Consider the following 55094-nt stretch of genomic DNA (forward strand, 5'->3'; position numbering starts at 1 on the left):
TGCGTAATTCGTAATGCGTAATAGGTGCACGCCTCACGCCTCACGCCTCACGCCTCACGCCTCACGCCTCACGCCTCACGCCTTACGCCTCACTCCTCACCATCCCCGCTCCCGCTCGGCCCGCGCGAAGGCCTCTTTGGCGCCGGCCGCATCCCCCCGCTGCTTGCGCGCTTCACCGATGATCCGCCAGTTTTCCGCCCGCAACCGCCTGTCCCCCCCGGCCAGGGCGTTGGACTTGGCGGCGAGGTTCTCGGCCTGCCGGTAATCGCCCTGCCCCAGACGGACCCGGGCCAGCTCCTGCCAGAGGGCCGGGTTGCGCGGCTCGATACGCAGGGCCCGTTCCAGGGATGCGCCGGCGGCATCCCATTGCCCGGCGGAGGCCTGCCCCTGGGATTTCTGCAGCAGCGCGACCACCGCGGTGTTCCGCGATGCGGGCTCGGGGGGCGGCTGGTAGGAGGGAGCCTCGTAGACCGGGGTTTCGACGGGCGGCGGCTGGTAAACCGGACGCTGGTAGGGGGCCGTTTCAGGCTCCTGGGGCGCCGGAGCCGGCCGTGACGGCGGCGCCTCGGGCAGGGAGCGCCCCGTGGGCGGCGTAACCGGGGAGGACACCGGCGGTTCGGGAGGCGCCAGCTGCATGGCGACACAGCCGGTCAGCAACAGCAGCGCCGCGAAGGGGGCGGCGCGACGAAACACACGGATCATCGGAAAATCCTTTCAAACCAGTTCTCTATGCTCCGCCCCATCGACTCCGGGTCGCAGGGGGCAAATTCGCTGGGGGCCGAACCGGCGATGAACGGCAGCTCGACGGCGTTGCGGCAGCCGGATTCGCTGCGCAGCCCCGAGACCGCATCGATATAGACCCGCTCGATGTTTTCCGGCTCGGGCGGCAGCAGCGGTTCGGGGCCCAGCCCGGCCATCATCTCTCCCCACACCCCCATGGCCCCGGAAGCGCCGCTCAACCCGGTGGGTTCGTTGTCGTCGCGGCCCACCCAGACCACCGCCAACCGATCGCCGGTGAACCCGGCGAACCAGCTGTCGCGATAATCGTCGGTGGTGCCGGTTTTGCCGGCCACCTGCAGTTCGGGCGACAGGTACTCGGCGAGCCCGCGGGCGGTCCCCTCGCGCACCACGTCCTGTAGGGCCGCGGTCAGCAGGTAGACCGGGGCGGCCTCGCTCTCCTGCTCCACCTCCAGGGGGTAACGCTGCAGCGTTTCGCCCTCGGCGGTAAGAACCTCGCGAATTGCGCTCAGCGGGGTCCGGAAACCGCCGCTGGCCAGGGTCTGGTAGACCTGGGTCACCTCGAGGGGGCTCAGGGCGTTGGCGCCGAGCAGGCTCGAGGCATAGCCGGGCAGGTCGCGGTCGACCCCGAGCCGGCGCAGGTTTTCCATCACCCGGGGGATGCCGAGCTCCAGGCCGAGCCGGGCGGTGGAGACATTGTAGGAATTCACCAGGGCGCTGCGCAGCGGAACCCGGCCGTGAAACTGCTTGTCGTAGTTCTTCGGCTCCCAGTCGCTGGTGCCGGCCTGGCGCAGCAGCAGCGGGCCGTCATCGAGGGGCGAGGCCAGGGTGTAGCGACCGGGCTGCTGCAGGGCGGTCAGGTAGACCACCGGTTTAACCAGCGAGCCGATGGGGCGCAGGGCGTCGAGGGCCCGGTTGAACCCTTCGTAACGCGGGTCGCGCCCTCCCACCACCGCCTGGAGCTCGCCGTTTTGGGTGCTGCTCACCAGCACCGCCCCCTGCAGCAGGCCCGACTTGATGTTGCGGCCCTTCTCCAGGCGTGCCAGGCGCCGGCTCAAGGCCCCTTCGGCGGCGCGCTGCACCTGCGGGTCGAGGGAGGTGAAGATCTGCAGCCCCTCCGAGCGCAGGTCCTCGTCCCGGTAGTCGCGCCGCAGCTGCCGGTGTACCAACTGCAGAAAGGCCGGATAGGGCGAAGTGCCCCGGGGCGGGCGCGACACCACGCCGAGGGGCGCCGCCTGGGCCTTGCGCAGCTGGGCCTCGCTGAGGGCGCCGGTTTCGGCCATCTGGGCCAGCACCAGGTTGCGGCGCTCCAGGGCCCGCTTGGGCTGGGCGCGGGGGCTGTACTGGGAGGGCCCCTTGAGCATCCCCACCAGCAGCGCCGCCTCGGCAACCCCGATGCGCTCCAGGGGCTTGTCGAAATAGTAGGAGCTGGCCAGCCCGAAGCCGTGAATGGCGCGGTTGCCGTCCTGGCCCAGGTAGACCTCGTTGAGGTAGGTCTCGAGGATCTCCTGCTTGCTGTAATGGACCTCGAGCAGCACCGCCATGACCATTTCGGTCAGCTTGCGGCGCAGGGTCCGTTCGGCGCTCAGGTAGAAGTTCTTGACCAACTGCTGGGTCAGGGTGCTCCCCCCCTGCACCCCGCCGCCGCTGACCGTGGTGACCAGGGCCCGGGCGATCCCCCGAGGATCGATGCCAAGGTGGGAGTAGAAGCGGCGGTCCTCCACGGCGATCAGGGCATCGATCACGTGCCGGGGCACTTCGTCGAGCTTCACCAGCAGGCGATCCTCGTTTTCACCGGGATAAATGCCGCCGATCAGCGGAGGATCGAGCCGCACCAGGTCCAGGGAGCGGTTTTCGCCGCGGGGAAAAACCCCACCCACCTGGGAGCCCCAGAACTCGACCTGCAGGGCCTGGGACGGCTGGCGGCCGTCGCCGAAGGCGAAGGGGCGGGTCACCAGTTCGAGGCTCTCGCCGCGCCAGCGGAAGGTTCCCGGATCGCTGGGCTGAGACGCTTCGCGGTAACCGAGCAGGGCCAGCTCGTCGACCATTTCCGCCCGGCTCAAACGCAGCCCCGGGTAGAGTTCGAGCGCCCGGGCATAGACCCGCGCCGGCAGGGCGAAGCGTTTCCCCTCGAAGCGCTCGCGCACGGTCAGATCGAGATAGGCGGTGACCACCGCCGCCACCGCCAGCCCCAGCAGGGCGAACAGGAGCAGGAACCTGGGAAATCTTCTCTTGGCTTTGGGGCGCCGGGCCATAGCGAGTGCGAACCTTTCTGGGGGAGTTTCCGTGCCGAGCGTCAGGGCACGGCATAAGATGCGGCGGACAGGCCTGCAAAGTCAATCCTGAATCCGTAGGTTCGGGGCGGGAAAAGCGGGGAAGGCCTGGCCAGTACTCACGGACCCAGAACGATGGTCCATGGATTTTTTCCGCACCCCGGGCGAGATTATAACCCGGATTCGGACCCTGGCGGCAGGAAAAGCGCGGCGGGGGTGTCGGCGAAGGGATGTGCGCCGGGCGCCGGCGCGGGTGGCGGGAAGGCCCCGCACCGGCTCGCGCCCCTATTTTCTGCCCCTGGCGTAGTCTTCGTATTCGGCGATGTAGAACTGCGCCGGCTGCCCGCCGAGCCGGACCGCCTCGCGCTGCTGCATGGCGCCGATCCAGGCCCGGAGGGCCGAAAGGCCCTCGGGCAGGGGGAAATCCCGGTAATGCTCCAGAACCGCCCAGCGCTCGAACCAGGGATAGAAGGCGATGTCGGTGAGCCCCACCTGCCTGCCGAACCAGAAGTGCCCCTGCCCTGCCCGCCGCTGGAGTTCCTGGTCAAGGGTGGCGAGAACCGCCTGCAATTCGCCGCGAAGCTCCTGCCGCTGTTCCTCGTGCTGGGACTTGAGCAGCCGGTAGAACAGGGGGACGAAGCTGCCGGCGGCGAAATCGATCCAGAGCCGGGCCTGGGCCCGCTGCTGGGCCGAGGCGGGGAGCAGCGGCGGGTCCGGGGCCAGCTCATCGACGTACTCGTTGATGATCAGCGACTCGCGCAGCAGAAACTCCCCCTGGCGCAGCGCCGGGACCGCCCCGGTGGGGGTGACTTCCCGGTACCAGGATGGCTTGTTGCGCAGATCGATTTCCACCAGGCGAAAAGGGATCCCCTTCTCCATCAGCGCCAGCCGGCTGCGATGGGCAAAGGGGCAGACCCGCGAGCTGAACAGTTCGATGGTTTCCATGACTCACTCCTTGGGCGATGCCCAGTTGAGGCCCCGGCTGCCGCGGACAGGAATCGACCCCGCGGCTGCCTGGCCGAGGCCGCTTTGGGCACAGGTTGTTTCAGCCGCTCACCTCGGCCGGGGCGATGCACCGCGCCCCCTCGTTCTGGGGCTTGTTCACGTAATCGGACACCGGGTACATGTCGAGAACCCCCTCCCGGGCGGGGCGCAGCAGCGTCGCCAGGGGCGCGGGGCTGCTTTGCTCCGGGTCGAGCCATCGGGCCAAGTCCGCAGGCTCGAGAATGACCGGCATCCGCTCGTGCAGCTCGGCGAGCAGGCGGTTGGCAGCGGTGGTAAGGATGGTGCAGGATTCAATCTCCCTGCCCTGCTGCTCGTCGCGCCAGGACTCCCAGAGTCCGGCCAGGGCCAGGGGCCTGCCGTCACGCCGGAAGATGTGAAAGGGCAGCTTCTGCCGGCCCTGCCTGCGCCATTCGAAAAAGCCCCCGGCCGGGATGATGCAGCGTCGCTTGCGGAACGCGGCCCGGAAGGCCGGGAGGCGGTGGGCGGTCTCGGCCCGGGCGTTGATCATTCGATAGCCGATCCGGGGGTCTTCGGCCCAGAACGGAACCAGCCCCCAGCGCAGCATCACCAGGCGCCTCGCTCCCTGCTCGGTGCGAATCGCCGGCACCTGCTGGGAAGGGGCGACATTGTAGCGCGGGGAGAAGGGCGGCGGGGAGCCGGCGATCTGGAAATACTCCAGCAGATCGGCAAAATCGAGGCTCAGGGAGAAGCGGCCGCACATGGTGATCCTGTCACTTCTGCTTCTTGAGCGTTTCGCGCAGGGCCGCCTTGACCTCGTCCCAGATCATCTCCGCACCGGCCTTGAGCTCCTCCCATTCGTCCTCGCCGGCGGCCGCCAGCCCCTGCAGCTTTTCCGCCGCCTCGTCCCGCTTGAGCTGCAGTTCGGCAATGGCCCTGGCGTACTCGTAACGCTTTTCGGGGGTGCCGGTCTCGGCCTGCTCCTGGAGCAGCTCGATCGCCACGTCCCATTCGACCATCTGCGCCGAGAGCTCTTCGATAAATTCTTTCTGCCTGTCCATGTTGACAACCTTTCCCCGACCGCGGCCGCTCACAGCGGACACTTGCTGTCGCAGACGTTGAGCACCTGCTGACGGCGGCTCCTGTCCCGGTACACGGTCAGCCCCTTGCAGCCAAGCTGGTAGGCCTGCAGGAAGGCGTTTTCAACCTCCTCCACCGGCGCTTCGGCGGGAAAGTTGATGGTCTTGGAGACCGCGTTGTCGACGTGCTCCTGAAACACCGCCTGCATGCGCACATGCCATTCGGGGGAGATCTGCCGCGCGGTGACGAACACCCGCGGGTCGATCGGCTCGCCCAGGCGCCGGCGCCGCTCGTAGAGGGGATGAACCTCCTCCAGCACCGTGCCGAGCACGTGGCGCTGGTAGGCAAAGGCGAAGACCGGCTCGATGCCGCTGGACACCCCGGCGATCAGGCTCAGGGTGCCGGTGGGAGCCACCGTGTTGAGGGTGGCGTTGCGCTGCGGGGCTTCCCCGGCCCGCTGCCCGGGGCTGCCGGCGAAGCCGGGATAGGGGCCGCGCTCCTGGGCCAGCCGCCGCGAGGCGGCCAGGGACTCGCGGCGGAGGAAGCCCATCAGTTCGTCGGCCGCCCGCAGAGCGGCTTCCGAGCCGTAGGGGATCCCCCTGAGGATCAGCAGATCGGCAAAGCCCATCACCCCCAGCCCCAGCTTGCGGGTCTTGCGGGTCATCTCGGCGATGGCCGGCAGCGGATAGCGGTTGACCTCGACCACGTCGTCGAGAAAACGGATCGCCCGGGCAACCCCTTCCCCGAGCTGCGGGAAATCGATGACGCCCTGCCGGTCGGCGAAGCGCAGCAGGTTCAGCGAGCCCAGGTTGCACGCCTCCCAGGGGAGCAGCGGCTGTTCCCCGCAGGGGTTGGTGGCTTCGATCTCGCCCAGGTGGCGGGCCGGGTGGGAGGCGTTGACCCGATCGATGAAGACCACCCCTGGTTCGCCATTCTGCCAGGCATGGGCGGCGATGGTCCGGAAGACCTCCCCGGCATCCTGCTCCCGGACCACCTCGCCGTCGCGGGGATTGACCAGCGGGTAGCTCCCACCGCGGTTTAGGGCGGCCATGAAGCCGTCGCTGATGGCGACCGAGATATTGAAGTTGGCCAGTTCCCCTTCGCGGTCCTTGGCGGTGATAAAATCCAGGATGTCGGGGTGGTCGACCCGCAGAATCCCCATGTTGGCGCCGCGGCGGGTTCCCCCCTGCTTGATCGCCTCGGTGGCGGCGTCGAAAACCCGCATGAAGGAAACCGGCCCCGAGCTGATGCCCATGGTGCTTTTCACCCGGTCGCCGGCCGGGCGCAACCGGGAGAAGGAGAACCCGGTGCCGCCGCCGCTCTGGTGAATGAGGGCGGCGTCGCGCACGCTATTGAAGATCTCCGGCAGGGAGTCGGCCACCGGGAGCACGAAACACGCCGCCAGCTGGCCCATTTCAGTGCCGGCATTCATCAGGGTCGGGGAGTTGGGCAGAAACCGCAGCGCCGCCATGTCCTCGAAGAACAGCTCCTCAGCCTCGGCGGCAGCGCCGGAGCCGCCGAAGGCCTTCTCGGCGGCGGCCACGGCCCGCGCCACGCGCCGGAACAGCTGCTCGGGGTTTTCCACCACCTCGCCCCGCTGGTTTTTTCGCAGGTACCTTGCCCGCAGCGTCACCAGGGCATTGGGGGTCAGTTCGCCAGGCACGCCCTTCGCTCCTCCGGATAAATGCCGCCCGCTTTGAATCGTGGATGTAGCACACCTTCAGGATACCAGAAGCGCTTGCCTTGGGGCGCCCGAGAATGAAAAAAGGCGACCCTGGGGCCGCCTCGTTTCCTGTTTGCGCGAAGGGGGATCAGAAGCTGAAGGGGAGCAACCGGTAGGTAAAGGCCAGCAGCAGAGTCCCCGAGATGCACAGCCCCAAGTAGAGAAACAACACCCGCTTGCGGAACATGGAGATGAACACCGCCATTACCGGCAGGGCGGTCACCGGGCCGCCGATCAGCAAGGCGATGCCCGACCCCTTGGCGAGGGTGATCCCCTCCCCCACCTCCGGAGACACGAACCCGTAGAGCATGGCCGCTGCGGTCACCTGGGGCAGGTGCAGGGGGATGGTGGCAAAGGTCAGGGTGAGGATGGGCATGATGCCCTCCCCCTCCAGCAGGGCGGCCACCCACTCATGGGGGATCAGGCTGGAAGCCACCACCTCGATAAGCAGGCCGATCAGGGTAAACTTGCCGATCTTCAGCGACCCTTCCCAGAACTTGGCCAGAAACACCAGGAACTTGTTGTGGGTGCAGCGGTCCACCCGATGGGAGAGCTGCTTGCCGCAGTCGCAGCGCAGTTCCTCCACGGGATAGTCGGGATCGTGGAAATCCCCGGCGGGCAGAGCCTGGCGAAACAGCCGCTCTTCGGAAAACCCGTAGCGGCGCAGAAAGTGCGTCAGGTAGCCGGCATACAGCCCCATGAAGATGGCCGAGACCAGGATCACGTTGGCCCAGCCCACCCCCAGCTCCCAGTTGAGCAGGGTGTAGCCCGCCGGGCTCATCAGCGGCGAGGTCACCAGCAGGGCCATGGCCGGGGCGAGCGGCAGCCCGGCGAGCAGCAGGGAGATCACCAGGGGCAGGGTCGCGCAGGCGCACAAGGGGCTGGCCACCCCCAGCAGGGTCGCCAGCAGGATGGAGATGACACCGAAGCGGGTCAGCGCCTTGCGGATCTTTACGTGCCACTTGAAGGTCCGGATTGTCGCTTCAAGCAACACGCCGATGGCCAGAAACGGCAGGATATAAACGAACTCGTGCCAGATCTCCAGGCCGAGTCCGGCAATCCCCTTGATCAATGCATCCATAATTCATTCACCTTTTTCCGGGTAGTTTTCCGTCGCCCAGGCGGGACCACCCAGACGGTTTTCTGCCGAAACGGCAGCCTTATTTCCGGGCGGCTGGCGTTGCGGCACCTGCCTTCGCGCCTGGCCGGGCTCCGCCAGGCAATGCCCTCCCCGAGATCACCGCTGCAGGTTGTAGCAAAAGCCGTTCCAGCGGCAGGGGGCCGCGCCTCATGAAAATTTCCCCTGCACGGCCGTAAATAGCCGGTATAATAAACGGCGTGAAATTTCCGGGTGGGTGCCCTGGGCGTGGGAAGAACTTTCGATACCGTCGTTACCGGAGGGCTGGTGTTTTTGCGTCTGGCCCTTGGGACCATCTGCATGGCGCAGGGTGCGCAGATACTCTTCGGCCTTTTTTCCTTCCGCCAACCGCAGCAGGTTGGGTGACCGCCCGCCGCCTGGAGGGTCAGTCGGGTCCACCGGCGACAAACCGAGGCTTCCCAAAGCAGCGGAAAACATGCTATCCTCCCGCCGACTTAGCGTTGAGCGGGGCCGAAGCGAACCGTTCAGGCAGACCCTGGGCCTGTTGTTTAACACCTGCCGGTTTCCGGTTCAAGAATATTCACATTCCCGGTGGTATAATAGGCAAACCTCAAGGAGCCATGGATGACCAGCAACTTCAAAGACCGGGTCAGAGAGCAGTTCGGACGCACGGCGGATAGCTACGTGCGGGACAACGGCTTTGCCAAGGGCAAGGATCTGGCCGAAATGGTCCGGCTTCTGCAACCGACGGGCGAGGACATCATGCTCGACGTGGCCTGCGGCGGCGGGCACACCGCCCTGCATTTCGCCCCGCTGGTGCGCAGCGTGGTCGCTTCGGACCTGACCATGCTGATGCTCAAAAAAGCCCAGGAGTATATCAGCGAGGAGGGGGGCGTCGAGAACGTCACCTTCCGCGAGGCCGACGCCGAGGACCTCCCCTTTCCGGCGGGGTCCTTCACCATCCTCACCTGCCGCATCGCTCCCCACCATTTTCCCGACGTGCCTCGAGCCCTGAGGGAATTTCACCGGGTGCTGCGCCGCAAGGGGGGCCGCCTGGCCATCGTCGACACCCTGCTGCCCGACGACCCGGAAATCGCCGAATTCTACCAGACCATGGAAAAGCTGCGCGACCCGACCCACGTGAGGGCATACACCCGGGAGGAGTGGGTGACGATGATGGAAGAGGCCGGCTTTGCCGTGGAGGAGACCAAGGTCTTTCCCAAAAACCACGACTTCGCCACCTGGGCCCGCCGCTCGGGGCTCAACCGGGAAGGGGTGAAGCGGCTCAACCAGCACTTCATCGAGGCCTCCGACAAGGTTCACGATTACTTCCAGATCGAGACCTTCGCCGGCGAGGTCGAAAACTTCACCGACCGCAAGCTGCTGGTCTACGCCACCCGCCTGGAGAAGGAAAAGAAATAGTCCCCCGGCCCGGTCCCGAGCTCTGGCTGCCGGCAGCTCGAAAAAGTCACAAAAAATAAGGGGATGCCCGTTTGGGCATCCCCTATTCCATTGAACGGAATCTATTTGCCTATCAGTTGCTGGCGGCCTTCTTGGTGATGCCGGCGGCCTCTTCCAGCATGGCGGTGGTAACCGACTTGGGACGCTCGATGGCGTAGCCGAGGGCGCGGTCCCAGGTGATGTTGGCGAGCACGCCCAGGGCGCGGCCGACACCGAACAGCACGGTGTAGAAGTCGTACTCGGTCAGCCCGTAGTACCACTGGATGACGCCGGACTGGGCATCGACGTTCGGCCAGGGGTTCTTGGCCTTGCCATGCTCCATCAAGACGCCCGGAGCCACCTTGTAGATCATGTTGACCAGCTTGAACAGCGGGTAGTCGGGGAGGTTCTTCTGGCAGAACTCCATCTGCGAGGTGTAGCGCGGGTCGGTCTTGCGCAGAACGGCGTGGCCGTAGCCGGGGATGACCTGACCGCTGTTGAGGGTGTCCCAGAGGGCTTTCTTGAGCTCTTCCTCGGTGGGCACCTTGCCGCCGAGCTTGTTCATGAAGTCCTGGGTCCAGCCGAGAACCTCCTGGTTGGCCAGGCCGTGCAGCGGGCCGGCCAGACCGTTGATGCCGGCCGAGAGGCTGTAGTAGGCGTCGGAGAGGGCCGAGGCGACCAGGTGGGTGGTGTGGGCCGAGACGTTGCCGGACTCGTGGTCGGAGTGCAGGATGAAGTACATGCGGGCCACGTCGTCATAGGGCTTGGCGATGCCCATCATGTGAGCGAAGTTGCCACCCATATCGAGGTCTTTGTTGGAGGCGATGGGGGTGTCGCCCTTGTACTTCATGCGGTAGATGTAGGCGGCGATCTCGGGCAGCTTGGCCATGAGATTGCAGCAGTCCTCGTACATCGGATCCCAGTAGTCCATCTTGCTCATGCCTTCGGCGTACTTCTTGGCGAAGATCGACTCGCGCTGCATCGCCAGGATGGCCGAGGAGAACATGGTCATGGGATGGGTGTCGCGGGGCATGGTGCGCAGCAGGTCGATCACGTAGCGGGGGACTTCGGCGCGGGCCTTGAAGTCCTCGACCACCTGCAGGGTCTGCTCCATGGTCGGCACCTCGCCGGTCAGCAGCAGGTACCAGAAACCCTCGACGTAGGGATATTCGCAGCCGGGCACCTTGGGCAGTGCCGCGAAGGTTTCGGGAATGGTCATGCCGCGGAAGCGGATACCTTCCATCGGATCCAGGTAGGAGATGTCCGTTACCAGGCACTTGACGCCACGGGCGCCGCCGATGGCCTGAGAGATGGTAACCTCGCCGAGCTTTACGTCACCAAACTCTTTTACCAGGCGGGTGGTGCGGGGACGGTGCTCCTGGATCTTCTTGAACAGTGTTTCCTTCAGTGTCGCCATGCTCTCTCTCCTTTGGTGAAATGAAAAATCGATGGGCAAGCCCCCATCAGGCTAAACTGCCGGGAATTCACATTAAAAAACAGCGAACCATTCCTTTCCGGCCGCCGGGTGTCTCAAGCCCGCCGTGCGCCGGACCGGGAAATCGAAGCTGCAAAGAGCCGCCACTGGCGTCAATCTATACCTTGGCGGCCCCTCATCATTCAACAAATGTTCTATCAACTCAAGTAGGGTATGTCAAGCGCTATTTTGTATACAGTATGCCTCCTCGGCCTGCCCCCATCCGCTTTTTCCCTTGCTTTCTAGAGTCGCCATGCTAGAATGCACAATATTTAGGCAGAAAAAAATGATTCAAATCGCGCACCTGCAACTGCAGAACAATATTATCCTGGCCCCCATGGCGGGCATCAGCGACCTGCCCTACCGGATGATCATGAAGAGCTTCGGTCCGGCCCTGGTCTATACGGAAATGGTGAGCGCCAACGGGCTCATCCGGGCCGGCAAGCGGACCCGGCAACTGCTCCGTTCCGCGCCCGAGGAGCGCCCCCTGGGCATTCAGCTCTTCGGGGACGACCCGGCGGTGCTCGCCGAAGCCACAGCCATGGTCCAGGGCGACGGCGAACTGGTCGATCTCAACCTCGGCTGCCCGGTCACCAAGGTGGTACGCAGCGGCGCCGGCAGCGCCATGCTGCGCGACCCGTTGAAAGTCGGCCGGGCGGTGGCCGCGATGCGGCGCGCCAGCGCTTTGCCGTTGACGGTGAAGATCCGCTCGGGGTGGGACAGTCAATCGGTCAACTTCCTCGAAGTCGGGCGCATCGCCGAGGCCGAGGGAGCCGATGCCCTCATCCTGCACCCCCGGACCAGGGCCCAGGGCTTCGGCGGCAAGGCGGACTGGGGACAGATCCGCGAACTGAAGAAGGCACTGAACCTGCCGGTCATCGGCAGCGGCGATGTCTTCACGGCCCAGGACGCTCAGGCGATGCTCGAACAGACCGGCTGCGACGGAGTCATGATCGGCCGCGGCGGCTACGGCAATCCCTGGCTGATTCGCGACTGCCTGGCCCTGCAGCAGGGCGAGTCGCTGCCGGCTCCCGGCGCCGCGCAACGTCTCGAGGTCGCCCTGCGCCACCTGCAGTGGTTCCAGGAGATCTTCGGACCACGCAAAACCGTGCGCGACATGCGCAAGCATCTTTGCTGGTATTCGCGGGGCCTCGCCGGGGCGGCAGGATTTCGCACCCGGATCAACCATGCCGAAACCCTGGAAGAGATGAACGCTGCGACCAGGGAGTTTTTCAGCGCAGCGGCGGACGAACAGCAAGGTGCGGCATGAAAATAGACCGGGAGGGCGCCGACGCCCAACTCTACTTTCGCGTTCTGGAAAACATCGACCGGGCGGTCATCGCCATCGACGGCAAGGGCAGGATCTGCCTGTTCAATCCGGCGGCGCAGGACTGCACCGGGCTCTCCGAGCGCCAGGGCCTTGGCCGCCCCTACCAGGACCTGTTCGCGGGCCAGGCGGGGCTGATCAACCTCATCGAGGCAGCGATCCGTGACGGACGCTCGATTTCGGATCACCAGAACGTGTTCCTGCATCGGCCATCGGCCCCGCCGCTACCGGTGAGCCTGTCGGTTTCGCCGATTTTCAACGAAACCGGAGAACAGGACGGCGTGGTCCTGATCATCCGCGACCTCTCCCGGGTTCTGGAGTTGGAGGAGGCGGTGCGCCGGGCCGACCGCCTCTCCATGCTCGGCACCCTGGCCGCGGGCCTGGCCCACGAGGTGAAAAACCCACTCGGGGGGATCAAGGGGGCCACCCAGCTGCTGGCCATGGAGCTGCCCGAGACGAGTCACCTGCGCGAGTATACCGACGTCATGATTCGCGAGGTGGAGCGGGTCAACGGGATCATTGAGGAGCTCATGGATCTGGCCCGGCCCCGGCCTCCCGAGTGGACCGAAGTCAACCTCGCCAAGATCCTGGGCGACATCGTGCTGTTTCAAAAGGAGGCCCATCGCGGCAAATCCCTCGAGTTCATCCTCAGCCTCGACCCGAGTATCCCGCCGATCCGTGGTGACGAGAACCTGCTGACGAGGCTGTTCCTGAACCTGATCAAGAATGCCGCAGAGGCCATCGATCGGAGCGGCCGGGTGGAGATCGTCACCAAGGTTGCTCCCGACCTGCATCTCTACCGAGCGGGCAACCGGCCGGCCCCGCTGATCGTGGTTGAGGTCCGGGACACCGGCCGCGGCATCAAAGCCGAGGATATCGAGCAGATCTTCACTCCGTTTTACACGAGCAAAACCCAGGGCAGCGGCCTGGGGCTGGCAACTTGTCAGAAAATTGTCAACGAGCACGGCGGCTTTCTCAAGGTCACCAGCACCCCGGGCGAAGGGACCACGTTTTCCGTCTCCCTGCCCTTTCTGCGTTAAACCTGAATCCCTGGGGTCGGGGCGGAAAGAGGGTGCAAATGCCTGGTCTGAATAAGGGTTTAAAAACCGGGGGCCCCCCAGAGGTTCGTCGGTGATTTTTTTTAGCGCTTAGACAGGTCAAGGACTTGCACCAGGGCCCGCTCAGAATTCACTGAATCAGGTTAAATTTCCAGCACATCCGAAAGGCAACCCATCCATGTCCATCCGCCGCATACTTGTCGCCGACGACGAGGAGAGCATCCGCTGGGTGCTGTCCAAGGCCCTGACCAAAAAGGGCTTCACCATCGACCTGGCCTCCTCGGGGAGCGAGGCTCTGGAGCTGTTCCGGCGCACCCCCTACGAAATGGCCATCCTCGACATCAAGATGCCGGGCATCACCGGGCTCGACCTGCTGACCCAGTTCCAGCAGGAACGCCCCGAAATGCTGGTGATTATCATGACCGCCGAGTCTTCCATGAAAAACGCCGTGGAAGCCATGAAACGCGGCGCCTACGACTACATCACCAAGCCCTTCGATCTCGACGCGCTGGACGCCATCATCCTCAAGGCGCAAAAAGCTTCGGCGGTCTCCGACGAGGTCACCCGCCTCAAGGAAGAGCTCAAGGAGCACCACCAGCTGGACCGCACCATTATCGGCAAAAGCCAGCCCATGCAGGAAGTCTACAAGATTCTCGGCAAGGTCGCCCCGTCCGACGTCACGGTACTGATCACCGGCGAAAGCGGCACCGGCAAGGAGCTCGTCGCCCGGGCCATCCATTACAACAGCCCCCGGCTCGGCAAGCCGTTTCTGGCCATCAACTGCGCCGCCATCCCTCGCGACCTGCTCGAGAGCGAACTGTTCGGCTACGAAAAAGGGGCCTTTACCGGGGCCACGGAGCGCAAGCCCGGCAAGTTCGAACAGGCCAACGGCGGCTCCCTGTTTCTCGACGAAATCGGCGACATGCCCCTTGAACTTCAGGCCAAACTGCTGCGGGTGCTGCAGGAGAAGGAAATCACCCGAACCGGTGGCAGCAATACCATCTCCGTCGATGTGCGCATCGTGGCGGCCACCAACCAGGAGCTCAAGGAAAAGGTCCGCGCCAAAGAGTTCCGCGAAGATCTTTTTTATCGCCTGAACGTGGTTCCCATCGAGCTGCCGCCCCTGCGCGAACGCCGCGACGATATACCGCTGCTGGTCGAGTACTTCATCGAGCGGGCCCACGAGGAGCATCACGTTCCCGCCCAGGGATGCACCGAAGAGGCCATGGCGCTGCTGAAAAACCACAGCTGGCCCGGCAACGTCCGTGAACTGGAGAACACCCTGCAGCGCGCGGCGCTGCTCTCCCCCGATCAGCTGCTCGGTCCCGCCGACTTCCCCTCGCTGCTGGCCAGCCCCGCCAACGATGAGGCGGACGGATCGCTGGAGGCGCTGATCAGCAACAAGCTGCGCAGTTCCCTGGCCCAGATGGATGTCCAGGAGCTGGACAACCTCTACGAAATGGTGCTTGCGCAGATGGAGCGGCCGCTGATCAATATCGTGCTGGAGAAAACCCGCGGCAACCAGGTCAAGGCCGCGGAGATCCTCGGGATCAACCGCAACACCCTGCGCAAGAAGATCCAGACCCTCGGCATCGATGTCAAGAGAGATTGATTAAAACGGTGACAGGTGAGGAACCATGCAAAAAGCCCCGGGAAACCGGGGCTTTTTTTAACGGCCGTCGTCGCGGCGGGACTGGTTTTCGAAACGGGTGAATTCGCCACGGAAGGTCAGATTGACGGTGCCGATGGGACCGTTACGCTGCTTGCCGATGATGATCTCGGCGTCCTTGTCGTGCCCCTTGTCGCAGCTGTTGTCGCGCTTTTTGCAAGCGTCGCAGTAGACGGCGTCGCGGTAGACGAACATGATGACGTCGGCGTCCTGCTCGATGGCGCCCGATTCGCGCAGGTCGGCCATGATCGGGCGCTTATCGGTGCGGTTCTCCAGCGAGCGGTTGAGCTGGGAGAGAGCGATAACCGGCACGTTCAGCTCTTTGGCCAGGGCCTTGAGCGAACGGGAGATCTCGGAAATCTCCTGCTGGCGGCTTTCGGCATTGTGGCCCTGCATCAACTGCAGGTAGTCGACCACCACCAGCCCCAGGCCCCGCTCGGCCTTGAGCCGCCGCGCCTTGGCGCGCAGCTCCAGCACGGTGATGCCGGGGGTGTCGTCGATAAATATCGGCGCCTCGCTGAGCAGGCCGGCTCCGGCGGTGAGCTTGGGCCAGTCCGAGTCGCCCAGGTGGCCGGTGCGCAGGCGGCTGGCGTCGACCTTGGAGACCGAGCAGAGCAGGCGCTGGACCAGCTGTTCCTTACCCATCTCCAGGGAGAAAACGATGGTCGGCACCGGATTCTTGGAATGCACCGCCGCGTGTTCGACGATGTTCAGACAGCAGGCGGTCTTGCCCATCGAGGGGCGCCCGGCGAGGATGATGAGATCCCCCCCCTGGAGCCCGGCGGTCATGTTGTCCAGATCGTTGAAGCCGGTGGGCACGCCGGTGACCAGCTCCTTGCGGTCGTAGAGCTTCTCGATGGCCTTGAAGGTATCCTTGAGAATTTCCCTGGTGGAGAAATAAGACGCCTTGGCCTTCATGCCGGTGATTTCGAAGATGGATTTTTCGGCCCAATCGAGATTTTTCTCGATCTCGCCCCCCTCGTAGCCGCGGGTGGCGATTTCCGTGGCCACGGTGATCAACTGCCGGGCCAGGGCCTTTTCTTTGACCAGCCGGCAGTAGTAGGCGATGTTGGCTGCCGTGGGGACGTAGTCGACCAGGGTACCGAGATAGCTGCTGCCCCCCACCACATCGAGTTCGCCCTTGTTCTGCAGCGCGGCGGTGAGGGTGACCAGGTCGGCGGGTTCGCCCTTCTCCGAGATTTCTATGAGGGTGTTGAAGATCTTGCGATGGCTGTCGCGATAGAAATCCTCCGGACGCAGGATTTCCAGGGCCTTGTTGAGGGCCTCGTTTTCGAGCAGGACTCCGCCGAGTACCGACATTTCACCTTCAAGGGACTGCGGCGGAAGGCGATGGGAAGCTGTCTGTTCCATGCTGCAAACGACTCCAGGGGGAGGCAGGTGCTGCGCACCCGCGGCTCCTGCCTCCCCCCGGGAATCCGTCTTTACTCGGCCGCCTCGGCGACGACCTGGACCTTGATGGTGGCGACGACGCCAGCGGGCAGCTTGACCTGAACCTCGTGGTCGCCGAGGGTTTTGATCGGCTCGTCGAGGACGATTTTCTTCCGATCGATTTCGACGCCCGCTTCAGCCAGCTTGGCCGCGATTTCCATGGAGGTCACGGAACCGAACAGCTTGCCCTCTTCGCTGGCGCGGTGGGCGAAGACGCAGGCCACCTTTTCGATCTGGCCCTTGAGGACCTCGGAAGCCTGGGTGACCTTCTGCATCTTGCGCTCGGCCATCCGCTTCTGGTGCTCGAGTTCCTTGACGTTGCGGGTGCTGGCTTCGACGGCGAATTTCTTGGGCACCAGGTAATTGCGGGCGAACCCGGGCTTGACCTTGACCAGATCGCCGATGTTGCCGAGACCTTCGACATTTTCCGTAAGAATGACTTTCATAGTATCCTCCTAAAAAGACTACGTCTTTTTAATTCTTGGTTTGCGAAAATCGGCCCAGAGATCGAACACTCCCATGCCCGTGACGATCAGCGGCAGGGGGCTCAGCAGGGTTACCATCACGTAGCCCACTGCCCTGAAACCAGGGGCAATCCCCTTTTTCCGGAAGAAAAAGGTGAGGATTGCAAGCCCGTGCAGAAAATACACGGGCAACAGCACTGTCAGCAGATTGAGAGCCACCATCTGGAGCGGCTCAGCCCCGAAGAAGACCCCGAAGCCGCCGGCGATCAGCCCCCAGATCAGCATGTCGGGGGCCTTCCAGGCGTGGAAAGCCGGCCCGGTCATTACGTAGCGCCCCTGGTTCAGGCGAAACAGCAGCAACACGGTCAGCAGCTGCAGCACCCCCGTGGCGACCACCGCCAGTCCAGGGTAGGCCTTCAGCAACAGTCCCGCCATCTGGTCGGCAAACTGCCGCAGCTCGGCTACCTGCTCCTCGGGAAGATCCGCCTCCTGGTAAAGGGCGATGGACCGGGTGATCTCACCCTGAACATATTCGCCCACCAGCCCACCGATCGGCTGGCCCTGGAATCCAGCATAGCCGGCCAGGAATATTCCTGCGGCCGCCACGACGGCGACCACGGTGACCAGCACGGCCCGGTCCCAACCCCACCCCCTCCTCAGAAACCAGGGCAGCAGCAGGGAACCGAGACCGAATTGCAGCAGGTACCCCAGGGCAAACCCGGGGCTACCGACCAGCCAGAGCACCAGGGCCGTGGCCGCGACCACCCCCGCTCCCGGAATCGATCCGGCGAGCATGGTCAGCAGGGCGGCAGGCAACGGCACCAGGAGATTGAGCACCACGCCCGCGGGTCCCAGCCAACCCGAGCTCAGCTGGAGCAGCAGGGTGACCGCACTCCCCAGGGTCGCGAACAGCAGTGTTTTCAAAGGGCCCATTTCTGCTGAGATTGGTCGCCGGTCAGTCAACCAGCCCCTTAATCCATCGAATGGCTGGCGGTAAAGGGCAGCAGGGCGATGTTGCGTGCCCGCTTGATGGCCTCGTTGACCTTGCGCTGGTGGGCGGCGCAGTTACCGGAAATCCGCCGCGGCACGATCTTGCCGCGCTCAGAGATGAAATAGCGCAGGTTCTTGGTTTCCTTGTAATCGATCTTCAGGGTCTTGTCGGCACAAAAGCGGCAGCCCTTGCGGCGCACGAAGCGCCGGCGCTGAGGGGCGGCAGGTTTGTTGAAGTTGCTCATATCGTCTGTCCTCCGTAAAAATTCGTGGGGTGATGACTCGGCCCGGGGTTACTCGGTCTCTTCGGCCTCTTCGGTCTCTTCTTCCTCGACCTCGGCCCCTTCGGACCCGGCAGCCGAGGCTTCCTCGAGCGCAGCCCCTTCTTCGCGCAGCACGGTCTGGAACTTGATGACCTTGTCGTCGATACGCATCCGGCGCTCAAACTCGGCAATAACCTCGGAGGTTGCCTCGTAGACCACCAGGACGAAGGATCCGCGACCCTGCTTCTTGACCGGGTAGGCCAGCTTGCGGGCTCCCCATTCGTCGATCTTGAGGATGTTGGCCTGCTGCTCGGTCAGGACCCCCTTGAATTTTTCGACGACACCGGCATACTCGTCGCCGACCACCTCGGGGTGGACGATGAAAATTGTTTCGTAGGTTCGCATTTACGACCTCCTCATGAGTTTGTAGCCCCGGTCCAACCCGGAGCAAGGAGCGGGCGATAACCACCCGGGGTGAAAGAAACTACAGTTTTTACCATAGAACCGCCTGCCTGGCAAAACATTTCTGCCGCAGGCGAATCACACGTTGAAGCGGAAGTGCATGACATCGCCATCGTGCACCACGTATTCCTTGCCTTCCAGCCGCATCAGCCCTTTTTCCTTTGCCCCCGCCTCACCGCCGGAGCGCAGGAAATCGTTGTAGGCGATAACTTCGGCCCGGATAAAACCCTTTTCGAAGTCGGTATGGATCACCCCGGCCGCCTGCGGGGCGCGGGCCCCTGCGGGTATGGTCCAGGCCCGCACCTCTTTAACCCCGGCGGTGAAATAGGTAATCAAACCAAGCAGGTTGTAGCCGGCGTGGATCATCCGATCCAGCCCCGACTCGGCAAGCCCGAGTTCGCTGAGAAACTCTCCCTTCTCCTCGGCAGGCAGCTCGGCGATCTCGGCTTCGATCTTCCCGCAGATGATCACCAGTTCCGCCCCCTCCCGCTGCGCCAGCTCGCTCAGCTGCCCGACGAAGGGATGACGGCCCTCCAGATCGTCTTCGGCGACATTGGCCACGTACAACACGGGCCTGGCGGTGATCAGCTGCAGTTCGCGCAGCACCCGGCGCTCCTCGTCGGAGGCCTCCAGGGCCCGGGCCGGACGCCCCTCGTTGAGGCAGGCACGGACCTTCACCAGAACCTCGAGCTCGGCCTGCAGCTTCTTGTCCCCGCTCTTGGCCTGTTTTTCGGTCCGCAGGATGCGCTTCTCCACGGTCTCGAGATCGGACAGGTTCAATTCAGTCTGGATGATTTCGACATCGCGCAGCGGGTCCACCGAGCCGTCCACATGGACCACGTTCTCGTCCTCGAAACAGCGGACGATGTGGGCAATGGCGTCTACCTGCCGGATATGGCCGAGAAACTGGTTGCCTAGCCCCTCCCCCTTGCTCGCCCCCTTGACCAGCCCGGCGATATCGACGAACTCCATGGAAGTGGGGAGCACCTTCTGCGGCTTGACGATGGCAGCCAGGGCATCCAAACGCTTGTCGGGCACCGCCACCACCCCGACGTTGGGCTCGATGGTGCAGAAAGGATAGTTGGCCGACTCGGCGCCGGCGGAGGTAATGGCGTTGAAGATGGTCGACTTGCCGACGTTGGGCAGGCCGACGATACCGCACTTGAATCCCATAGCTTTTAATATCTCATGCAAAAGACGATAGCCGGGGCTCAAGCCCCGGCTATCGATTCGTGGTTTGCGCTGCGGGGGAGGATCAGACCAGCAGCGGTGCGATAACCAGCGAGACCACGCTCATCAGCTTGATGAGGATGTTCATCGCCGGACCGGAGGTATCCTTGAACGGGTCGCCGACAGTGTCGCCGACGACGGCGGCCTTGTGGGCTTCGCCCCCTTTTTTCTCGCCGACCAGTTCACCTTTTTCGATGAATTTCTTGGCGTTGTCCCAGGCGCCGCCGCCGTTGGACATCATCAGCGCCAGCAGCACGCCGGTAAGGGTGGCCCCGGCGAGCATCCCGCCGAGTGCTTCCTTGCCGATGATGAAACCGACCAGCACCGGGGCGATGACCGCCACAACGCCGGGCAGGATCATTTCGCGCAGGGCGGCTTTGGCCGAGATGTCGACGCATTTGGCGGGCTCGGGCTTGACGCCGGGCTTACCTTCGAGCAGACCGGGGATCTCGCGGAACTGACGGCGGATCTCCTCGACCATCTTGCCAGCGGCGCGGCCGACGCTGGTCATGGTCAGCGCGCCGATGAAAAAGGGAAGCGCCCCGCCGATCAACAGGCCGATAACCGTGGAAGGGTTGATCAGGTTGATGGACTCGAGCTTCACCGTGGTGGCGTAGGCGGAGAACAGGGCCAAAGCGGTCAGGGCCGCGGAGCCGATGGCGAAACCCTTGCCGATGGCTGCGGTGGTGTTGCCGATGGCGTCGAGGCCGTCGGTGATCTTGCGCACGTCGGGACCCAGGCCGGCCATTTCGGAGATCCCGCCGGCGTTGTCGGCGATGGGGCCGTAGGCGTCAACGGTCATGGTGACCCCGACGGTGGCCAGCATGCCGACGGCGGCGATGCCGATCCCGTAGAGCCCGGCGCAGGCGTTGGCGATGGCGATGGCCACGCAGATGATCAGGATCGGCCCGGCGCAGCTTTCGAGGCCAACGGCCAGACCGTGAATGATGTTGGTCGCCGGCCCGGTCTTGCTGGCTTCTGCGATACGGGCCACCGGCTTGGAGGCTGTGTAGTACTCGGTCACCTGGCCGATGGCCACCCCGGCGAGGGTGCCGACCAGGATGGCGAGGAAGACGCCGACCTTCAGGGCCGAGAAGAGGATGGTGACCAAGGCAACGGCGAGAAACAAGCCGGCGGCGATAAAGGTGGTGTAGTGCAGGGCCTTGGCGGGGTCCTTGCCGCTGAGCTTTTTCATCGAGCCGATGCCGACCACCGAGAAGATCAGCCCGACCATGGCCAGCCCCAGGGGCAGGAACATGGCCGACTGCTTTACCGCATCAGAGGCTTCGCCACCGATCTTGGTGAGCAACTCGGGGCTGGCGGCCGCGGCGATGGCGATGGTGGCGATGATCGAGCCGACGTAGGACTCGAAGATGTCCGCACCCATGCCGGCGGTGTCGCCGACGCAGTCGCCGACGTTGTCGGCGATAACGCCGGGATTGCGAGGGTCGTCCTCGGGAATCCCCGCCTCGACCTTGCCGACCAGGTCGGCGCCGACGTCAGCCGCCTTGGTGTAGATGCCGCCGCCGACGCGGGCGAACAGGGCGATAGATGAGGCACCCATGGCGAAACCGGTGATCGCTTGAGCCGAATCGGGGTCGCCGTAAAGGATGTAAAAAATCCCCACTCCGACCAGGCCGAGGGAGGCGACGGAAAGGCCCATGACCGCACCGCCGTTGAAGGAGACCTCAAGCGCCCGGGCCTGACCGTGGGCACGAGCCGCCTCGGTGGTCCGAACGTTGGCGCGGGTGGCGGCCTTCATGCCGATGAAGCCGCAGGTCATGGAGCAGGCCGCCCCGCCCAGGAAGGCAACGGCGGTCTCGGCATTCATGCCGATCAGGATGAGCACGAAAACAACGCCCACGAATATCGCAAGGACCTTGTATTCCCGATTGAGAAAGGCCATGGCGCCGGAGTGGATGGCTTCGGCGATTTCACTCATGGTCTGGTTACCCTCGGGCTCGGCTTTCACCATCTTGTAGAGCACGATGGCGACCACAAAGCCCACGACCCCCAGGATCGGAACGATCATTTCCATGCTTTTTCCCTCTCTTTCCCTCTCTGGTTTATTGTGTCATGTCGCGATTATTGAACTCGTTCATGGCCTCCAGCGCGCCCTTGCCGAGCACGGCCTGCATGACCCTGACCAAGTTGACCAACAAACTGTCGAGCGCCTTTTTCTCCGCGGCGGCGAAGGGATTGAGGACATACCCCGCCACGTCCCCCCCGGCCGGCGGACGCCCCACGCCGACCTTGAGCCGCACGAAGTCCCCGCTGCCGAGCACTTCGTGGATGCTGCGGATGCCATTGTGGCCGCCGTGACCTCCACCGACCCTGATCTTGACCACCCCGAAGGACAGGTCAATATCGTCGTGGACTACCAGGAGATCCCCCGGCGTCACGCTCAGGGCGCGAGAGGCCGAGGCGACACTCACCCCGCTGCGGTTCATGAAGGTCTGGGGCAGCAGCAGCGTCGCCTGCTGACCATCGATGCTCCCGACCCCGTAGAGCCCCTGGTGCCCCTGCTTTTTCAGGGCGATCCGCGTTGCTTCGGCGAGGCGCTGGACCGCCATGAAACCGATGTTATGCCGAGTATCGGCATACTTGGGGCCGGGGTTGCCCAACCCGACAACGAGCTTCACCTGGTCGTCCCCAGGCCTTAGGAGGCTTCGCCTTCGCCCTCGGCGGCCTCTTCGGCGCCTTCCTCCTCTTCAGGCTTGTGCCCGGTGCAGGTGACCACGGTGAAATTGACCTCGTGGGGGATGACTGCACCGGCGGGGGGGACGATTTCGTTGACGTGGATGACGTCGCCGATCTCCAGAGCCGTGACATCGACCTCGATGGCCTTGGGAATGGCGGTCGGCAGACAGACGACCTCCAGTTCGTGGCGAATCACCTCGAGGCGACCGCCGATCTTCTCACCGGCAGACTTGCCCACGGGGTGCACCGGCACCATCACGTGGACGTTCTGCTGCAGATCGATGGCCTGGAAATCCGCATGCATTACATCCTGACGGATGGGGTCGACCTGCATGTCCTTGAGGATCACGGCCTTGCCGTCAAAGGCGCCGTCGCCCTTCAGGGTAATGATGGTGTTCCAGCCCGCCTCGGTGGCAATAGCCTTTTTCAGAGCCTTGGGCTCGACGGTGACCGCTACCGGCTCCATCCCCGCACCGTAAACTACGGCCGGAGCCAACCCCTGGCGGCGCAGGCTGCGGGAGATCCCCTTGCCGACGCTTTCGCGCTTGGTGACGTTCAGTTCAGAAGCTGCCATTTATTGTTCCTCCATTGCAGATTTGGTTTGGGTCAAACATATCCGACGGAGCGAGTGGTCCGTCAGACGAAAAGCGAACTCACCGACTCATCGCCGTGAATTCTGCGGATCGCCTCGGCGAGCAGTTCGGCCACGGACAGCACCCGCAGCTTGGGGCAGAGGGCGGCCTTGTCACCCACGGGAATGGTGTTGGTGATCACCACCTCCTCCAGACAGCTCTGGGTGATGCGCTCGAGTGCCGGGCCCGAGAGCACCGCATGAGTGGCGCAGGCGAACACCCGCTTGGCGCCCTTCTCCTTGAGCGCGCCGGCCGCCTGACAGAGGGTCCCGGCCGTATCGATCATGTCGTCGACGATGATGCAGGTCTCCCCCGCGACATCCCCGATGATGTGCATGACCTCGGAGACGTTGGGGCCGCTGCGGCGTTTGTCGATAATCGCCAGGCCGGCATCGAGCCGCTTGGCGAAAGCCCTGGCCCGCTCGGTCCCCCCCGCGTCGGGGGAGACGACAACCAGCCGGTCCTTGAAACGCTCGGTGATATCAGCGAGCATGACCGGCGCGGCGTACAGGTGGTCGACCGGAATGTCGAAGAAGCCCTGGATCTGCCCGGCATGCAGGTCCATGGTCACCACCCGATCCATGCCCGCAACGGAGATCAGGTCGGCCACCAACTTGCTGGTGATCGGGGTGCGCGGGGCGACCTTGCGGTCCTGCCGGGCGTAGCCGAAGTAGGGGATCACCGCCGTAACGCTGGCTGCGGATGCCCGCTTGAGGGCATCGGTCATCACCAGCAGTTCCATGAGATTGTTGTTGGAAGGCGCGCAGGTGGACTGAATGATATAGACATCCCGACCGCGTACGTTCTCACCGATCTCCACCATGATTTCGCCGTCGCTGAAAGTCTTGACCTTGGCGCTGCCCAGGGGGACGGCCAGGTGCCCGCAGATTTCCCGCGCCAGAGCGGTGTTCGAGGTGCCGGCGAAAATTTTGAACTTGTCCACCATTCGACCTTTCATACAGCCAGTAAAAACTGTAGGTCATGGATGCCCATGACCTAATCGAAAACACGCAATCTGTCGGTTGTCAACCGACCACCGGAAAGTATACACAAGAGGGCGATCGGGACAGAAGCAGATAAGTGGCTGGGGCGCCAGGATTCGAACCTGGGAATGCCGGAATCAAAATCCGGTGCCTTACCGCTTGGCGACGCCCCATCATCCAGAATTGGCCCAGCAGGACAGCAACTGGTCGCCGCTCAGTCTTCCAGCGGGTGCGCCAGAAAGACCCGCCAACCGGCCATCTGCCGCAACTGGCTCAGGGCCGATTCGGCGGCATCCCGGCTGTCGAAAACGCCGAATACGGTCGGCCCGCTGCCCGACATGAGCGCCCCGCGAGCCCCCAGGTCGAGAACCCTGGCCTTGACTTCTTCGACAATGGGAAAACCGGCGATGGTTACCCGCTCCAGATCGTTGGCGAGAAAACCCGCCAACTCCCCCACCGTCCTGGGAAACTTGGGAAGTTTAGCCACAACCCCCTGCGATGTCAACCTTAAATTTTGGTAGACCCAGGCCGTAGATACGGCCACTCCGGGGTTGATCAGCACGTACCAGGCCGGCGGCAATCCGTCCACCGACTGCAGGCACTCACCGATCCCCGTGGCCCACGCCGTACGGCCATTCACAAAGAAAGGCACATCCGCCCCGAGCTTCGCCCCCTCGGCCACCAGGGTCACGGGATCCAGTCCCGCACCGAGCATCTCGTTGAGCCCGACCAGCACCGTGGCGGCATCGGAAGAACCGCCGCCGAGCCCGGCGGCCACCGGGATTTGCTTGTCGATGTGGATCTCCACCCCGGTAGATACTCCACTTAGCTCGAGTATGCGCCTGGCCGCCCGCGCGGCGATATTCTCCTCCCCCGGAGCCAAAGCGAGCCCGGAGCAGTTCACCCGGACCCCGCCTTCGGCCACAAGGGCGATCCGCACCCGGTCATAGAGCGAGATGCGCTGCATGAGCATGGCGACATCGTGATAGCCATCGGGGCGCTTGCCCAGAACATGAAGGCAGAGGTTGATCTTGGCAGGGGCCAGAAATTCCTTGACCATTGCAGCTTTCCTTTTACTTTTTCCCGGGCCGGGCACCTGGGCTTGCGTCCTCGTCAACGACCAGGGGCCGCGGCAGTTAACCGCGGCCCCTGGCATCTTTCCGGGAATTGCCTTGACTACTTGGTCTTGACCGGCGGGTCGTGCGGGTCAAGGTGACAGGTCAGACACTGGGGGAACTTCGCATGCAGCGAAGCGCTGTGGGGCTGACCATGGCAATCGTTGCACTTGGGGATCAGCCCGTGCTGGGTGTGACAGGTCACGCAGGAGACCCCGCCGTGCTTGCTCTTGCTGGTCGACCAAGTGGTGTAGACCTTGTCATGGCAACCGCTGCAGGTCTTCAGCTCGATCTCGCCCTGGAAGCTGATCTGCAGGGGCTTGTGAACCGGGTGGCAGGTCGTGCAGGTCTCCAGGGGCTGCGCCTGGTAGTGCGGCTCATGACAGTTGAAGCACGAGGGAATGTAGCCGTGAGACTCGTGGCAGGCCTGGCACCCCTGCTGGGTATGTTTGCTGGGGAACTGGGCCAACTGCCCGGCCGGCGAGGCGTGACAGTTGCCGCAGTTGCTGGTGAGCTGAGCAACCATGGGCACCTTCCGCGGGGTGTGCGGATTCTGGTGACAGGAGAGGCAATCGGTGAACTGCTGACCGTGAGGCAGGGTGTGGCAGTCCGAACACTTGGGCATCAGCTCCGCGTAGTTGTTGCGCAGCGGGTTGTAGGCATGAAAAACCTGGTGACAGTTCTGGCAGTCGAACTTGTGCTTCCCCCCGTCATTTTTCAGGGCCTTGAAATGGGTCGTGTGGCACTGGGCGCACTGCGCGGGGGTCAAGGGCACCGGATCGGTGGCGTAGATATCCACCACCTGCGCCGGCACTGCGGCGGGCGCGGGTGCAGGTGCGGGCGCCAGCGCCGGCGCCGCGGGTGCGGGTTTGATCTCGGCGGCAGGCTGAGCCTCGCCTGCGGGCATGACGCAGGCCGCCAGCAACAAGGTCAACAGCAGGGCCGCAACCGCTGCGCCAATCCGGTACTTCCTCTTATTCAGTTTGAGCATGTCCTTCCCTCTCTCCACAAATCGAGAAACATGAAGACCGAGCCCCCTCCCTGCCCGGCAAAGACGGCGGCCCCCCGCTTCGACCTGCGCGGGGGGCCGCCTCGTTGACCAGAATTACTTGTTCAGGTCGTGAGCGATATTGTGGCAGTCGCCGCATTTCGGGAATTTCTTGTGAATCCCCTCGGCATGGGGCAACCCATGGCAATCGCTGCACTGGGGCACGGTCTTGTGCTTGTCCTGGTGGCAGGTGACGCAGGTCACGTCCCGATGCTTGTACTTGCTGGCCGCCAGCAGCTGGAAGGCGGTGGTATGGCAGGCACCGCAGCTGGCGTTGGGGGTGTCGGCACCATAGGTGACGACCAGCGGCTGGTGGGCCTGATGGCACTTGCCGCAGTCGCCCTGGGTCATCTGCTCCGAGTGAGGCTTGTGGCACTGCACGCACTCGGGAATCACCCCGTGGCGCTCGGCGTGGCAGAAGTTGCAGGCAAAGGTGGTGTGCTTGCTGGGATTGGCCTCAAGCTGGGCGTTCTGGGTGTCGTGGCAGGTCAGACAGGGGGCCTTGAGGTCGCCCTTGAGCACGATCTGCAGAGGCGAGTGGGGATTGTGGCAGCCGGTGCACCCCTGCAGCTTGAAATGCTCCTGGCCGTCATGGCACATGCTGCACTGGGGGATATTGTTGGGACTCGAGGGGCGATGACCGGTATGGCAGTCCTGGCAGCCGATCTGGGTTTTGTGGGCCGCACCGTTGGCCTCGATCTCCTTGGGCTGCTGGGCATGGCACTTGACACAGTCGGTGTTGGCCAGCACGGCAGCCCCCTGGGCCCGAGCCTCACTCCCCGCCGAGGCCAGAACCCCGAGCCCGAGCAGGGCAAGGCAACAGACAATACGCAGTCCGATTCCTTTTACATTTTGCATGAAATTCCTCCCTTTCAACAACTCTCTAAGTAACATTGAAGCCCCCCGCAGATGGGGACGGTCCAAACATTGAAATGCAGCACCGAGTAACCAAGCTGGTCATGTATGCAGCATACATGAGATCAGCCTAACCGGAGACCCGCTGGATACTAGCAGAAAAGCCGCCTACTGTCCACCTCGAAAATCACCTTCCGGGCGCCCTGCCGCGGCAGGAAAGGGTCGCCGCTCAGCCTCCCGGAGGGGCGAGAATCCGGGCAACCTCCTCCAGGCTCTTGCCGACAATCAGGAGACGTTTGTGGCGGGATCGTTCGCCGGCCTCCAGCCGGACATCGCCCTTGGCGACGCCGAGCAGCTTGGCAAAGAATTCGCAGCACAGCCGGTTGGCGGCGCCCTCGACCGGCGGGGAGGTCAAACGGACCTTCAATTCCCCCTCCAGCTCCCCGACGACCTGGTTGCGGCTGGCCCGGGGCTGTACATACAGGCAGATGCGCACCCCCTCCCCGACCTGCTGGAGACAGGCCATCATCAGCCCTTTTCGCCCCCCCTGCCTCCTTCGGCGTCGGCGTCCTCGAAGGGGAGCGACTCCTCGAGCAGGGTCGGTTCGGCATCCCTCTCGGGCAGCCGGACCACCTTCATGTCGAGCATCCGCACATGGCTCTCGAGCAGCGCCCTCAGGCTGGCCTCGAAGGACACCTTCTGGCGCTTGACCTCCTGGACCTCGCCGATCAGCTGAATCCGGCGATCCTCCGCGTCGCGCACAATCCGCTCGGCACGCAGGCGCGCCTGGGCCAGGATGGTTTCGGCCTCCTTGCGGGCATTGTTTTTCAGATCGTCGGTCATCCGCTGGGTGGTCAGCAGGGTCTCCTTGAGGGTCGCCTCGCGCTGGCGCATCTCCTCCAGGGCGGAGCGGGTGCGCGCCAGCTCTTCCTTGAGCTCCTGGCTCTGTTTGTGAAGCAGGGCGAGTTCATCGGCGAGCAGCTCGAGGTAATGGTCGACGCCGGCCTTTTCATAGCCCAGCGGGCGGGTTCTGAATTGATGCTGCTGGATATCGATGGGGGTGATGCGCATGTCCGCTCCCCTGTCACAAGCTCATGGCCAGGCGCTGCAGGACCAGCCAGACCACCCGCTGGACGAAATACAGCCCGACCAGCAGCAGGATGGGGGAGAAATCGAATCCGCCGAACTGCAGCGGCAGTACGCGCCGGATGCGGTAGAGTACCGGGTCGGTGGCGTTGTGGAGGAACCGCACGATGGGGTTGTACGGGTCCGGGTTCACCCAGGAGATGATCGCCCGGGCGACGACGATGTATATGTAGACGGTGATGATCAGGCTGATGACCTGGGCGAAGATCATGACCATTTCGCCGAGAAAACTCAAGGAGTACATGGACCACCCTTTCCAGGTTTCTAAATTGTCGTTCTCGCTATGGATTCAAATTTAAGCATCACTATATACTCCATTCATGGAAAGGGTGTCAAACGGTTTCCCCTGGGCAAACGCGGGGTTTGGATCGCCAAAAAAGCAACGTCCTCCCTGCTGCGGGCCAGCGCCCTTTTGACTTCTTCATAAATTGCCGCTAAATTGATGTCCCTGGCCTTCTCCCCGGGAGGGGGCGGACATTTCGCAGCGAAGCAGGAGAGTTTCCATGAAGCGGACCAACAACTTGCGTATCCGGGGCCTGACCCCGATCATCGCCCCCAGCGATCTCAAGCAGGTATTCCCCCTCTCGGAGCAGGGCGCGGAGTTTGTCACCGGGGCCCGGCAACAGGTGGCCGACATTCTCAACGGCCGGGACCGCCGGCTGATGGTGGTGGTGGGCCCTTGCTCCATTCACGACCCTCGGGCAGCCCTCGACTACGCCAGGCGCCTGGCGACCCTGGGCCGGGAACTGCAGGAGCAGCTGCTGCTGGTGATGCGGGTCTACTTCGAAAAACCGCGCACCACCATCGGTTGGAAGGGGCTGATCAACGACCCGGATCTCAACGGGACCCACCAGATTTCCAAGGGGCTCGGCGTGGCCCGGGGCCTGCTCTGCGCCATTACCGAGCTGGGCCTGCCGGTGGCCAGTGAAATGCTTGACCCCATCACTCCCCAGTATCTCTCCGACATGATCAGCTGGGGGGCGATCGGCGCCCGCACCACCGAATCCCAGACCCATCGGGAGATGGCCAGCGGCCTCTCCTTCCCGGTCGGGTTCAAGAATGGTACCGACGGCAACCTGCAGATCGCCATCGATGCCATGGGCGCCGCCCGTCACCCGCACAGCTTTCTCGGCATCAACAACGAGGGGCGCAACGCCATCGTCCAGACCGTCGGCAACCCCGACGTGCATATCGTGCTGCGCGGCGGCAACGACAAGCCCAACTACGCGGCGGCCGATATCACCGAAACCGAGCAGATGCTGGCCAAGGCGGGGATCCGCACCTCGATCATGGTCGATTGCAGCCATGCCAACTCCTGCAAGAACCACGAGCTTCAGGAACAGGTGCTGGTCGATGTCGTCGAGCAGATCGGCGCGGGCAACCGCTCCATCGGCGCGCTGATGGTCGAGAGCAACCTGGAGGCGGGCAACCAGCCCATCTCCACCAACCCCGCCGAACTGCGCTACGGGGTTTCGATCACCGACAAGTGCGTCGACTGGGCCACCACCGAACGGATGCTGCGCCACGCCGCTGCCCGGCTCGAACAGTGCGGCGGCCGAAAGATCGCCTGACCAACCCCAGGACCGGCCACGATGACGGATAAACCTCTGGCAAACCCCGGCGCCACGTCGGGCAGCTGCTGTTCCCCTTCCCGGGAGCCCGGGGCAGGCAGCGCCCAAGCCGGCCGGCCCGGCGAGCGTCCCGGCTATCGCGTCTGGCCCTTTGTCTCAGGCTGGCTGGCGACCCCCGTGGGCCGGGTCCCCCAGGTCAAAACCAACCTGGATGCAGGCGATCGGTTCGGGCGCTGGCAGATGCGTTGGGGGTTGGGGCGCCAGCGTTACCGCGTCGCGCCGGGGCTCTACGCCGTGGGGAACCCCGGCCCGGGCTCCCCGGTGCTGGTGTCGGCCAACTACAAGCTCAGCTTCGACGTGTTGCGCAGCAATCTCCCGGGCCTGGACGCCTGGCTGCTGGTCATCGAAACCCACGGGATCAACGTCTGGTGCGCCGCGGGCAAGGGGACCTTCGGCACCGCCGAGATCGTCCATCGGGTCGCCGCCGTCCGGCTTCCCGAGCTTATCGAGCACCGCACCCTGGTGGTTCCGCAACTGGGCGCCCCCGGGGTCGCCGCCCACCAGGTCGCCCGAGGCTGCGGTTTCCGCGTGGTTTACGGCCCGGTGCGGGCCGCGGACCTGCCCGCCTTTCTCGCCGCGGGGATGCAGGCCACGGCGCAGATGCGCCGGGTCAGCTTTTCAACCCTCGAGCGCCTGGTGCTGACCCCCGTGGAACTGACCGGGATCCTCAGGACCGCCCTTTGGGCCGCTCTGGCGCTGCTGTTCCTGGGCGCCATCGGCAGCGGGGGATTCTCCCTCGCGGGCGCCCTGCAGCGCGGCGGCGCCGCCATCCTCGCCGGTCTCGGCGGGGTGTTCACCGGGGCCGTGCTGGTGCCGCTGCTGCTGCCGTGGATGCCCTGCCGAGCCTTCGCCGCCAAGGGGGCGCTGGCCGGTATGGCGCTCGCGTTTGGCGCCCTGGCAGTGTTCGGCCCCCGGCTCGGCTGGCTCAACAGCACCGCCCTGCTGCTGGCCCTACCGGCGGTAGCCTCCTGGTGCGGGATGAACTTTACCGGCTCCAGCACCTTCACCTCCCCATCGGGAGTGGAGAAGGAGATGCGCCGGGCCATCCCCCTGCAGGGCGCAGCTCTGCTGCTGGCCGGGGTGCTCTGGGTTGTCGCGGGGTTTTGATTAAATCGATACGAATTCCGGCAAGGCCGTCGGCCGGGGCGAATCTGACGGATCGGTGGGATCAGGCGCGGCCGGCGGGCAGGACGCGCGAAAGACACAGTCGGGGGAGTCGAAGCCGCCGGCTTTACAGATGAGGGCCTCTAAATGAAGGAACTGCGTTACCTGCAGGGGGTCAGCACCCTGACACTGGACGTACCGACCTGCATCGGCTGCGGGATGTGCAGCCTCGTCTGCCCCCACGCGGTGTTCCTGGTCGAACAGAAAAAAGCTCTCATCACCGATCGCGACCGCTGCATGGAATGCGGCGCCTGTGCCCGCAACTGCCCGGTGAGCGCCATCAGCGTAAAGGCCGGGGTCGGCTGTGCCAGCGCCATCATCAAGGGCTGGCTCACCGGCAGCGAACCGAACTGCGACTGCGGCGGCTGACCCCGGTCACAGCCCGAGCCGGGCGGCGACCTTGTCGGCGATGCTCTGGCCGATGCTCAGCGAGGCTGTGGCCGCCGGCGAGGGGGCGTTGAGCACATGGAGCATCCCCTCGGCCTCCAACAGGCAGAAGTCATCCACCAGTCCGCCCTTCTCATCCACCGCCTGGGCACGCACCCCGGCGCCGCCGGGGAGCAGATCCGTGCCGCGCAGGTCCGGCACCAGGCGCTGCAGATCGCCGGCGAACACCGACTTGCGCCAGGAGCGGTGATACTCGCCCAAGCCCACCTTCCAGAACTTTTGGGCCATTTTCCAGAACCCCGGCCAGGTCAGGGTCTCGGCCAGGTCCCGCAGCGATATGCTCAGCCGGGTGTACCCCTCTCGCTTCAGCGCCAGCACCGCGTTGGGACCGGCTTCCAGTTGGCCGTCGATCATCCGCGTCAGGTGCACCCCGAGAAAGGGGAAGGCCGGATCGGGAACCGGGTAGATGAGGTTGCGCACCAGTTGGCGGCACTCCGGCCGCAGGGTGTAATATTCGCCGCGAAAGGGGATGATCCGCACCGGCGGGCGCACCCCGCTCCAGCGCGCCACCCGGTCGCTGTGCAGCCCTGCGCAGTTGATGAGGTAGCGGGCCCGCACCGTCCCCTGGGGGGTGTCGATGCGCAGCCCGGCCGCTTCGCGCGCCACCGCACGCGCCTTGGCGCCAAGCCGGATATCGCCGCCGAGCCTGCGGACCTCGCTGCCGAACGCCCTGGCCACCTGGGCAAAATCGACGATGCCGGTTTCGGCAACCCACAGCCCCGCAATCCCCGCCGCATGCGGCTCGTACTGGCGCAGTCCGGAAGCGTCGAGCCGCACCAGCCCGTTCAGGCCGTTCAGCCGCCCGCGCCGTTCCAATTCGTCGAGAGCCGGCAGTTCGTCCTCGCGGGTAGCGATCACCAGCTTGCCGCAGCGCTCGAAGGCAAGGCCGTTCTCCTCGCAGAAGCTGTAGATCCGCTCCCGGCCGCTCACGCAGTTGCTGGCCTTCAGCGATCCCGGCCGGTAATAGAGGCCCGAGTGGATCACTCCGCTGTTATGGCCGGTTTGGTGGGCCGCCAACCGGCCCTCCTTTTCGAGCAGCACCAAACGCAGCCCGGGATCGCGCTGCAGAAGGGCCAAGGCGCTGGCCAGGCCGACTATGCCGCCGCCGATCACACAGACATCGTGAACCTTTTCCGTCATCGCGCAGCCGTCCGGAGTCAGGATTCTCGAACCATGGCCTCGACCTCCAGGCGCACATCGTCGATGTTGACCCGGACCACCTTGCCTTTCTCCCGCTCGCAGCGCACCAACCCCTCCTCCACCCACTCGAGTACCCGGGGCTTGCCGATGCCGAACTTTTCTGCGGCATCCTCAGGGGAATACCAGGTTTTCACCAGTGCCATAGCCCACCTCACGAAAGTTGGAGTGATTTGTGCATTTTAGTATACCGCCAAAAAAGAACTTTTCCGGCACAGGACGAAAGGTTGTTTTAGCTTTACAGGAATCCCCGATTAAAATAGATTAGGTGAAATTCTATTTTTGGAATGTCTTATGGACCCATCTATCCTGATTATTGACGACTCCCACGCTGTACGGCAGCAGATCCTGGATATTTTGCGGAAAACCAGCCTTTTCAACTCATTCCACGAGGCTGGAAGCGTCATCGACGGGTTCAAGATCGCCCTCAATAACCCGGTGGACGTCATTCTCTGCGACCTCGAGATGCCGGGGATGGATGGGTTCAAGTTCCTGAACATGGTCAATACCCGGGGTGAACTTCGCGATATCCCGGTAATCATGGTCACCGGCCGCGAAGACCAGGAAACCAAGATCAAGGGACTGGAGCAGGGGGCGAGCGACTACGTGACCAAGCCCTTCGACCCGGCGGAACTGGTGGCACGGATCAAGGTTCAACTAAAGATCAAGACACTCCAGGACAGCCTCAAGGAAAGCAACCAGGCGCTGCTCGAACTCTCCAACACCGATCCTTTGACCCGCCTGTCCAACCGCCGCTGCCTGATGGAGGCCCTGGAACGCGAGTACAAGCGTAGCGAACGCTCCAAGTCCCCACTGTCGCTGATCATGCTCGACATCGACCACTTCAAGAAGGTCAATGACAGCTATGGACACCAGGAAGGGGACGTGGTGCTGGTGGCACTGGCCGACATGCTGCGCCACCACCTGCGCGAATACGACATGGCGGCCCGCTTCGGCGGCGAGGAGTTCGCCCTGGTGCTTCCCGATACGGACATGCCCAGGGCGGTCCAGGTGGCCGAACGGTTGCGCGAATCGGCAGGCGAGATGACATTTTCCGGCATCCTGAGAAACCTCAAGCTGACCATCAGCCTCGGTGTCGCCTGCTATCCCCGGGGCAACCGGATCAAGTCGGTGGACGACCTGATCCGCCTGGCCGACTACGCCCTCTACAACGCCAAGGGGGCAGGACGCGACCGCGTCGAGGTCATGGAAGGCTGACAAAAAAAGGCCGTGCCAACCGCACGACCTCCTGATTCTCCGGGCACAACCCCACCCTACTCCCGCTCGATGCGGATATCGTCATAATAGGCCACCACGGCCTCTCCGGTATTGTCCGTGTCGCTCATCACGGCTATCGCCCCGACCGCGGGGGGCTCCTCGCCGAAAATCCGCCGGTAATCCTCCAGCACGTTGCGGCGCTCCTGGACCCACTGACCGACCATCTGCTCGCCACTCTGGCAGGCCAGCATGACCGCGTTGGCAAAGTAGCTGTTGGGGACGAATTCTCCCGGCGCGAGGTTGGTCGACCAGATGTAGTTGATGCTGCGGGTCTTCGGCGGATACCAGTGGGGAAACACCACGTAGACCCGCGCCGGGTAATCGTCCCCCGACTTGCTGGAGACATCGCTGGCGGCAATGATATTCTCCACCTTCCAGCGCCAGCTCAGCACCGGGAAATCCTCCAACCGGTATTCGGTGCGGAACACCAGCCCGGAAGCGCCCCCCCGGCTCTCGGCGCGCAGGCTGCTGCCCTGGTCGTCGAGGACGACCTGGTAGCGGGTACGCCCCTTGAACTCCTTCTCTTCCCAGCGCGGACTCAGCCCTCCCTGGAAATCGTCGATCACCCGAAAACCGCCGCCCCCCTGGGCGGCAAGGGCCGGGAGCAACGCCAAGAACAGCAGCAACAGCAAGGTCCTGGCCAACCAGGTGTTCGCCATAAGCTCATCCCCTTCGGACCAGGCCGCCAGGCGGCGCGAAACGTCCAACTGCCGCCTTTAGCCCAGATCATTACTCTGCTAGATGAACTTGCCTTCCTTCAGAAAGTTGCGCGCGACCTCCTTGGCCGTTATCTGGGCCGCCTGGGCTTCGAGGTCCTGCATGGCCTGAGGCGATATCGCACCACCCAGCTTATTGATCAACCGGGCCAGCGCGGGGAATTTTTTCAGGGTGTCCTTGCGCACCACGGGGGCCGCCTGACCGCCAGCTGCGGCCTCTTGCCCCTCGAACCCCAGCGGCTTCAGCCAGACCAGGTTCAGGTCCTGATTGTAGGTTTCCTTCACCGCCTGGTACAAGGCTTCCGAGTCCTCCAGGGGAGCCTTCTTCAGGATTTCGACCTGGCCTACCCCGGTGTACTCGACGTACATGTCGAGATCGGCCTTCATCAGGGCCTCGTGGGCCGCGGCCGTGGAATCCAGGCGCACCACCTTGACCGTGGTTCCGGTGCGCTCACCGATGAGGACGGAGAGCATCTCCGCCAGGATTTCCTGCTGGAGCGTCCCCTTGGAGCCTACGACCAGGGTTTTGCCGACGCAGGCCTCCGCCGGCAGAGGCAGCACCATGGCCAGAATCAGCATCCCGGCAACCAGGCCGGACCCCAGTCTTTTGGCAAGTTTTGCAACCATCGTCTTCTCCTTGCAACTCAGACAAGTATTAATGGATCTTTTCCAACTCGCTGTCTAGCCGCGGAGCGGCGAGACTGACCTGGCCGAAGCTCTGCTCGTACTTGCGCAGATTGTCCTCCAGGGCGAGAATCAGCCGCTTGATGTGCTTCGGGGAAGTGATCACCCGGCTGCGCACCTTGGCCCGCGGAGCCTGGGGCTGAACAAAAATGAAATCGAGGGTAAATTCGGCGTCGGTGTGATTGACCACCGCCAGATTGGAGTAGACCCCCTGGGCGGTCTCCTCGTCAAGCTGAATCTCCATTTTGGCGTCCTTGACTTTCTTCTCGCTCACAAAACCTCCTGTAGGAAAATCATCGGGGGAGAGCTTCGCGCAGCCCGGCGCCGGCCGCAGGGCCTTCCAGCCAGGGGGCGTACTCCACCCGGTCGATCAGGTAGCTGGCAGAGCCGGGCTCCGCCAGGCGAACCCGCGGCTGATCCCGGCGGTCGAAAAAGATGGGGACGTTCCCCTCGGCACCGGCCGCGGCCAACTGGGCCGTGTCTGCGCCCCACCAGTTGCCGCGCACGTCCACGAAGTCGTCGAATTCGCTCTGCAGCTGCGGCTGCCGCGGGTAGGGCCCCTGCCGGCTGGCGGCGGTCGCCTGCACCAGGCCGCCGGAATCGACCAGCCGCTCCCGTTCGGCGCTCTGATTCATCCCCAGCTTGACCCCCATCCGGTTGCCCAGAAAATTGTTGTTGGTCACCCGCGGATAGGAGGAATAATCGCAGATGATGGCCACCTGGTTGGCCTCGAGCAGGTTGCTTCTCACCTCCGGAGCGGAGCGCCGCAGGTTGTCCAGGGCAACCCGGTTGCCGCGGAAATGATTGTGCAGCAGCCGGGGAATCCCCAACTGGTCGTTGCGCACCGCCGTGTCGTTGTCGGCAAACAGGTTGTTTTCCACCGTGGGCGAGGAGAAAGAAAAGTTGACCAGCGCATATTTGTTGGCGAAAAAACGGTTGTCCCTGATCACGGGGGTCTCGCGGGTCTGCTCGCAATAGATGCCGGTCTCGTTGTCGCGGAACTCATTGCCCCGCACCTGCACCAGAACTGCGCGCAGCAGCCGAACCCCCTGCAGGTTGCCCTTGAAGAGATTTTTCTCGACCACTCCCGCGCTGTTGTGGGTGGCGAGGACCGCGGCCTGGCGATGACCGAGAAACCGGTTGCCGACCAGCTCCGGAGCGGATTTCATTTCGATATCAACCCCCAGATCGTTGTTCTCGAAGCGGCAGTTTTCGATGCGGGGGTTCGACTGGCGCAACAGTTTGACCGCCGTGCGACAGTTGCTGAAGCGACTATGCCGCAGGGTGAAGGCATTGAAACTGCTGCTTACCGCCGCGGTGGCGCCCTGGAAATCGGCGTGCTCGATGAGGCTGCCGGCGGGGCCCTCGGCGAATTCAATGCCGACCCATTGGGGAGGAGAAGCGAAGCGCACCGGCGAAGCCTGGCTGCCGATCACCCGCAACACCCCGCGCACCCGGATCCCGGCCTCGGGCGTCAATGGCCTGACCAGGGTCCCCGGGCGGATCTCCAGGGTTGCGTCGGGCGGCACTTCCACCGTGCGGCTGAAGGTGACCTCCCCCTCCCAGACGGTCAGCCCCCGGACGGCCCCAGCCTCTTTTGCCCAGCCTGGGGCGGCTCCGAAAAGCAGCGCAAGACCCAGCAGGGCGGCCGCGATGACTTGGTATTTCAGGTACTGCATGGTCCCCCCGGGGTTGGGCTGGCCGGCCTCGACACCCGCCGCAGGACAGACAAGCAGCAAAACCGGTGCCAAGGGGGATTTGGCCCCTCGCCCCCTTAAACGGGGCAATTCATTGCGCGGCTGGCGGATTTCCGTCAGCCTGCCGGGGTTCGCCGATGAACTCCTGCCTGCTTCCGGCAACCGGGGACTCGACCACCTCCAGGGCACGGACGAAGTGGTCACGACTTCCGAACACCAGCAGTCCGTCCACCAGCACCGGGGTCCCCTGGATCTCCCGAGGGGCCTGGAATGCGCCCAGCAGGTCGCCGCTTTCGGCGCCGTACACCGCCAGGGAGCCGCTGTTGTCGCCCAGGTAGAGCCGCCCCTCCCTGACCAGCGGGGTGGCGTAGACCGGCCCAGAAGTCTCCCGACGCCAGATCGGCCTGCCATCCTGCGCCTCGAGCTTCCACAGCCCCCCTCCGGCAGTCCCCAGGAACAGGGCCCCTTGGGCATAGACCGGCCCTCCGTAATAGCAGGTTTCGCCCAGCTCGCGGCGCCAGCGCTCGACACCCTGGCGGGTAAAGGCGACCAGCAGCCCGTCGCGGGTGACCACCACCGGTCCCTCCGGGGTCAGGGCCGGAGCGGCAAGCAGCGGGCCGGGGAGCCGGGCCTCCCAGAGGAGCCCGCCCGCCGGATCCAAAGCCGTCAGGGTCCCCGCGCCGCCCGCCAGAAAAATCGCCCTACCGTCCCAGCCAGGGGCGGCGCGCAGCGGCTGGGGAGCCTCGTAGCGCCAGCGTAGCTCGCCGGAGCCCGCATCCAGGGCGAACAGGCTGCCGTTCCAGGCCGGCACCAGCAGCAGCTCGCCGATGCGCAGCAGACCCCCCTGGCGATGGTCGTCAGCCCGCGAGGGTCCGTAGCTGAACCCCCAGCGGGGTCGCCCGTCCCCGCGCCCCAGGGCAGTCACCTGCCGCCCCCAGGTCTGGGCATAGACCGTTTCGCCGTCTACCGCGCCACTGGCGTCGATGATGTCCCCAAGGTCGCGACGCCAGCTCAGCCGCCCCTCCCGGTCAAGGGCGTAGAGGTGCCCATCCCAGCTGGCCACGAACAGCTCTTTCCCCGCGGCGACGGGCGAGGCGTCGATAAAGCCCCCGGTCGCGAACCGCCAGGCCTCCCTTAGCTCGAGACCGTCCCGCGGCCCGGTCCCGGCAACCCAGTCCGCAGCGGCGCTGATGTGGACCCGGCCGATCTCCGGATCCTGCTTCTGATCGAAGATCGTCGCCGCGGCCGCGCCCGGATCGGCGCTCCCCCACCAGTTCTCCCCCAGGGTCACGTCCTCGGCGTAAAAATCTCCCAGCCGGAAATTGTCGCCGTTGCCGTAGATGTTGTTGTCGTGGATGCTGGCTTCGCGGTCGTTTTCGAACAGGAAGATGCCCGAACCGTTGTAGCGGATGATGTTGCGGGTGACCTCGACGGTGGAATTGCGGAAATTGATCCCCTTGCCCTGGTTGTGCTCATAGAGGTTGTTGCGGATGACGAAGCTGGCCTGGCCGAGCCGGCAGCCGTCGATGTTGCCGCGGATGGTGCAGTCCTCCACCACGCCGCGGGTGAAGTGGGCGTGCAGGGTATAGGCGGAATCGCTGATCTCGCAGTAGCGCAGGTGCACCTGCCGCGAAAAGTCGACCCGAATCTCCTGCCAGTCCCCCGGCTGGGGGTCGGCCTCGGCGCTGCGGAAACGGATCGGCAACGCGCGGGTCCCCTCGGCCTCGAGCGTCCCCTCGATGATCAGTGTTCCGTCCCCCAGGCCGTCCTGGTCGACGTCGCGGCGCACAAAGGCAATGTCGGTCCCGGGCAGGATGGTCAGGGTCGCCCCCTTGACCACCTTCACCGAGCCGTCGATGAGGATACGCCCGTGCCAGGTAGCGTCCTGGTGGATCTCGGCATCCCTGAGCACCAGCGGCGGCTCCGGGGGCCGCAGCCCCGAGCAACCCGCCAGCAGCAGGCCGAGCAAAAGCAGCGCCCGGGCTACCACATCTCCTCCACCACGATTTCGATCCCCTTCAGCGCCTTGCCGGTCTGCACCCGCACCGAGTGACTGGGGGTGCCGTCGTAGGTGCCGAACAGCTCGCCCGGGGCCGGCGCGCCGCCGAGGGTGTTGCGGGCGGCCAGATAATAGACGCCGCCGTTGGCGAAGGAAAGGACGAAGGCGCCATCGGGCCCGGTGGTCTGGGAGACGTGCAGCGGGCGGTTGAGCATCTGCGAATCCTCGTACAGAAATACCCGCACCCCGGCCACCGGGGCCCCCTTCTTGTCGAGAACACGCCCATGGATGCTGGTCTGCCCGAACAGGGAATCGGCGAGGCGTTCGACCTTTTCCGGCACTTCCAGCATGGGGATGGCTATTTTCAACACCTCTCCCTCGGCGAGCTTCACCGGGTTTTCCGGATAGAACCCGATGTAGTCGCCGGCCCTGAGTGGCCCGGCGAATTCCTTGCTGCGCCGCATCCGGGCGATAACGTAGTAGGTCCCGGCCGGCAGCGGCGCCTCGAACAGCCCCTGCTCGGTGGTGGGACCGGCCATGCCGAGCCCCATCCCCTTGAGTTCGTTGGTCAGGTCGGTATAGACGTAGACGATCGCTCCGGCCAGCGGCACCCCGTCGACGGTGGTCTGGCCAAGAATGCCGGTGGCGACCTGCGGCTCGGCCCTGGGGGGTGCGGGGCGCAGGGGGACCAGGGAGAGATTCATCTGGCCGAGCCCCTCGCGCGGGACGGTCACCGGGTTGCGTCCGTAGTAGCTGTACAGCTCCTTCCCCCGGGCGATGAAATAATAGGCCCCGGGAGGCAGATCGATGCTGAACAGGCCGTCCTTGCCCGACACGTTGGAGCGGTGGGGTGTGTCCCCGGCCAGAGAGGGAGCATCCGCCGGGTAGGCGAAAACCTGGATGGCCGCCACCGGTTCGGTTTTCACGGTGAGCTTGCCGGAAACGGTGACGCCGAAAGCGGCTTCCAGGAGCATGCCGAAAAAAATCGAGACCGACAGAAAAATCCGCAATGTACTTGTCATGGCTGGTGCATCCGTTCTGGCATTTTTTTCGAGGGCGCCCTTTGCTGCGAGACCGTTTCTGGCAGAAAGCCGTCAGCCGGCCAAGCCTCCCGGGCAGATGTTCATCAGGAAAAAAGCTGGTAGCCCCACCCCAGCAGCACCGCCCCGGCCAGGGTCACGGCCAGGAAGCTGAGTACCACCCGGCGGTGGAACATCCCCCACAGGGCGATGATCGCCGGGATGCTGGAGACCGGACCGGCCATCAGCAGGGTGAAGGCCGCGCCGTGATCGATCCCCCGCTCGAGCAGGCCGGCGAGGATGGGGATGATGGGGATCTGGTTGGTGGGCAGCGGCAGGCCGATCAGCGCCGCCGCCAGCACCGAGAGCAGGCTCTTCTGCCCCACCAGCACGGTGATCCAGGAGATGGGGACCAGGGTCACGATGAGCGCCTCGAGCACGATGGCCAGCAGCAGATACTTGCCGATGAACAGTCCGGCGTCGAGGGTGCGGTCGAAGATGAAACGCAGGCGTTTGGCGCGAGGGACCACGGTCATGGTGCGCACCGCGATGCCGTTGGCGGTGCCGATCTCGTAGGCGCTCGCCAGGGTGCCATCCTCCCGGTAGACCGGGCGCAGGCGGACCAGCTCGCCGGCCAGGAATCCGCAGTTAACCAGCCACTGGGTGGCGAACCCGGCTCCCAGGCCGATGAAGGCCGCCCCGCCCAGCTTGAGCATGGCCCACTCGGGTCCCAGGCCGCGCCAGGTGAGCAGCAGGGCGTCGGGACCCATGATGGGCGAGGTGGCCAGCAGGGCGATCAGCGGAGCGATGGGGGTCCCCATCAGGGCCAGGGAGATGACGATGGGCAGGATGCCGCAGGCACACAGGGGCGAGACCATCCCCACCACCACGGCGAGGAAAATCCCCCAGGCGCCGGCGCGGTTGACCCAGCCGCGGATCTGCAGGTCGAGCTTGTACCCCTTGATCACCCCCACCAAAACGATGGAGAGCAGGAAGAACCACCACATGCGGGCGATTTCCTCCCCGATGACCGTAAGCATCTGTATCCAGACCGATTCAGGCATCCGTCACCTCGGTTTTTTCCACCACCTGCCGCAGGCTGAACAGCTCAGCCTCCCCGGCTCGGCGCAATTCCTCGAGCAACCCATCCAACACCTGCTGGCGAGCCGCAACCTCCGCGGCAGGGAGATTCGGCCGCAGCAGCTCGAGCTGGTCGCTCAGCCGCCGGTACTCCCCCGCCCGGGCCAACGCCGCCGCACCCAGTTCGACCTCGACCCCGTGCCCGTCCGAGCGCCGCACCAGGCGCAGGCAGTGGCGCCGCTCTTCCCGAACGACCAGGGTGCCCCGTTCCCGGGAGACGCCGGCGGCCTCCTCGATGCCGTCCACCGCGCAGGTGTCGGTGTGGTAGACCGCCCGCAGCTCGTCGGGCGAACATTCTTCCGGAAACTGCCCCCGCGCCGCCAGCCCCAGCCGCCCGCCCAGGGTGCTCATCGGGCAGTAGTGGCCGTGGCGGCGGTAGATGCGGTCGAAAAGGTCTGAAGCCTGGGGTTGTTCCATCCTCAAAATTACCTGGCAGAAGGCTCCGGGAAACGAGCAATTTATCTCAAGATCAAGGAAGTCGAAGACTTTCGCGGAGGCGTACCTGGGTACGCCGCACAAGAGAAGTCCGAAGGCTGACGCAGAGAATCCGGAAAAGGCCCGTTTCCTCCCCTAGAATTCGTAGTGGTGCGGACAGTCCATCTCCCGGATCTGCTGGTACTTGGCGGTCATGTCCGGGGTGAGAAAACGCCGCACCTCGCGCAGGGCCTTGCGGAAATGCTCCATGGTTACCACCGCGGCGTCCTCCTTGATGGCGTTGACCGTGGCGCGCTTGCACAGGCTCTCGATGTCCCAGCCGACGTAGCCCTCGGTCTGCGCGGCCAGTTCGCGCCGGTCGATGTCCGGAGCCAGGTTGGGCATCTGGTCCATGTAGATGTTGAGCATCCCCAGCCGGTCTTCGGCGTGGGGCGGATGGACGAAGACCTTGCGGTTGAAGCGCTTCTTTTCCTTGATCAGCGCCTGGTCGACGGTGTCGATGCGGTAGCAGGAGCCCACCAGCATGACCCCCTTGACCTGGTTGATGCGGTCGACCTGCTCGATGAACAGGCGCGTCAGGTCCTTGTCGGCGAAGGTCGGGGGGATCGCCCGGAAATTGCCGCTGCCCCACTCGTAATCGCAACCGGCCCGGGGGGCCAGCCACTCGCAGTCGGAGATGAACAGCACGCAGGGGGCCTCGTGGATGGCGCAGTCGAAGGCCTCAACCAGTTCCGGTCCCTTGCCGAGCATCTCCTGGCCCGAGATGTAGACGAAGGAGACGCCAGCCTCCTTGGCGCAGGCCTCGGCGAGCATGGTGATGCCGGTGCCGAGCGGGCCCCACATCATCACCCCGGCCGGCAGGCCGAGATTGTGCTGCAGGATCAGTTCGGGCTTCTTCAGGGGCAGGCAGACCATCTCCTTGAGGGTCTCCTTGACGTCGGCATAGCCGCCGATATCGTCCCAACCGAGCACCGGGTCGCGCACTTCGTAGAATATGTTCTGCAGTTTCCTGTGCATGCCGTCACGTCACTCCATGGTTAAGGCTAAAAAAAATCCGCCGGCGACCGCCGGTCCGGTCACGGCCATCCGGAATATTCAGCAACATCCATGCCACCTTGACTCCCCGCCGGCATTCCCTATACTTGGACAAGCACCCGGAATTCCAAGCAATCAAGGAGTCCCCCAATGGAAAAACTGATCCTCGCCATCGACCAGGGGACCACGGGGACCACGGCCCTGCTGGTCGACCGCTCACTGACCATCCGCGGCAGGGCAACGGTCGACTTCCCCCAGCATTACCCCAGGCCGGGCTGGGTGGAGCACGACGCCGAGGAAATCTGGTTTTCGGTGACCCAGGCGATCCGCAGGGCGCTGCACTCGGCGAAGATCGACCCGAAGCGGGTCGCGGCGGTGGGGATCACCAACCAGCGCGAAACCACCCTGCTCTGGGAGAGAGACTCGGGGCGCGCCGCGGCCCCGGCTATCGTCTGGCAGTGCCGGCGCAGCTCGGAGATCTGCCGAGAGCTCAAGCAGGCCGGCCACGAGCCCCTGGTGCGGCGCAAGACCGGGCTGGTCCTCGACCCCTACTTCTCCGGAACCAAGCTCACCTGGCTGCTGCGGGGCGACCCGCAGCTGCGCCGCCGGGCCGCCGCGGGGCAGCTGGCCTTCGGCACCGTCGACTCGTTTCTGGTCTGGCGCCTGACCGGGGGACGCAGCCACGTCACCGACGCCTCCAACGCCTCACGAACCCTGCTGATGGAACTGCGCAGCTGCAACTGGGACGAAGAGCTGCTGCAGCTGCTCGAGGTGCCGCCGGAGCTGCTCCCGCGCATCTGCGATTCCTCGGAAATCTACGGCACCACCCGCGGCCTGGAGATTCTCCCCGACGGGCTGCCCGTGGCGGGGATGGCCGGAGACCAGCAGGCGGCCCTGTTCGGCCAGGCCTGCTTCGAGCCGGGGGATGCCAAGTGCACCTACGGCACCGGGGCTTTTCTGCTGGAAAACACCGGCGGCGCGCCGGTGGAAAGCCGCAACGGACTGCTGAGCACCGTCGCCTGGCGGCTGGGCGGGCGCCCCAGCTACGCCATGGAGGGGAGCGCTTTCATCGCCGGCGCGGCGGTGCAATGGCTGCGCGACGGGCTGGGCCTGTTCAAGTCTTCCGCCGACGTTGAAGCCCTTGCGGCCTCGGTCCCCGACAGCGGGGGGGTGGTTTTCGTGCCGGCGCTCACCGGGCTGGGCGCCCCGCACTGGAAAAGCGAGGCGCGCGGCGCCATCACCGGCATTACCCGCGGCACCACCGCCGCCCATCTCGCCCTCGCGACCCTGGAGGGGATCGCCCTGCAGATCTGCGACCTGGTCAAGGCCATGGGCGAGGACAAGGGCAGCCCCCTGAAACGGTTCAAGGTCGACGGCGGGGCGGCCCAGAACAACCTGCTGATGCAGCTGCAGGCCGACCTGCTGGACCTTCCGGTGGTGAGGCCGCAGATGGTGGAGACCACCGCTATGGGGGCCGCCATGCTGGCCGGGCTCGCGGTCGGATTCTGGTCGGGGACCGCTGAGCTGAAATCGAGCTGGCGCGAAGAGCACCGCTTCGATCCGCGGATGTCCCCCCAGGTCCGCGGGGAGCTGCTGCAGCGCTGGCAGGAAGCTGTCAGCAAAGCCTAAGGAGCCGGCTCGCCGTTCGAGGTTCAGCCCCCGGACTTACAGATCATTCAGCAGCCGGTAGATCTTCTGCTCGATCTCCCAGACCGTCGCGGCCCGGTCCTCCGCCCCCTGCTCCTCGAGCAGCAGTCGGGCCCGGTCGAGTTGGCTGTGCCCTTTGAGCAGCACGGGGGTCAGCTCCGCCTCGAGGCGGATGCGGGGGATCTCCCCCACCCGGTCCGCGAGTTCGACGAGAATTTCGGCCCCCTTGGCAATGACCCGGATCTCCTTGGACTCCTCTTCGCCGGCCCCGGCCCGCAACCCGGCCAGCAGGCCCTGTACATCGCCAACAATTTCCCTGTAACGATCCGAAATGCTCATCGGTCAGACTCCCCTTGAAATAAACGCTGTGCGCACTGGCGCAGGGCGACCATCTTAGACAAATTCCCCCCTGGAAACAATGAAAAAGGCTGGAAAAAAGTTGACTTCAAGAGGCCGGTACTGTTAGCTTATACCCTCTGAAAACACATTGCAGTACGCCCTAGGGGAGTAGCACCTACTGAGAGTCCCGGTCCTGCGGGATGACCCTTTGAACCTGATCCGGATCATACCGGCGTAGGGAAGCGGCGCGATCATCCGACTTGATTTCCGGAGAGGCCGCCATTCGCGGCCTTTTTTCGTTCATGAACATTCTACTCAACGAACAGCCCGCACAAATCGACGCAGGAACCACCCTGCACCGACTGCGGGAGCAGTTCAAGCCCGAAGCCGACCTGGTCATCCTCAACGGCTTCCCGGTGGCCGACGACCGCCCCCTGGAACCCGGCGACCAGGTGGTGCTGATCCGCCGCGGCGAGCAGCCCTCCCCCGAGGAGCTCGAGGCGCTGATGGTCTCCCGTCACACCCCCGGGGTGCACCGTCGGGTGAAAAGCGGGACCGTCGCCATCGCCGGCGTCGGCGGCCTGGGCTCAGCCATCGCCGTGGCCCTGGCACGGGTCGGGGTCGGGCACCTGGTGGTGGCCGATTTCGACGTGGTGGAGCCCTCCAACCTCAACCGGCAGCAGTATTTCGTCGACCAGATCGGCCTGCCCAAGGTCGAGGCGCTGCGCGAGAACCTGGCGCGCATCAACCCCTACGTCAAGGTCAGCGCCTTTCACGGCCGGCTGACGGCGGAGAACATCCCGGCGCTGTTCGCCGAGGCCGACGTCATCGTCGAAGCCTTCGACGCCGCCAACCAGAAGGCCATGCTCACCGAAACGGTGCTGACCCGGATGCGGCCCAAGCCGCTGGTGGCCGCCTCGGGGCTGGCCGGCTTCGCGCCGTCCAACACCGTGGTAACCCGCCGCGCCGCCGCCAATTTTTACCTGGTCGGCGACGGCGAAACCGCCGCCCGCCCCGGCGAAGGGCTGATGGCCCCCCGGGTCGGCATCGCCGCCCATCACCAGGCCAACGCCGTGCTGCGGCTGCTGCTCGGCGAAGAGCCTGCCTGAACGGAGCTGACAATAGCAATGAACATCACCGTCAATGGCAAATCCCGCGCCCTCGAAGCGGCGCTCACCGTCGAGCAGCTGCTCGAGTCCCTCGGCCTTGAGACGGAGCGGGTGGCCGTGGAACTCAACCGCGACATCCTGACCCGCAGCCGCTTTGCCGAGACCAGCCTCAGCGACGGCGACGTGCTCGAGGTGATCCAGTTCGTCGGCGGGGGGTAAACAATGTAGGGGCGGACCTGTGTGTCCGCCCGGAACCGGGCAACAGCAGGGCACACACGCAGGTGAGGGCACACACGCAGGTGTGCCCCTACCCATATCATAGAGAATCAATAAATAAGGGCCGAGAACATGGATGAACTGATAATTGCGGGGCGCAGCTTCAAATCGCGCCTGATGGTCGGGACCGGCAAATTCTCCTCCAACACGGCGATGGTCGCGGCCATGGAGGGTTCGGGGTGCGAGATCGTCACCGTGGCGCTGCGCCGGGTCGACATCGACAACCCCGGCGACAGCATGCTCAAGCACATCGACCGCGACAAATACCTGCTGCTGCCCAACACCAGCGGCGCCCGCGACGCCGAGGAGGCGGTGCGCCTGGCCCGCCTGGCCCGGGCCGCGGGCTGCGAGCCCTGGGTCAAGCTGGAGGTCACCCCCGACCCCTACTACCTGCTGCCCGACCCCATCGAAACCCTCAAGGCCGCGCAGATCCTGGTCAAGGAAGGCTTCACCGTGCTCCCCTACATCAACGCCGACCCGGTGCTGGCCAAGCATCTGCAGGAGGCGGGCACCGCCACCGTCATGCCGCTGGGGGCGCCGATCGGCACCAACAAGGGGGTGCGCACCCGCGACAGCATCGCCATCATCATCGAGCAGGCCATCGTCCCGGTGGTGGTCGACGCCGGCCTCGGGGCCCCCTCCCACGCCGCCGAGGCGATGGAGATGGGCGCCGACGCGGTGCTGGTCAATACCGCCCTGGCCGTCTCGCCCAACCCGGGGCAGATGGGCGCCGCCTTCAAAAAAGGCGTGGAAGCCGGCCGCGAAGCGTTTCTGGCCGGGCTCGGCGAACGCCGCGACAAAGCCGAAGCGTCGAGCCCGCTGACGGGCTTTCTTCGGGATTGAGCAATTTCCCATAAGTCCCATAGGTCCTATAGGTCCCATGCGACCAATAGGCCCCAAAAGCCCAAAAGGACTTTCGGTACCATGAGCTTTCTAGAAGAGATCAGCAAATACGACCCTAAAATGGTTCTCGAGCGCATCGAGGGCAAAACCGCAGCCGATGTCGAGCGCGCGGTGCACGCCGAGCGGCTGCGTATCGACGACTTCATGGCGCTGCTGTCGCCGGCGGCGCAGGATTTCCTCGAGCCGATGGCGGCCCGGGCGCACCGGGTCACCACCCAGCGCTTCGGGCGCAACATCCTGCTCTATGCGCCGCTTTATCTCTCCAACGAGTGCGTAAACGGCTGCCGCTACTGCGGCTTCAGCGCCAAGAACCAGGTCCCCCGCCGCACCCTGGGGTTCGATGAGATCGAGCGCGAGGCCAGGGTGCTGCACGAGCAGGGCTTCCGCCACATCCTGCTGGTCACCGGCGAGTCGCCCAAAGCGGTGGACAACGAGTTTCTCGCCGCCGCGGCCGACCGCATCCGGCCCATGTTCAGCTCGGTCAGTATCGAGGTCTACCCGATGGACGAGACCGGCTACCGGCAGATGGTGGCCGCCGGGGTCGACGGGCTGACCATCTACCAGGAGACCTACGACCGCGCCCTCTATGCCGAAATGCACCCCTTCGGCAAGAAGCGCGACTTCGACTTCCGCCTCGCCACCCCCGAGCGGGGCGGGGCCGCCGGGCTGCGGCGCATCGGCATCGGCTCGCTGCTGGGCTTGGGCAACTTCCGCAGCGAAGGCTTTTTCACCGGCCTGCATGCCCTTTACCTGTCACGCCACTACTGGCGCACCCAGCTGAGCGTCTCGTTTCCGCGCATCCGCCCGGCCGACGGCGGCTTCCAGCCGCTCAACCCGGTCTCCGACCGCCATTTCGTACAGCTGATCTGCGCCCTGCGCCTGCTGCTGCCCGACGTGGGGCTGGTGCTCTCCACCCGCGAAAGCGCCAAACTGCGCGACAACCTGATCCCCCTGGGCATCACCCAGATGAGCGCCGGCTCCTGCACCGCCCCGGGCGGCTACGCCGACAAGGACCACAGCACCCGCCAGTTCGCCATCGACGACGACCGCACCCCCGAGGAGGTCAGCCGGCTGATCCGCGCCAAGGGCTACGAGGCGGTCTGGAAGGACTGGGACAGCGCGTTTCTGAAGGCCTAGGGCCGCCAGGGGGCGCGGGCCTGGGCCAAGGATACTGCGCCCCTACAGTTTTCCCCGACACGGGCTTGATGGGGCAATGTCACCTGTCGACTTCAATCTCTACCTGATTACCGACCGAAAGGCGGTCCCTCCCGGCCGCAGCCTCCCCGAGGTCATTCGCGGGGCGCTGGAGGGCGGGGTGCGCGCCGTGCAGCTGCGCGAGAAGGATCTCGGCGCCAGGGAGCTCTACCCGCTGGCCCTCGAGTTGCGCCGGCTCACCCGGGAGTTCGGCGCCAGGCTGCTGATCAACGACCGCATCGATGTGGCCCTGGCGGTGGAAGCCGACGGGGTTCACCTCGGCGGCCAGTCCCTGGGGGCGGCAGCCGCCCGGCGGATTCTCGGGCCCGGCCGACTGATCGGCGTCTCGACCCACAGCCTGGCCGAGGCCGAAACGGCCCAAGGCGAAGGGGCTGACTTCCTTACCTTCGGCCCGGTCTACCCCACCCCGTCCAAAGCCGCCTACGGCGCTCCCGTTGGCCCAGGCGAGCTGGAGCGGACCTGCCGCGCCCTGCGGATTCCGGTTTTCGCCCTCGGCGGGGTGAAAGAGCGGCACATCCCCGAAATCCTGTCCGCCGGAGCCGCCGGCATCGCTCTTATTTCGGCGCTCATCACCTCCCCCGCCCCGCGGAGCACAGCGGCCAACTTGCTGAAACGCCTCACCCTCTGACCCTTCCTCGGCGCACGCCCCTTCGCTTGTAAGCCACCCTCTCCTCGATTACACTTGAGGTTGACAGTATCTTCCGTCTCCTCCTGTCGAGGCCTGCATGGAAATCACCCTGGTCCTGACCATCCTGGTAATCGCCGTCATCCTCTTCGCCACCGAGCTGATCCGCATGGACCTGGTGAGTCTGATGGTGCTGATGGCCCTGGGGCTGACCGGGCTGGTGACCCCCCACGAAGCCTTTTCCGGGTTCAGCAACCCCGCGGTCATCACCGTGGCGGCCATGTTCATCATCAGTTCGGCCATCGCCAATACCGGCGCCACCGGCAAGCTCGGTGAAAAGATCCTGCATGTCGCCGGCAACAGCGAGCCGCGCCTGATCGCCGCCATCATGCTGACCGTGGCCCTGATCTCGGCCTTCATCAACAACATCGGCTCCACGGCAGTGCTGCTGCCGCTGGTGGTGGGGATGGCGCAGAAAGCCCGCATCGCCCCCTCCAAACTGCTCATGCCCCTGGCCTTCGGTTCGCTGATGGGCGGGGTCTGCACCCTGATCGGCACTCCCCCCAACATCCTGATGAACGAACTGCTCCACGAATACTCGGGGCAGAGTTTCTCCATGTTCGACTTCACCCCCGTCGGCCTGGTCATTGTCCTGGTCGGCACCGCCTACATGGCGCTGGTCGGCCGGCACCTGCTGCCGAGCCGCAAGTCGGGGACGCTGACCGAAGCCTACCAGGTCAAGGAGTACATCACCGAAGTCGAAATCGAGCCCAAATCCCCCCTTGACGGCAAGACCATCACCCAGAGCGGCCTGGAAGAGGACTTCAACCTCAAGGTGCGGGCCATCCTGCGCGACCGGCACAAATACCCTTTCCCGCGCCGCAACCGCAAACTGCGCGCCGGGGACGTTCTGTTTCTGGAGGGGAACCCGGAAGGGATCCTCAAGGTCCGCAAGAAAAAGGGCCTGACCGTCGTCCCCGAGCGGGACAACCCGGTGATCGGCAACAACGGCAAGGACAACGTGGTGGTGGTCGAGGCGAGCCTGGCCCCGACCAGCGAGATGGTCGGCAAGACCCTGCGCGACGTGCGCTTTGCCGACACCCACGGTCTGACCGTGTTGGCCCTCTGGCGCAGCGGCGCGCCGGTGGTCAAAAAGGTCGACCACGTCATTCTCAAGTTCGGCGACGTGCTGCTGCTGCAGGGCCCCGAGGAGAAGGTGCTGCACCTGGGCCGGGAGCATGGCTTTTTGCTGCTCGGCGGCGTCTCCCTGACCACCTACGTCCCCCAGAAAGCCCCCATCGCCCTGCTGATTCTGCTCGGCGTCATCGTGCTGGCGGCAACCGGGCTGCTGCCGATCATGCTGTCGGCGTCATTGGGGGCCCTGGCCATGATCCTGTTCCGCTGCCTGACCATCACCGAAGCCTACGATGCCATCGACTGGTCGATCATCATGCTGATCGCCGGCACCCTGCCCCTGGGGCATGCCATGGAAAACAGCGGCGCGGCGAGGTTTCTGGCCGACCTGATCATCGGCGGGGTCGGCGAGTTCGGCCCCTGGGTCGTACTCGGCGCGGTGTTCCTGATCACCTTCGCCCTCACCGAGGTGATGAGTCACGCCGCCGCCGCGGTGCTGATCGCCCCCATCGCCTTCAACACCGCCATCGACCTGGGGGTAAGCCCCAAGCCCTTCTTCATGGCCGTGGCCATCGCCGCCTCCTCCTGCTTCATGACCCCCATCAGCCACCAGTCCAACGCCCTGGTGATGGGGCCCGGCGGCTACCGCTTTTTCGACTACACCCGCGTCGGGACCGCGTTGAACCTGGGCATCTGGCTCATCGCCAGCCTGCTGATCCCGATGATCTTCCCCTTCTGACACCCCGCCGCGCAGCGGGCTCCTTTTCTCGCCCATCCTCTGGCCGACAGGGCACGATGTTTGCTGCAGAAAGCCAATTAATCCTATTTGGCAAGGAGGACTCTGCATGCGTTCCGGTCGGCCCCTGGTCCTGGCAGCCCTCATCCTGATCCTGTCGGTATCCGCAGCGTTCGCGCGGGACAGCATTGTCATCGCCGGATCCGGGGATTCCCAGCAACTGCTGCGCGTTTTGGCCGAAGCGTTCCAGAACAGCCACCCGGGAGCGCGGGTCCAGGTCCCCGACAGCATCGGCAGCTCGGGGGGCATCAAGGCCGCCGCCAGCGGCGACTGCGACCTGGGGCGGGTTGCCCGCCCCCTGCGGGAGCGGGAAAAGCCACTGGACCTCAACTACCTGCCCTTCGCCCGGTCCCCGGTGGTATTCGCCGCCAACCTCGATGCCCCTTGTGTCAACAACCTGACCGAGGCCCAGGTCAACGACATCTACGCGGGGCGGATCGGCCAGTGGAGCGAACTGGGCGCCTGCCCGCAGCACAAGATCTACGTCGCCAACCGCGAGGAGGGGGATTCTTCGCGCGCGGTTCTCGAACAGCAGGTCGCCGGTTTCCAGGAGGTGGCGGGATCCGCGGGCAAAGTCATCTACAGCACTCCGGAAACCGTTGAGGTGCTCTCCAGGTATCGCTTCACCCTCGCCTACCTGCCGCTTTCGACCATCAGGGGCAACACAGCCCTCAGGGTATTCAACTACCGAGGAGTCGCCCCCGAGCCCGAGGCCGTCCGCAGCGGGGACTACCCCCTGGTGACCCCCTTCGGCCTGGTCTGGCAAGGGCGGCTCGAGGGCCCGGCCAGGCAGTTCGTCGAATTTCTCTTCAGTTCCGAGGCGCAGCAGATCATGGAGCGCCAGGGGGTGGTTCCCCTGCCGCAGCCAGGCCATCTACCCGGGGATGACAAATCCAGTTGAAGTCCGCAGGCGGAAAGAAAAGGCGCATGCGCCACGGCATAAAAACCAAGATTTTCCTGGCCAAGGCCCTGCTGGTGCTGCTGACCATCGCCCTGCTCGGTTCTTTCAGCTATTCCCTGGTCGTCGACGCCCTGACCCGGGCCCAGCAGGAGAAGCTCGAGCACCTGGCCGACGATCTTGCCGAAAGGCTTGGAGGGCACCTGGAAGATTTGCAGGAGCTGATGCTGCGGGTCGATGTGGAGGATTATTACCACCGCTACCGCGACCTGCCCCTGGCCCGGCATTTCGCCAAGTTTCAGAACATTCTGCCGGCCATCTCCCTGCTCGACGAACGGGGCCGGGAGGAGGTCAAGGTCGTTGCCGGCAGCAACTCGGCGGACCTGCGTGATTACGGAGGGCTGGAGATCGTCCGCGCCTCCCTGGAACAACCCAACCGGGTGCTTCTCTCGCAACCGGTGCCGTCTGCGGAGCTTGGCGAATCCGCGGTGCTGCTCTGCCTGACCCGCCAATCTTATTTCGGCGACGAATTCATGGGGACCCTGCTGGCCCAGGTCCCGCTGCAGCGCTTCCGCGAAAAACTCGCCGAGCCCCACCTGGGAGAGAGCGGCTTTATCCTGCTGCTGGGAGCGGGCGGAGAGATCCTGGCCCACCCCGATCCCCAATACCTCCAGCAACCGGTTACCGACCGCGACCCCGCCGGAGAAGCCTTAATGGCCAAGGCCCTGCAGGGACAGCGGGGCTTTGGCCGCGCGACCCTGCTCGGAGTGGACGGGCACCTGGCCTTCGCCCCGGTGCCCGCGGTCGGCTGGTCGGTCCTGGCCACCCTCCCCCACCAGGAATTCACCGCCGTTCCCCGGCGCCTGCTGGCCATCACCCTGGCGATCTGCCTGGGGGTGCTGGTCCTTGGGCTCGGCGCGTCGCTGGCCCTTGCCGGGAACCTGACCGGCAGCATCGAACAGATTCGCGCGCATACCGACCGGGTCTCCCGGGGAGATCTTCTGCAGAGACTGGACCTGAAGTCGGGGGACGAACTCGAGGAGCTCGCCCACTCCTTCAACCTGATGACGGAAAATCTCCAACGCACCAGCGCCGCGCGGGATTCGCTCCATGACATCCTGCAGTCGATCATCGACCCGCTGGTAATCACCGACCCTCAAGGCAACATCCGCGAGCTCAACCCCTCGGCCCGGCAGATGCTCGGCAGCCGGGAGGACGAACTCATCGGCCGGCCCCTCACCGGCATTTTCCGCAACGACCCCTACCTCCTGCGGGACCGGGAGTTTTTTCGCCAACTGCAGCAAGGGCCGGTGCGCAACTGCGAAACCGAGATCCTGACCCGCCATGGCCAGGCCCTCCCGGTACTGTTCTCCTGTTCGCTTACCGGCGGCGACGAGGACGCCGGTATCGTCTGCCTGTTCAAGGACATCTCCGAGCGGAAAAAGGCCGAGCGGGAGATCGAGCAGCTGGCCTATTTCGACATGCTCACCGAACTGCCCAACCGCCTGCTGCTCACCGACCGGCTCGGGCAGGCCATCACCCGGGCCAAGCGGGAGAATGCCAGCCTGGCCGTGCTCTTTCTGGACCTGGACCATTTCAAGATGGTCAACGATACCCTGGGGCACAGCATCGGCGATGAACTGCTGAAAATCATCGCCCAACGCTTGCGCTCCACGCTCCGGCAATCAGACACCATCGCCAGGCTGGGCGGCGACGAGTTCGTCATCATCCTCGAAGAGCTGAAATGCACCGAGGAGGTGTCCCGGGTCGCCGCGAAAATCAACCAGGCCCTCGCCGCCCCCTGCCGATTGCGCGGCACCCGGTTGTTCTCCGCCGCAAGCATCGGTATCGCCCTGTATCCCCGCGACGGCGAGAACCACATCGACCTGCTGCGCCACGCCGACATGGCCATGTACCACGCCAAGGCCGAGGGGAGGAACAACTTCCAGTTCTTCTCGCCCGAGATGAACGCCCGTGCCCAGGAGCGCCTGCAGTTGGAGAGCAAACTGCGCCAGGCGGTGCGAGACGGCAGCTTCGTGTTGCACTACCAGAAAAAGGTCGACTACCCATCGTGCCGGGTCATCGGCCTGGAGGCCCTGGTCCGCTGGCAGGACCCGGACGAGGGGCTGATTTCCCCCGGGCGCTTCATCCCCCTGGCGGAGGAAACCGGGCTGATCATCCCCTTGGGCGAGTGGGTCATGGAGAGCGCCTGCCGCCAGGCGGTGCTCTGGAGGCAGGCCGGTTTTTCCGGGCTGCAGGTTTCGGTCAACCTCTCGGCCCGGCAGTTCAAGCAGCCGGACTTGGCCGAACGGGTTGCCGAACTCCTGACACGGACCGGCTTGCCGCCGCAGTGCCTGGAGCTGGAACTTACCGAGAGCATCCTGATGGAGGACATGGACGGGGCGGTGACCACCCTGAAACAGCTCAAGGAAATCGGCGTCATGCTTTCGGTGGATGATTTCGGCACCGGGTATTCCTCGCTGAGCTACCTGAAAAAGTTCCCCATCGACACCCTCAAGATCGACCGCTCCTTCGTCAAAGACCTGCCCGAAGACGAAGACAGCTGCGCCATAACCGCATCGATCATCGCCCTGGCGCGCAGCCTGAAGCTCAATATCGTTGCCGAAGGGGTGGAGACCGAGGCCCAGCTCGAATTTCTCGACAGGCTCGACTGCCACCAGATCCAGGGGTTCCTGTTCGGTCGCCCGACCCCGGCCGACCGGATCGACGAGCTTTTTCTGCGCCGGGGTGACCGGGCAGCACCGGGGCCCCAGGCATCGGCCATGGGGGCCTGAGTCGCGGCGGCCTCGCCGCTGCAAATAAAAAGTGCGCCACAAAAAACAAATGCTATAATTAAGGTTCATTATGGTCTGCCATTGACCTGAATCAACCCGAGCGGCGCAGGGTCCCATGAACCTGAAATATGACCCAACCTCATCCAGGGATGGGAAACTGGACAACTCTCTGCTGGACAGCCTAGCCGAGGCTTCGCCCCACGGGGTCCTGCTGCTCGACGCAAACGGCCATGCCCAGCTCTGGAACACTCCGGCAGAAGCACTGCTGGGCTGGCCGGCCGAGGAAATCCTCGGCAAGCCGGTCAATTGGCTGCCTGCGGGTTCCGACCGGGAATTCGAAGGCCGCCGCCAGCAGGCCATGACCGGCAAGGCCTGCTGCCGCATGCCCCTGCGCGCCGTGCACCGCAGCGGGCGCCTCGTCGATCTGCGGGCGACCTTCACCCCGGTCCATACCCCCGCAGCCGAAAGTGAGGGGGTCATGGTTCTGCTCGAAACCCTCAGCCCCCCGACCCAGGAGGATGCCGCCCGCTGGGAGGCGGAACACCTGGCCCGGGCCACCCTGGACGCGCTCCCCCAGCACATCGCCATCCTCGACGAAACCGGCACCATCATCGCCGTCAACCGGGCCTGGCGGGAGTTTGCCGAGACCAACTCCACGGCCCCCGACCTTTTTTGCGAAGGGTCCAATTACCTGGCCGTCTGCGATGCCATCGACGAGCAGCAGTGCCCCGAGG

General features: G+C 64.7%; 55 protein-coding genes, 2 tRNA genes and 1 riboswitch (1 of these 58 running past the window's edge). Of the genes, 18 read left to right on the forward strand and 39 right to left on the reverse strand.

The features are described from left to right. Positions 1-96: 96 nt before the first annotated feature. From DESUT3_RS15065 to DESUT3_RS15105, 9 genes are all read right to left on the reverse strand, one after another. The gene (locus DESUT3_RS15065; RefSeq protein WP_221249295.1) at positions 97-702 is read right to left on the reverse strand and encodes a tetratricopeptide repeat protein; all 606 of its coding nucleotides are present in this window, start codon (positions 700-702) and stop codon (positions 97-99) included. Then, positions 699-2993, reverse strand: a complete 2295-nt coding sequence (gene mrcB, locus DESUT3_RS15070) for a penicillin-binding protein 1B (RefSeq protein ID WP_221249296.1) — start codon at positions 2991-2993, stop codon at positions 699-701. The genes DESUT3_RS15065 and mrcB overlap by 4 nt, the downstream gene beginning before the upstream one ends. Before the next feature lie 303 nt (positions 2994-3296). Further along, on the reverse strand, positions 3297-3956 hold the full coding sequence (locus DESUT3_RS15075) for a glutathione S-transferase family protein (RefSeq protein WP_221249297.1): 660 nt from the start codon (positions 3954-3956) through the stop codon (positions 3297-3299). A 38-nt stretch (positions 3957-3994) separates the two neighbouring features. Further along, positions 3995-4074: transfer RNA gene (locus tag DESUT3_RS15080), tRNA-OTHER, on the reverse strand. Continuing rightward, positions 4057-4737 (reverse strand): SOS response-associated peptidase, encoded by a 681-nt coding sequence (locus DESUT3_RS15085; RefSeq protein WP_221249298.1) that lies wholly within the window; start codon positions 4735-4737, stop codon positions 4057-4059. Before DESUT3_RS15085 ends, DESUT3_RS15080 begins: the two co-directional genes overlap by 18 nt. A 10-nt stretch (positions 4738-4747) precedes the next feature. Next, positions 4748-5035 carry a sll1863 family stress response protein gene (locus tag DESUT3_RS15090; RefSeq protein ID WP_221249299.1) on the reverse strand — a complete coding sequence of 96 codons (288 nt, stop codon included), beginning with the start codon at positions 5033-5035 and terminating at the stop codon, positions 4748-4750. A gap of 29 nt (positions 5036-5064) precedes the next feature. Then, entirely contained in the window at positions 5065-6717 is a 1653-nt protein-coding gene (locus DESUT3_RS15095) for an adenosylcobalamin-dependent ribonucleoside-diphosphate reductase (RefSeq protein WP_221249300.1), read from the reverse strand. A gap of 148 nt (positions 6718-6865) precedes the next feature. Further along, a complete protein-coding gene (locus DESUT3_RS15100) occupies positions 6866-7858 on the reverse strand; it encodes a permease (RefSeq protein WP_221249301.1) in 993 nt (330 codons plus the stop codon). A 207-nt stretch (positions 7859-8065) separates the two neighbouring features. After that, a complete protein-coding gene (locus tag DESUT3_RS15105; RefSeq protein WP_221249302.1) occupies positions 8066-8353 on the reverse strand; it encodes a hypothetical protein in 288 nt (95 codons plus the stop codon). A 147-nt stretch (positions 8354-8500) separates the two neighbouring features. Between DESUT3_RS15105 and DESUT3_RS15110 the strand changes: the two genes are divergently transcribed. Beyond that, the gene (locus DESUT3_RS15110) at positions 8501-9298 is read left to right on the forward strand and encodes a class I SAM-dependent methyltransferase (RefSeq protein ID WP_221249303.1); all 798 of its coding nucleotides are present in this window, start codon (positions 8501-8503) and stop codon (positions 9296-9298) included. 112 nt (positions 9299-9410) lie between these two features. On the opposite strand, the gene DESUT3_RS15115 is transcribed toward DESUT3_RS15110, so the two are convergent. Next, positions 9411-10733, reverse strand: coding sequence for a citrate (Si)-synthase (locus DESUT3_RS15115; protein ID WP_221249304.1), 1323 nt, complete (start codon positions 10731-10733; stop codon positions 9411-9413). A gap of 343 nt (positions 10734-11076) precedes the next feature. Between DESUT3_RS15115 and dusB the strand changes: the two genes are divergently transcribed. The 3 genes from dusB to DESUT3_RS15130 all read left to right on the forward strand — a co-directional run bounded on the left by dusB (position 11077) and on the right by DESUT3_RS15130 (position 14787). Continuing rightward, positions 11077-12060, forward strand: coding sequence for a tRNA dihydrouridine synthase DusB (dusB, locus tag DESUT3_RS15120; protein WP_225911525.1), 984 nt, complete (start codon positions 11077-11079; stop codon positions 12058-12060). Continuing rightward, positions 12057-13157 (forward strand): two-component system sensor histidine kinase NtrB, encoded by a 1101-nt coding sequence (locus DESUT3_RS15125; RefSeq protein WP_221249306.1) that lies wholly within the window; start codon positions 12057-12059, stop codon positions 13155-13157. Before dusB ends, DESUT3_RS15125 begins: the two co-directional genes overlap by 4 nt. Before the next feature lie 196 nt (positions 13158-13353). Next, positions 13354-14787, forward strand: a complete 1434-nt coding sequence (locus DESUT3_RS15130; protein WP_221249307.1) for a sigma-54-dependent transcriptional regulator — start codon at positions 13354-13356, stop codon at positions 14785-14787. A 57-nt stretch (positions 14788-14844) separates the two neighbouring features. Here DESUT3_RS15130 and dnaB read toward each other — a convergent pair whose 3' ends face one another. From dnaB to DESUT3_RS15215, 17 genes are all read right to left on the reverse strand, one after another. Then, positions 14845-16215, reverse strand: a complete 1371-nt coding sequence (dnaB, locus tag DESUT3_RS15135) for a replicative DNA helicase (protein ID WP_221249308.1) — start codon at positions 16213-16215, stop codon at positions 14845-14847. A gap of 71 nt (positions 16216-16286) precedes the next feature. Further along, positions 16287-16739: a 50S ribosomal protein L9 gene (gene rplI, locus DESUT3_RS15140; RefSeq protein ID WP_221249309.1), complete on the reverse strand. Its 453-nt coding sequence runs from the start codon at positions 16737-16739 to the stop codon at positions 16287-16289. 18 nt (positions 16740-16757) lie between these two features. Next, the gene (locus DESUT3_RS15145; protein WP_221249310.1) at positions 16758-17681 is read right to left on the reverse strand and encodes a DUF2232 domain-containing protein; all 924 of its coding nucleotides are present in this window, start codon (positions 17679-17681) and stop codon (positions 16758-16760) included. A 47-nt stretch (positions 17682-17728) separates the two neighbouring features. Next, the gene (gene rpsR / locus DESUT3_RS15150) at positions 17729-17992 is read right to left on the reverse strand and encodes a 30S ribosomal protein S18 (RefSeq protein WP_221249311.1); all 264 of its coding nucleotides are present in this window, start codon (positions 17990-17992) and stop codon (positions 17729-17731) included. 48 nt (positions 17993-18040) lie between these two features. Then, entirely contained in the window at positions 18041-18415 is a 375-nt protein-coding gene (gene rpsF / locus DESUT3_RS15155; protein WP_221249312.1) for a 30S ribosomal protein S6, read from the reverse strand. 135 nt (positions 18416-18550) lie between these two features. Next, positions 18551-19645, reverse strand: coding sequence for a redox-regulated ATPase YchF (gene ychF, locus DESUT3_RS15160; protein WP_221249313.1), 1095 nt, complete (start codon positions 19643-19645; stop codon positions 18551-18553). Between the two features lie 82 nt (positions 19646-19727). Then, entirely contained in the window at positions 19728-21734 is a 2007-nt protein-coding gene (locus DESUT3_RS15165; protein ID WP_221252568.1) for a sodium-translocating pyrophosphatase, read from the reverse strand. Positions 21735-21768: 34 nt separating this feature from the next. Continuing rightward, entirely contained in the window at positions 21769-22344 is a 576-nt protein-coding gene (gene pth / locus DESUT3_RS15170; protein WP_221249314.1) for an aminoacyl-tRNA hydrolase, read from the reverse strand. Positions 22345-22361: 17 nt separating this feature from the next. Then, positions 22362-22976: a 50S ribosomal protein L25/general stress protein Ctc gene (locus DESUT3_RS15175; protein ID WP_221249315.1), complete on the reverse strand. Its 615-nt coding sequence runs from the start codon at positions 22974-22976 to the stop codon at positions 22362-22364. A 62-nt stretch (positions 22977-23038) separates the two neighbouring features. Continuing rightward, the gene (locus DESUT3_RS15180; RefSeq protein ID WP_404826986.1) at positions 23039-23980 is read right to left on the reverse strand and encodes a ribose-phosphate pyrophosphokinase; all 942 of its coding nucleotides are present in this window, start codon (positions 23978-23980) and stop codon (positions 23039-23041) included. 135 nt (positions 23981-24115) lie between these two features. Beyond that, a tRNA-Gln gene (locus DESUT3_RS15185) sits at positions 24116-24190 on the reverse strand. Positions 24191-24231: 41 nt separating this feature from the next. After that, the gene (gene ispE, locus DESUT3_RS15190) at positions 24232-25077 is read right to left on the reverse strand and encodes a 4-(cytidine 5'-diphospho)-2-C-methyl-D-erythritol kinase (RefSeq protein WP_221249316.1); all 846 of its coding nucleotides are present in this window, start codon (positions 25075-25077) and stop codon (positions 24232-24234) included. Between the two features lie 116 nt (positions 25078-25193). After that, entirely contained in the window at positions 25194-26123 is a 930-nt protein-coding gene (locus tag DESUT3_RS15195) for a cytochrome C (RefSeq protein WP_221249317.1), read from the reverse strand. A 114-nt stretch (positions 26124-26237) separates the two neighbouring features. Beyond that, positions 26238-27038: a cytochrome c3 family protein gene (locus DESUT3_RS15200; protein WP_221249318.1), complete on the reverse strand. Its 801-nt coding sequence runs from the start codon at positions 27036-27038 to the stop codon at positions 26238-26240. 226 nt (positions 27039-27264) lie between these two features. Further along, positions 27265-27564: a DUF167 domain-containing protein gene (locus tag DESUT3_RS15205; protein WP_221249319.1), complete on the reverse strand. Its 300-nt coding sequence runs from the start codon at positions 27562-27564 to the stop codon at positions 27265-27267. Then, the gene (locus DESUT3_RS15210; RefSeq protein ID WP_221249320.1) at positions 27564-28106 is read right to left on the reverse strand and encodes a DivIVA domain-containing protein; all 543 of its coding nucleotides are present in this window, start codon (positions 28104-28106) and stop codon (positions 27564-27566) included. The genes DESUT3_RS15205 and DESUT3_RS15210 overlap by 1 nt, the downstream gene beginning before the upstream one ends. Before the next feature lie 13 nt (positions 28107-28119). Further along, positions 28120-28398, reverse strand: a complete 279-nt coding sequence (locus DESUT3_RS15215) for a YggT family protein (RefSeq protein ID WP_221252570.1) — start codon at positions 28396-28398, stop codon at positions 28120-28122. 286 nt (positions 28399-28684) lie between these two features. Here DESUT3_RS15215 and DESUT3_RS15220 point away from each other — a divergent pair, with 286 nt between their 5' ends. From DESUT3_RS15220 to hgcB, 3 genes are all read left to right on the forward strand, one after another. Next, positions 28685-29752, forward strand: coding sequence for a 3-deoxy-7-phosphoheptulonate synthase (locus DESUT3_RS15220; RefSeq protein ID WP_221249321.1), 1068 nt, complete (start codon positions 28685-28687; stop codon positions 29750-29752). 21 nt (positions 29753-29773) lie between these two features. Then, on the forward strand, positions 29774-30919 hold the full coding sequence (gene hgcA, locus DESUT3_RS15225; protein ID WP_225911529.1) for a mercury methylation corrinoid protein HgcA: 1146 nt from the start codon (positions 29774-29776) through the stop codon (positions 30917-30919). Positions 30920-31063: 144 nt separating this feature from the next. Next, the gene (hgcB, locus tag DESUT3_RS15230; protein WP_221249322.1) at positions 31064-31345 is read left to right on the forward strand and encodes a mercury methylation ferredoxin HgcB; all 282 of its coding nucleotides are present in this window, start codon (positions 31064-31066) and stop codon (positions 31343-31345) included. A gap of 6 nt (positions 31346-31351) precedes the next feature. Here the strand turns inward: hgcB and lhgO are convergent, their stop codons facing one another. Together lhgO and DESUT3_RS15240 are read right to left on the reverse strand one after the other, a co-directional pair. Further along, a complete protein-coding gene (gene lhgO / locus DESUT3_RS15235) occupies positions 31352-32563 on the reverse strand; it encodes an L-2-hydroxyglutarate oxidase (protein ID WP_221249323.1) in 1212 nt (403 codons plus the stop codon). A 17-nt stretch (positions 32564-32580) separates the two neighbouring features. Next, positions 32581-32766: a helix-turn-helix domain-containing protein gene (locus DESUT3_RS15240; protein WP_221249324.1), complete on the reverse strand. Its 186-nt coding sequence runs from the start codon at positions 32764-32766 to the stop codon at positions 32581-32583. A gap of 148 nt (positions 32767-32914) precedes the next feature. On the opposite strand from DESUT3_RS15240, the gene DESUT3_RS15245 reads away from it, so the two are divergent. Further along, positions 32915-33838, forward strand: a complete 924-nt coding sequence (locus DESUT3_RS15245; protein WP_221249325.1) for a diguanylate cyclase — start codon at positions 32915-32917, stop codon at positions 33836-33838. A gap of 56 nt (positions 33839-33894) precedes the next feature. Here the strand turns inward: DESUT3_RS15245 and DESUT3_RS15250 are convergent, their stop codons facing one another. From DESUT3_RS15250 to DESUT3_RS15290, 9 genes are all read right to left on the reverse strand, one after another. Further along, a complete protein-coding gene (locus DESUT3_RS15250) occupies positions 33895-34557 on the reverse strand; it encodes a DUF3047 domain-containing protein (protein WP_221249326.1) in 663 nt (220 codons plus the stop codon). A gap of 78 nt (positions 34558-34635) precedes the next feature. Next, on the reverse strand, positions 34636-35241 hold the full coding sequence (locus DESUT3_RS15255; protein ID WP_221249327.1) for a glycine betaine ABC transporter substrate-binding protein: 606 nt from the start codon (positions 35239-35241) through the stop codon (positions 34636-34638). A gap of 28 nt (positions 35242-35269) precedes the next feature. After that, complete coding sequence (locus DESUT3_RS15260) at positions 35270-35572, reverse strand: DUF3467 domain-containing protein (RefSeq protein ID WP_221249328.1); 303 nt, start codon at positions 35570-35572, stop codon at positions 35270-35272. 19 nt (positions 35573-35591) lie between these two features. Continuing rightward, positions 35592-37049 carry a right-handed parallel beta-helix repeat-containing protein gene (locus tag DESUT3_RS15265; protein WP_221249329.1) on the reverse strand — a complete coding sequence of 486 codons (1458 nt, stop codon included), beginning with the start codon at positions 37047-37049 and terminating at the stop codon, positions 35592-35594. A 37-nt stretch (positions 37050-37086) separates the two neighbouring features. Continuing rightward, entirely contained in the window at positions 37087-38985 is a 1899-nt protein-coding gene (locus DESUT3_RS15270; protein WP_221249330.1) for an outer membrane protein assembly factor BamB family protein, read from the reverse strand. After that, positions 38979-40016 (reverse strand): carboxypeptidase-like regulatory domain-containing protein, encoded by a 1038-nt coding sequence (locus tag DESUT3_RS15275; RefSeq protein WP_221249331.1) that lies wholly within the window; start codon positions 40014-40016, stop codon positions 38979-38981. The genes DESUT3_RS15270 and DESUT3_RS15275 overlap by 7 nt, the downstream gene beginning before the upstream one ends. A 104-nt stretch (positions 40017-40120) precedes the next feature. Continuing rightward, entirely contained in the window at positions 40121-41053 is a 933-nt protein-coding gene (locus DESUT3_RS15280) for a permease (RefSeq protein ID WP_221249332.1), read from the reverse strand. A gap of 16 nt (positions 41054-41069) precedes the next feature. Then, the gene (locus DESUT3_RS15285; RefSeq protein WP_221249333.1) at positions 41070-41570 is read right to left on the reverse strand and encodes a formylmethanofuran dehydrogenase subunit E family protein; all 501 of its coding nucleotides are present in this window, start codon (positions 41568-41570) and stop codon (positions 41070-41072) included. Between the two features lie 153 nt (positions 41571-41723). Then, positions 41724-42605 (reverse strand): AAA family ATPase, encoded by an 882-nt coding sequence (locus tag DESUT3_RS15290; RefSeq protein ID WP_221249334.1) that lies wholly within the window; start codon positions 42603-42605, stop codon positions 41724-41726. 168 nt (positions 42606-42773) lie between these two features. Here DESUT3_RS15290 and glpK point away from each other — a divergent pair, with 168 nt between their 5' ends. Beyond that, entirely contained in the window at positions 42774-44252 is a 1479-nt protein-coding gene (gene glpK, locus DESUT3_RS15295; protein ID WP_221249335.1) for a glycerol kinase GlpK, read from the forward strand. A 36-nt stretch (positions 44253-44288) separates the two neighbouring features. Here the strand turns inward: glpK and DESUT3_RS15300 are convergent, their stop codons facing one another. Further along, positions 44289-44609, reverse strand: coding sequence for an SAM-dependent methyltransferase (locus DESUT3_RS15300; RefSeq protein WP_221249336.1), 321 nt, complete (start codon positions 44607-44609; stop codon positions 44289-44291). 152 nt (positions 44610-44761) lie between these two features. Then, positions 44762-44867: riboswitch (TPP riboswitch) on the forward strand. 44 nt (positions 44868-44911) lie between these two features. Here DESUT3_RS15300 and thiF point away from each other — a divergent pair. From thiF to DESUT3_RS15345, 9 genes are all read left to right on the forward strand, one after another. Continuing rightward, positions 44912-45718, forward strand: coding sequence for a sulfur carrier protein ThiS adenylyltransferase ThiF (gene thiF, locus DESUT3_RS15305; protein WP_221249337.1), 807 nt, complete (start codon positions 44912-44914; stop codon positions 45716-45718). 18 nt (positions 45719-45736) lie between these two features. Further along, complete coding sequence (thiS, locus tag DESUT3_RS15310) at positions 45737-45937, forward strand: sulfur carrier protein ThiS (protein ID WP_221249338.1); 201 nt, start codon at positions 45737-45739, stop codon at positions 45935-45937. A 129-nt stretch (positions 45938-46066) separates the two neighbouring features. Next, positions 46067-46837: a thiazole synthase gene (locus DESUT3_RS15315; protein WP_221249339.1), complete on the forward strand. Its 771-nt coding sequence runs from the start codon at positions 46067-46069 to the stop codon at positions 46835-46837. Positions 46838-46918: 81 nt separating this feature from the next. Further along, positions 46919-48034: a 2-iminoacetate synthase ThiH gene (gene thiH, locus DESUT3_RS15320; RefSeq protein WP_221249340.1), complete on the forward strand. Its 1116-nt coding sequence runs from the start codon at positions 46919-46921 to the stop codon at positions 48032-48034. A 76-nt stretch (positions 48035-48110) separates the two neighbouring features. Then, positions 48111-48740, forward strand: a complete 630-nt coding sequence (thiE, locus tag DESUT3_RS15325; RefSeq protein WP_221249341.1) for a thiamine phosphate synthase — start codon at positions 48111-48113, stop codon at positions 48738-48740. Between the two features lie 97 nt (positions 48741-48837). Continuing rightward, positions 48838-50610: an SLC13 family permease gene (locus tag DESUT3_RS15330; RefSeq protein WP_221249342.1), complete on the forward strand. Its 1773-nt coding sequence runs from the start codon at positions 48838-48840 to the stop codon at positions 50608-50610. A gap of 106 nt (positions 50611-50716) precedes the next feature. Beyond that, positions 50717-51568: a PstS family phosphate ABC transporter substrate-binding protein gene (locus tag DESUT3_RS15335; RefSeq protein ID WP_221249343.1), complete on the forward strand. Its 852-nt coding sequence runs from the start codon at positions 50717-50719 to the stop codon at positions 51566-51568. A gap of 26 nt (positions 51569-51594) precedes the next feature. Next, entirely contained in the window at positions 51595-54360 is a 2766-nt protein-coding gene (locus DESUT3_RS15340) for a bifunctional diguanylate cyclase/phosphodiesterase (protein ID WP_221249344.1), read from the forward strand. Positions 54361-54475: 115 nt separating this feature from the next. Then, positions 54476-55094: the start of a putative bifunctional diguanylate cyclase/phosphodiesterase gene (locus DESUT3_RS15345; protein ID WP_221249345.1), read on the forward strand. The gene runs 1511 nt beyond the window's last position; the window shows 619 of its 2130 coding nt (coding positions 1-619); its start codon is at positions 54476-54478; the stop codon falls past the right edge of the window.

Origin of the sequence: Desulfuromonas versatilis (assembly GCF_019704135.1) — a bacterium.
In the GTDB taxonomy this organism is placed as follows: Bacteria; Desulfobacterota; Desulfuromonadia; order Desulfuromonadales; family NIT-T3; genus Desulfuromonas_A; species Desulfuromonas_A versatilis.

What these genes read in the sequence shown, in the direction of transcription:
- DESUT3_RS15065 (WP_221249295.1), bottom strand. Translation starts at nt 702, where the DNA reads ATGATCCGTGTGTTTCGTCGCGCCGCCCCCTTCGCGGCGCTGCTGTTG.
- mrcB (WP_221249296.1), bottom strand. Translation starts at nt 2,993, where the DNA reads ATGGCCCGGCGCCCCAAAGCCAAGAGAAGATTTCCCAGGTTCCTGCTC.
- DESUT3_RS15075 (WP_221249297.1), bottom strand. Translation starts at nt 3,956, where the DNA reads ATGGAAACCATCGAACTGTTCAGCTCGCGGGTCTGCCCCTTTGCCCAT.
- DESUT3_RS15085 (WP_221249298.1), bottom strand. Translation starts at nt 4,737, where the DNA reads ATGTGCGGCCGCTTCTCCCTGAGCCTCGATTTTGCCGATCTGCTGGAG.
- DESUT3_RS15090 (WP_221249299.1), bottom strand. Translation starts at nt 5,035, where the DNA reads ATGGACAGGCAGAAAGAATTTATCGAAGAGCTCTCGGCGCAGATGGTC.
- DESUT3_RS15100 (WP_221249301.1), bottom strand. Translation starts at nt 7,858, where the DNA reads ATGGATGCATTGATCAAGGGGATTGCCGGACTCGGCCTGGAGATCTGG.
- DESUT3_RS15105 (WP_221249302.1), bottom strand. Translation starts at nt 8,353, where the DNA reads ATGTTTTCCGCTGCTTTGGGAAGCCTCGGTTTGTCGCCGGTGGACCCG.
- DESUT3_RS15110 (WP_221249303.1), top strand. Translation starts at nt 8,501, where the DNA reads ATGACCAGCAACTTCAAAGACCGGGTCAGAGAGCAGTTCGGACGCACG.
- DESUT3_RS15115 (WP_221249304.1), bottom strand. Translation starts at nt 10,733, where the DNA reads ATGGCGACACTGAAGGAAACACTGTTCAAGAAGATCCAGGAGCACCGT.
- dusB (WP_225911525.1), top strand. Translation starts at nt 11,077, where the DNA reads ATGATTCAAATCGCGCACCTGCAACTGCAGAACAATATTATCCTGGCC.
- DESUT3_RS15125 (WP_221249306.1), top strand. Translation starts at nt 12,057, where the DNA reads ATGAAAATAGACCGGGAGGGCGCCGACGCCCAACTCTACTTTCGCGTT.
- DESUT3_RS15130 (WP_221249307.1), top strand. Translation starts at nt 13,354, where the DNA reads ATGTCCATCCGCCGCATACTTGTCGCCGACGACGAGGAGAGCATCCGC.
- dnaB (WP_221249308.1), bottom strand. Translation starts at nt 16,215, where the DNA reads ATGGAACAGACAGCTTCCCATCGCCTTCCGCCGCAGTCCCTTGAAGGT.
- rplI (WP_221249309.1), bottom strand. Translation starts at nt 16,739, where the DNA reads ATGAAAGTCATTCTTACGGAAAATGTCGAAGGTCTCGGCAACATCGGC.
- rpsR (WP_221249311.1), bottom strand. Translation starts at nt 17,992, where the DNA reads ATGAGCAACTTCAACAAACCTGCCGCCCCTCAGCGCCGGCGCTTCGTG.
- rpsF (WP_221249312.1), bottom strand. Translation starts at nt 18,415, where the DNA reads ATGCGAACCTACGAAACAATTTTCATCGTCCACCCCGAGGTGGTCGGC.
- ychF (WP_221249313.1), bottom strand. Translation starts at nt 19,645, where the DNA reads ATGGGATTCAAGTGCGGTATCGTCGGCCTGCCCAACGTCGGCAAGTCG.
- DESUT3_RS15165 (WP_221252568.1), bottom strand. Translation starts at nt 21,734, where the DNA reads ATGATCGTTCCGATCCTGGGGGTCGTGGGCTTTGTGGTCGCCATCGTG.
- DESUT3_RS15175 (WP_221249315.1), bottom strand. Translation starts at nt 22,976, where the DNA reads ATGGCAGCTTCTGAACTGAACGTCACCAAGCGCGAAAGCGTCGGCAAG.
- DESUT3_RS15180 (WP_404826986.1), bottom strand. Translation starts at nt 23,980, where the DNA reads ATGGTGGACAAGTTCAAAATTTTCGCCGGCACCTCGAACACCGCTCTG.
- ispE (WP_221249316.1), bottom strand. Translation starts at nt 25,077, where the DNA reads ATGGTCAAGGAATTTCTGGCCCCTGCCAAGATCAACCTCTGCCTTCAT.
- DESUT3_RS15195 (WP_221249317.1), bottom strand. Translation starts at nt 26,123, where the DNA reads ATGCTCAAACTGAATAAGAGGAAGTACCGGATTGGCGCAGCGGTTGCG.
- DESUT3_RS15200 (WP_221249318.1), bottom strand. Translation starts at nt 27,038, where the DNA reads ATGCAAAATGTAAAAGGAATCGGACTGCGTATTGTCTGTTGCCTTGCC.
- DESUT3_RS15205 (WP_221249319.1), bottom strand. Translation starts at nt 27,564, where the DNA reads ATGATGGCCTGTCTCCAGCAGGTCGGGGAGGGGGTGCGCATCTGCCTG.
- DESUT3_RS15210 (WP_221249320.1), bottom strand. Translation starts at nt 28,106, where the DNA reads ATGCGCATCACCCCCATCGATATCCAGCAGCATCAATTCAGAACCCGC.
- DESUT3_RS15215 (WP_221252570.1), bottom strand. Translation starts at nt 28,398, where the DNA reads ATGGTCATGATCTTCGCCCAGGTCATCAGCCTGATCATCACCGTCTAC.
- DESUT3_RS15220 (WP_221249321.1), top strand. Translation starts at nt 28,685, where the DNA reads ATGAAGCGGACCAACAACTTGCGTATCCGGGGCCTGACCCCGATCATC.
- hgcA (WP_225911529.1), top strand. Translation starts at nt 29,774, where the DNA reads ATGACGGATAAACCTCTGGCAAACCCCGGCGCCACGTCGGGCAGCTGC.
- hgcB (WP_221249322.1), top strand. Translation starts at nt 31,064, where the DNA reads ATGAAGGAACTGCGTTACCTGCAGGGGGTCAGCACCCTGACACTGGAC.
- lhgO (WP_221249323.1), bottom strand. Translation starts at nt 32,563, where the DNA reads ATGACGGAAAAGGTTCACGATGTCTGTGTGATCGGCGGCGGCATAGTC.
- DESUT3_RS15240 (WP_221249324.1), bottom strand. Translation starts at nt 32,766, where the DNA reads ATGGCACTGGTGAAAACCTGGTATTCCCCTGAGGATGCCGCAGAAAAG.
- DESUT3_RS15245 (WP_221249325.1), top strand. Translation starts at nt 32,915, where the DNA reads ATGGACCCATCTATCCTGATTATTGACGACTCCCACGCTGTACGGCAG.
- DESUT3_RS15250 (WP_221249326.1), bottom strand. Translation starts at nt 34,557, where the DNA reads ATGGCGAACACCTGGTTGGCCAGGACCTTGCTGTTGCTGCTGTTCTTG.
- DESUT3_RS15255 (WP_221249327.1), bottom strand. Translation starts at nt 35,241, where the DNA reads ATGGTTGCAAAACTTGCCAAAAGACTGGGGTCCGGCCTGGTTGCCGGG.
- DESUT3_RS15275 (WP_221249331.1), bottom strand. Translation starts at nt 40,016, where the DNA reads ATGACAAGTACATTGCGGATTTTTCTGTCGGTCTCGATTTTTTTCGGC.
- DESUT3_RS15280 (WP_221249332.1), bottom strand. Translation starts at nt 41,053, where the DNA reads ATGCTTACGGTCATCGGGGAGGAAATCGCCCGCATGTGGTGGTTCTTC.
- DESUT3_RS15285 (WP_221249333.1), bottom strand. Translation starts at nt 41,570, where the DNA reads ATGGAACAACCCCAGGCTTCAGACCTTTTCGACCGCATCTACCGCCGC.
- DESUT3_RS15290 (WP_221249334.1), bottom strand. Translation starts at nt 42,605, where the DNA reads ATGCACAGGAAACTGCAGAACATATTCTACGAAGTGCGCGACCCGGTG.
- glpK (WP_221249335.1), top strand. Translation starts at nt 42,774, where the DNA reads ATGGAAAAACTGATCCTCGCCATCGACCAGGGGACCACGGGGACCACG.
- DESUT3_RS15300 (WP_221249336.1), bottom strand. Translation starts at nt 44,609, where the DNA reads ATGAGCATTTCGGATCGTTACAGGGAAATTGTTGGCGATGTACAGGGC.
- thiF (WP_221249337.1), top strand. Translation starts at nt 44,912, where the DNA reads ATGAACATTCTACTCAACGAACAGCCCGCACAAATCGACGCAGGAACC.
- thiS (WP_221249338.1), top strand. Translation starts at nt 45,737, where the DNA reads ATGAACATCACCGTCAATGGCAAATCCCGCGCCCTCGAAGCGGCGCTC.
- DESUT3_RS15315 (WP_221249339.1), top strand. Translation starts at nt 46,067, where the DNA reads ATGGATGAACTGATAATTGCGGGGCGCAGCTTCAAATCGCGCCTGATG.
- thiH (WP_221249340.1), top strand. Translation starts at nt 46,919, where the DNA reads ATGAGCTTTCTAGAAGAGATCAGCAAATACGACCCTAAAATGGTTCTC.
- thiE (WP_221249341.1), top strand. Translation starts at nt 48,111, where the DNA reads ATGTCACCTGTCGACTTCAATCTCTACCTGATTACCGACCGAAAGGCG.
- DESUT3_RS15330 (WP_221249342.1), top strand. Translation starts at nt 48,838, where the DNA reads ATGGAAATCACCCTGGTCCTGACCATCCTGGTAATCGCCGTCATCCTC.
- DESUT3_RS15335 (WP_221249343.1), top strand. Translation starts at nt 50,717, where the DNA reads ATGCGTTCCGGTCGGCCCCTGGTCCTGGCAGCCCTCATCCTGATCCTG.
- DESUT3_RS15340 (WP_221249344.1), top strand. Translation starts at nt 51,595, where the DNA reads ATGCGCCACGGCATAAAAACCAAGATTTTCCTGGCCAAGGCCCTGCTG.